Origin of the sequence: Streptomyces sp. NPDC008317 (assembly GCF_042955955.1) — a bacterium.
GTDB lineage: Bacteria > Actinomycetota > Actinomycetes > Streptomycetales > Streptomycetaceae > Actinacidiphila.
Map to the genome: position 1 here is coordinate 509,752 of NZ_JBIBFQ010000003.1, position 57,030 is coordinate 566,781.

Genomic DNA, 57,030 nt, shown 5'->3' on the forward strand with positions numbered 1-57,030 from the left:
CCGGCATCCGCGACCGCCGGTACGACGGCCCCGCCCGGCGACGGCCCGCCCGCGGCGCCCCCGGCTTCGCCGACGACGGTCGTCGTGCGGCGCGGGGACGGTGTGCTCACCTCGTCCCTCATGGCGGCGCTGAAGCGCTTTCAGCGGACGTTCGGCATTCCGGCCACCGGCACCCTCAGCCCGGGTGACGTGGTGGTGCTGCCCGGCAGGGTCCGGGTCAGCGGAGTGCAGGCGGCCCTCGGGGACCCCGCCGCCGAGCCGCTGATGTCCGTCACCCTGGCCGACAAGACCGTCACCGTGCCCGCCGACCCGGACGCCGTGAGCAGCATCAAGGAGAACGACCGTGTCGTCGTCACCCTGCCGGACAGCTCCACCACGCCCGGCCACGTCGCCACGGTCAGCGCCACCGTCCAGGAGCAGGGTTCGGCGGGCGGCGGCTCGGGTGACGACTCCGGCAACGCGCCCCAGCAGAACGTCTCGGTGGCGCTGGACCGGCCGGCCGACGTACGGAACCTGGACTCCGCCCCCGTGCAGGTCGAGTTCACCGGCAAGGTCGAGAAGGGGGTGCTGGCGGTGCCGGTCGGCGCGCTGCTGGCGCTCAGCGGCGGCGGTTACGCGGTGCAGCTGAGGAGCGGCACCCTGGTCGCGGTGCGCCTCGGGATGTTCGCCAAGGGTCTCGTCGAGATCACCGGGACGGGTATCACCGCCGGCACCCGGGTGGTGACGGCCGCGTGAACCCGGTCCTGGCCGTACGCGGCGCCAGCATGGCCTACCCCGGCGGCGTTCTCGCCCTCGACCGGGTCTCGCTGACCATCGAGGAAGGCGAACTGCTGGGCATCGTCGGTCCCTCCGGCTCCGGCAAGTCCACGCTCCTCAACATCATGGGCACCCTGGACCGTCCCACCAGCGGCGTGGTGGAGATCGCCGGGCAGGACGCGGCGCTGCTCTCCGACCGGCGCCTGTCGGCGCTGCGCGGGCGGTGGCTCGGTTTCGTCTTCCAGCAGTTCCACCTCACCGAGGGGCTCAGCGCCGCCGAGAACGTCGCCACCGGCCTGTTGTACGCGGGGGTCCCCCGGCGCAACCGGCGGCGGCTGGCACTGGAGGCCCTGGCGCGGGTCGGCCTGGCCCGGCGGACCGCGCATCTGCCGCACCAGCTCTCGGGCGGCGAGAAGCAGCGCGTCGCCATCGCCAGGGCGCTGGTCAACGATCCCGCGCTGGTGCTGGCCGACGAACCGACCGGCGCGCTGGACACGGCCAACGGGTCGGCGGTCCTGGACCTGCTGGGCCGGCTCAACGAGGAAGGCACGACCATCGCCGTCATCACACACGACCTGGGCATCGCCGCCCGGCTGCCTCGCCGGCTCCAAATCCTCGACGGCCGCCTGGTCGCCGACATCCGGCAGGGGGAGCCGGTATGAGCGGTCCCGACGCGGCCCGCCGACAGCCGCCCCGCCATGGTTCCGGTCCCGGCCTCGGTTCTGACTCGGATTCAGCCGCGGGTCCACCCGCTCGTACGGGGGCCGGGCCCGCTCCCGCGCGGGCCGCACGGCCGCCCCTGCGCACGGCGCCGGTCCGATTGGCGCCCTTCGACCTGCTCGGGCTCGGCCTTCTCGGCATCCGCACCCGCAAGCTGCGCGCCGCGCTGTCCGCGCTGGGTATATCCATCGGCATCGCCACGCTCATCGTCGTGACCAGCATCCCGGCGTCCAGCCAGCGATCCCTCTTCAACCAGCTCACCGCGCTGGGGACCAACATGCTCCAGGTCAGCTACGACCCGAACGCGAAACCCGCCGTGGTCCTGCCGCCGGAGTCGGTGGCGATGGTCTCCCGGATCGGCCCGGTCACCATCGCCAGCGCGGTGGCCAACCTCAATCTGCCCGTCGAACGCTCCGACAAGATCCCGGCCACCTACGCCACCGGGCTGACCACACTCGCCACCCAGCTCAACCTGCTGCCCGCCGTCAACGGCAGCATGGCGTCCGGCACGTTCCTCACCGCGGCGACGGAGCGGTTCCCGGTGGCCGTCCTCGGTGCGACGGCAGCCAATCGGCTCGGCTTCCCCGAGGTCCTGACCGGCCGGACACCGCCGCTGATCTTCGTCGGGAAGACGTGGTTCAGCGTGGCGGGCATCCTCAAGCCGGTGCCGCTGCATCCGGACCTCGACACGTCGGTGCTGGTCGGCTGGGACATCGCGGCGACCGAGCTCGGTTTCCACCGCAGCCCCACCGTGATCTACGTCAAGGCCCCGGACGACGAGATCGACGCGGTGCACGCCGTCCTGCCCGCCACCGTCAACCCGCGGCTGCCGGGCGTCGTCCGGGTCAGCAACCCCTCGTCGGTGCTCGCCGCCAAGCAGGCGACCCGGACCACCTTCTCCGCGCTCTTCCTCGGCCTCGCGGCCGTCGCCCTGCTGGTCGGCGGTATAGGCGTGGCCAACACCATGTACATCTCCATCCTGGAGCGCCGCCGCGAGATCGGCCTGCGCCGGGCCCTCGGCGCCAACCGCGGCCAGATCCGCGCCCAGTTCCTCACCGAGTCGGCCGTGCTGTCCGGCATCGGTGGCGCGGCGGGCACGCTGATCGGGGTCGCGGCGAGCTTCGCCTACTGCGCTTACCAGGGCTGGCCGACGGTCATCCCGCCTGCGGCCCTCGCCGCGGGCCTGCTGGGCGCGGTCCTGATCGGCATGATCGCCGGCGCCTACCCGTCGGTACGGGCCTCCCGGCTGACGCCGACTCAGGCCCTCAGCGCCACCTGAGAAGCAGCCGCGGTCCCGCGCGGGCGTGAGCTCACTTGCATGCCCACGTCTGGCCGCGTTCGGGTGGGAGCCGGCCGATCTGGTGGGCAAGCCTGTGTGGCTGTATCCGGGCGACCGGTGGACCGACGAGGGCTTCAGGCTGGGGCCGCAGCATGACGTACTGCGGGACGGGATCGGGAGCGAACTGGATCGGTCGCGTCCGATGGGTGACGTGGTGCGTGTCCCGCAGGGGTCATGCTGCTGGTGGGCGCCGATGCGCCCGGACGTGAGCGCCCGTCAACGCCGGGCGGGCCCGGCCTTTGACGTGGATTCCGGTGTCTCTCCCGGTCAGCGATGCGCGCCGACCCGTCGGGCCAGCACTTGTCCCGGCCAGGTCCCGAACAGGAAAGGATCGGTGGGAACGAAGCCGTTGCGCTCGTAGAACGCGACGAGTTCGCCGCCGCCGCCCGCCCAGCAGTCGACCCGCAGCAGGTCGACGCCTGCCCGCCGGGTCTCCCGCACGGCATGGGCCAGCAGCGTCGCCCCGATGCCGAGACCGGCGTGCCGTCGGTCGGAGACCAACAGCCGTACATACCGCTCGGGTTCCCCGGCCGGGGCGATCGGCATCTGGGGACTGGGCCCGGAGTCCAGCACCATGGCCCCGACCGGTGCTCCGCCCAACTCCGCTATGTGTGGGGCGCCTTCGGTCATGTACCGCTCGACCCGCTCCGCACCACCGGGCTTCTTCGAATACGGTGTCGTGCCCCACTGCTCGGTATTGCCGCGATCGTTCATCCAGACCACGGCGGAGTCGAGCATGTCCAACACGGCTGGTGCGTCGGCCGGGCTGCCCGGCCTGATCCGTATCACACGCGTGTCGTCGCTCATGGCGAAAGCCTATGGGGCGGCGCCGACAGGGGGACGGTTACCGGACTCTTCCCGCGAACGTCCCGGATACCCTGGGCGGCCAATGGCTCAACTCCGCAACTCCACCGACGCCTTGACGCGGCTTTCGCGTCGAGGATGGTGATGTCCACGGGCTGCGTCGCGTGCTCGCGCATCGAACCGGGCTCGCTGTTCACAAGCTTCTTCCGCATCGACGTGGAGCAGTGGCCCTGCCTGCATGTCCGGCGCCTGGCGCTGGCGTTCCGTGACGACCCGGACTATTGCGAGGGGTGGCTGCCGGAACAGGCCCTCCATGTGTCCGGGAGGCTGTTCCGGCAGGAGAGCAGCGAAGAGTGGCCGCCCATGCGGCCTCCCGGCGATTGAGCGACCGCACCCGCTCCCACCGGGGCCTACCGCGTCCTGCCGGGGCCCACCCCCTCCCGCCCCGTCAGTGAACGGAGAATCCGCCGTCGACGAAGACCGCCTGGCCGGTGACGTAGCCGGAGGCGCGGCTCGCGAGGAAGACCGCCGCGCCCGCGAAGTCCTCGGGCAGGCCGTTGCGCCCGACCATCGTGCGGGCGGCCAGGGCCGCCACCTTCTCGGGGTCGGACGACAGGCGCGCATTGAGGGGGGTCATGACGAATCCGGGCACCAGGGTGTTGCACGTGACGCCGTACGGCGACCACGCCTCGGCCTGCGAGCGGGCCAGTGACTCCAGCGCCCCCTTGGAGACGCCGTAGGCGCCGCTCTGGACGAAGGCCCGGTGCGCCTGCTGGGAGGTGATGTGGATGATCCGCCCGAAGCCGCGCTCCGCCATGCCGGGCCCGAAGCGCTGCCCCAGCAGGTAGGGCGCCTCCAGGTTGACCGCCATCGTGGTGTCCCACACGTCCTCGCCCAACTCGCCCATCGGGGGCCGCAGGTTGATCCCGGCGGAGTTGACGAGGATGTCGGGTTCGCCGAACGCCTCGACCGCCTCCTCGGCGGCCACGCGCATGCCGTCGCGCGTACTCAGGTCGGCGCTCACCCAGGCCGCCCGGCAGCCGTCGGCCGCCAGCTCGCCGACCGTCGCGGCCAGCTCCGCCTCCCGGCGCGCCACGACCACGACGCTCGCCCCCGCGTGTGCGAGGGCCCCGGCGACAGCGCGGCCGATGCCGGAACTGCCGCCGGTCACCACGGCGACCCGTCCCTCCAGCGAGAACAGTTCGGAGAGGTAGGTCTGTGACGTCATGCCCGGATCCTAAACGGCGGGCCCGCGGCGACAACGACCAGGCCAGCCGCAGGCCCGTGGCCGGTTACGCGGCATCGCCCGATTCACGGACCCGCTTCGTGGCAACGCGCCGCGGCCTGGCCCGCTCCACGAGGGACGTGGCGGCGCTCCCCCACTCGGGACAGGCGAAAGTGAACCCGGCCGCGAGCAGCCGCCCCGGCACCACCCGACGGCTCTTGAGCAGCAGCTCCGTGTCCGAGCGCAGCGCGAACGCCCCCAGCTCGGCCATCCAGCGCGTCGCGGGCAGCCCCAGCGGTACGCCCCAGGCCGCGCGCAGCGCCCGCATGAAGTCGCGCTGGGGAAGGGGTCCGGGCGAGGCGAGGTTCACCGGCCCCTCGATGTCGTCGCGCGCGATCAGGAACTCCACCGCCCGCACGAAGTCCTCGTCCTGGATCCAGGAGACGTACTGCGCGCCGCCGGCGACCGGACCGCCGAGCCCGAGGCGCGCCAGTCGTGACAGCACGTCGAACACACCGCCCCGGTCCGGACTCATGACCATCGCCGAGCGCAGCGCCACCTTGCGGGTCGCGGGGGTCGGCGCCTCGGTCTGCGCGCGCTCCCAGTTCTCGGCGATCGCGACGCTGTACGCCCAGTAGTCCGGCACTCCGTCCTCCGAGCCGCCGATCACTCCGGTCGCCTCGTCGTGTGCCGCGTCGAAGCGGTGGGCGTAGACCGTCGCCGTACTCATCTGGAGCCAGAGGCGCGGTGGCCGCGCGGCGGCGGCGATCGCCTTTCCGACCGCCCGCGCCGAATCCACCCGGGAGTCCATCATGGCCTGCCGGTTCTCGGCGGTGTACCGGCACGAGACGCCGGTGCGCTCAGGGCGCGCGGCGGCGCGGCCCCTGCCCGAAAATGCCGAGGACGAGAGATGTTGAGGACGAGCGATGCCGAGGGCGAGCGATGCCGAGGGCGAGCGATGTCGAGGGCGAGCGATGCCGAGGGCGAGCGATGTCGGGCACGAGAGATGTCGAGAACGAGCCATCGGCTCCGTCCCAGGGACAGCGGCGGCCGCCACCGGTCGCGCGAGGACGAAGGAGAGACCAGCATGGCCATTCAGCGGATGGACAACGTCGGCATCGTCGTCGAGGACATGGACGCCGCCATCGCGTTCTTCGTGGACCTCGGTATGGAGCTGGAGGGCAGGGCCGAGGTCAAGGGGCGCTTCGCCGACCAGTGCACCGGACTCGACGGCGTCCACTGCGACATCGCGATGGTCAGGACCCCGGACGGTCACAGCCGGCTCGAACTGGCCAAGTACCGCAGCCCCGAGGCGATCAGCGGCGGACCGCGCGACCGGCCCCACAACATCCTGGGCACCCACCGCGTCATGTTCGCCGTCGACGACATCGAGGACACCGTCGCCCGCCTGCGCCCGCACGGCGCCGAAGTCCTCGGCGAGATCGCCCGGTTCGAGGACAGCTTCCTGCTCTGCTACGTCCGGGGCCCGGAGGGCATCATCGTCGGGCTGGCCGAGCAACTGAGCTGAGCGGACAGCCCAGTTCGGCCACCTCCTCGGCGGTCCCCCGGCTCAGGGAGCGGGGATGTCCGCGATGCGCAGGGCCGCGTCGGCGGCGGCGCGGGCGAAGGCGGGGACGGGGCGGGCCGGGGTGGAGCGGTGCACGAGGATGACGCCCTCGATGAGGGCGAAGATCAGGTCGGTGCGGAGGGCCAGTTCGGGGGCGGGCAGCGCGCGCCCCGGGGCGGTGGCGGCCAGCAGGCGGGCGTAGGCGGCCTTGAGGTCGGCGCGGGCGCGGCGGAAGGCGGTGAAGCGCTCGGCGGCGACCTCGGGCAGGAGGTAGAGGGCGCCGAGATTGTGCGGCCCCGCGCAGAGGAGTTCGGCGTCGTAGCGGCACAGGTCCCAGAGCCGGGCCTCGGCGGGGCGGGTGTCGTCGGCGAGCAGCGCGCGGGCCAGGTCGAGGGACGGGGTGACCGTGCCTTCGAGGAGTTCGGCGAGCAGATCCTCCTTGCCGCCGACGTAGTGGTAGATCGACGCCTGCCGCATCCCGGCCCGCTCGGCGACCGCCCGCGTGGTGGTGGCGGTGTAGCCGCGCGTGGTGAAGAGTTCGGCCGCCGCCGCGAGCAGTTCCTCGCGCACGCTCATGCCGCTGTCCGGCCGCTGCTGGGCGCGCGGCCTGCCGACCCGTTTTCCACTCGTGCTCACCCGCCGATCGTCGCACGCGGCGACGCGACGACGACGGCGGGCAGTCCGGTGAGGGGCCGGTAACCGGGCGGCAACAACCGGGCAATCGCCGTGAAGCCACCGCCGCCTAATTTCTGTCGAGCGACAGAAATTCGTGTGGAGCAGGAGCCGTGAGACGACGGAGGTGCAGCCCCGTGGCGACAGGGACGACCGGTGGAAGGAAGACCGGCCAGAGCACGGCCCGCAGGACATCCCGCAGGGCCCCGCGCCCGACCGGGACCACGTACGAGGCCAGGGAGCACGCCCGCGCCCAGGAAGGGGCCCGCGCCGCCGCGATGCCCCAAGTGCCCGCGCCCGAGGGCCTGTTGTGGTCGGAGACCGTGGCGGGCGGCGGCTACACCCACAAGGTGCTGGCCCGCGGCAGCGAACTGCGGCTCGCCGACCCGACCGGCGACGCGTGCGCGCACGTCCTGCTCTTCGTGGACGGCCGCCCCTGGGAGCGGCTGAACGCGGCCGACACCGTCAAGGTCCAGTGGAACGCGTATCTCGGCGCGGGCCGCCTCCTGCTGTCCGACCAGGGTCGCGTCCTGGCCTCCCTGGTCTCGGACACCAGCGGGCGGCACGACACGCTGTGCGGTACGTCCTCGGCGGCGCGCAACACCGCGCGGTACGGGGACGGTTCGGCGCAGGGCCGCTCTCCCGCGGGCCGCGAGCTGTTCCTGCTGGCCGCCGCCAAGAACGGGCTGGGGGCCCGCGACCTCCCGCCGTCGCTCTCCTTCTTCCAGGGACTGCGCGTGGAGCCCGACGGGGCACTGGAGTTCATCGGTTCCGCGGGGCCCGGCACGAGCGTGACCCTGCGCGCCGAGCAGCCGCTGACCGTACTGCTGGCCAATGTGCCGCACCCGCTGGACCCCCGACCGGCCTACACCTGCGGCCCGTTGGAGGTACGCGCACGGCCCGGTGCCGCCACCGCGCCCGGCGACCCGCTGTGGGACGCGACGCCCGAGGGCCGCCGCGCCTTCCTCAACACCGCGGAACACCTCACCGCCAGGGGGATCGTATGAACGGCCAGAATGTGACGGACGACCGGGGCCGTACGGACGGCGCGGACGGCGCGGACGGCGCGGACAGCGCGGACCGGACCGGCGGCCAGGACCGTATCGAGTGCCCGTCCCCCCGGGGCGGCGCGACCTCCGTGACCGTACCGGCGCGGGCACCCTGGTCCGCGGTGATCCCGGCGGGCGGCCACCTCACCATCACCGACCTGCACGGCAACCAGGCCGTGGACTTCCTGGTCTACGACGCCCACGACACCGCCGTCCGCTACAGCGCGCCCGACACCGTACAGGCCCAGGGCAACCTCTTCCTGACCACCGGCAGCGTGCTGCTGTCCAACGAGCACACCCCGCTGATGACCGTGGTCGCCGACACCTGCGGGCGGCACGACACGATCGGCGGCGCGTGCTCCAAGGAGTCCAACACCCTGCGCTACGGCCACCACACGTGGTCGCAGCACGCCTGCGTGGACAACTTCCTGTCCGAGGGCGCGCGTTACGGCCTCGGGAAGCGCGACCTGGTGAGCAACGTCAACTGGTACATGAACGTGCCTGTCGAGGAGGACGGCACCCTCGGCATCGTGGACGGCATCTCGGCGCCCGGCCTTGAGGTCGAACTGCGCGCCGAGACCGACGTGTTGGTCCTGGTCTCCAACTGCCCGCAGATCAACAACCCCTGCAACGGCTTCGATCCGACGCCGGTCCTGATGACGGTCAGGACGCCGGGCCGGGCCGGGGACACGGTCGGCGCGCCGTCCGGAGAGGCGGTCCGATGACCGACGAGCCCGTGAAGCGCGCCCCGGCGCGCTTCGACACCCTGCTGGTCGCCAACCGCGGCGAGATCGCCGCCCGGATCATCCGCACCGCCCGCCGGATGGGGCTGCGCACGGTCGCGGTCTTCTCCGACCCCGACCGCGCCGCGCCGCACGTGCACCTGGCCGACGCCGCCGTACGGCTGGGCCCCGCACCGGCCAAGTCCAGCTATCTGAACGTGGACGCGGTGCTCGCGGCGGCCCGCGAGACCGGCGCGGGCGCCGTCCACCCCGGCTACGGATTCCTGTCGGAGGACGCGGACTTCGCGCGCCGCTGCGAAGCGGCGGGGCTCGCCTTCGTCGGTCCGACGCCGGACCAGCTCGAACTCTTCGGCGCCAAGCACACCGCGCGCGCCGCGGCGGAGGCGGCCGGGGTGCCGCTGCTGCCCGGCACCGGACTGCTGCCCGACGTGGACAGCGCGCTGACGGCCGCCGCGTCGCTCGGCTACCCGGTGATGCTCAAGGCGGCCGGCGGCGGTGGCGGCATCGGCATGCGCGCCTGCCACTCCCCCGCCGAACTCACCGACGCCTGGGGCTCGGTGCAGCGTGTAGCGGCGGCCAGCTTCTCCTCGGCGGGCGTCTTCCTGGAACGGCTGGTGGAGAACGCCCGGCACGTCGAGGTGCAGGTCTTCGGCGACGGCCACGGCCGCGTCCTGACCCTCGGCGACCGCGACTGCTCCCTCCAGCGCCGCCACCAGAAGGTCCTGGAGGAGGCCCCCGCGCCCGGCCTGCCCGACGCCCTGCGGGAGCGACTGGCGCTCAGCGCGCGGGCGTTGTGCGCCTCGGTCGACTACCGCTCGGCGGGCACCGTGGAATTCGTGTACGACGCGGCGCGCGGCCAGGCGTACTTCCTGGAGGTCAACACCCGTCTCCAGGTGGAGCATCCGGTGACCGAGGAGACGTACGGTGTCGACCTCGTGGAGTGGATGCTGCGGCTCGCGCAGGGCGACACACCGCTGAGCACCGGCGACGACACGCCGATTGACCTGTCGACACAGCGAGTTGGACACGCCGTGGAGGCCCGGATCTACGCCGAGGACCCCACGCGCGGCCACCTGCCGAGCGTGGGACGGCTCACCGAGGTGGTCTTCCCGCCGGGGGTCCGCGTCGACGCCTGGATCGAGACCGGCACCGAGGTCACCACCTCCTACGATCCGATGCTCGCCAAGGTGATCGCGCACGGCGCCGACCGGGCGCAGGCCCTCGCCCGGCTCGCGGACGCCCTCGCCGCGACCAGGATCGACGGCATCGAGACCAATCTGGGGCTGCTGCGGGCCGCCGTCGCCGATCCGGCGCTGCACGCCGCGACGCACAGCACCGCGACCCTCGACGCGGTCACCGACCCCACCCGCCGGATCGACGTGGTCCGCGCGGGCACCCTGACCAGCGTCCAGGACTGGCCGGGCCGCACCGGCCTGTGGCACGTCGGCGTTCCGCCGTGCGGCCCGATGGACGACCTGTCCTTCCGGCTCGGCAACGAAGCGCTCGGCAACGACGAGGGCGCGCCCGGCCTCGAATGCACCCTCCAGGGACCGGCGTTGCGCTTCAGCCACCCCACCACCGTCTGCGTGACCGGCGCGCCCGCGACCGTCACGGTCGACGGACACCCGGTGCCGCGCTGGGAGCCGGTCACCGTACCGGCGGGCGCGCTGCTCGACATCGGCGCGCCGGAGGCGGCAGGGCTGCGCACATACCTGCTGGTCGCGGGCGGCCTCGACGTCCCCCGCTTCCTCGGCAGCGCGGCCACCTTCACGCTCGGCGGATTCGGCGGCCACGGCGGCCGGGCGCTGCGCGTCGGTGACGTCCTGCACGGCGGTACGACGACGGAGGCGAGCGGCCCCGTACCGGCCTCGCTGCGGCCGGAGTGGGGGACGCGGTGGCTGATCGGCACCGTCGAGGGCCCGCACGCCGCGCCGGAGTTCTTCACCGAGGACGACATCCGCGACTTCTACGCCGCCGAGTGGAGCGTGCACTTCAACTCCGCGCGCACCGGCGTACGGCTCGTCGGCCCGAAGCCGCGCTGGGCGCGCTCCGACGGCGGCGAGGCGGGTCTGCACCCGTCCAACATCCACGACACGCCGTACGCGGTCGGCGCCGTCGACTACACGGGCGACATGCCCGTACTGCTCGGTCCCGACGGCCCCTCGCTCGGCGGATTCGTGTGCCCCGCGACCGTCGTGACCGGTCAGCGCTGGAAGCTCGGGCAGCTCCGGCCGGGCGACACCGTACGATTCGTGCCGGTCAGCGAGGACGCCGCCGCCGGGCTGCGGCGCGCGCCCGCGACCCTGCCGACGCCGTCGCGGTCCGTCATCGCCGACGGGGGTGTCCTCGGGCGCGCCGAAGCGACCGCGACACGCCCGGCCGTGACGTACCGCCGCAGCGGCGACGACAATCTGCTCGTCGAATACGGGCCCATGCAGCTCGACTTGGCGCTCCGGATGCGGGTGCACGCCCTGGCGGAACACCTCGCCGCCCAACGCCTGCCCGGCGTCGTCGACCTCACACCCGGCATCCGCTCCCTCCAGATCCACGCCGACCCGGGCGCGCTGCCCACCGCCAAACTGCTCGACGCCGTGCGCGAGGCGGAGGAGCAACTGCCGCCGACCGACCGGCTCGTGGTGCCCAGCCGGACCGTGCACCTGCCGCTGTCCTGGGACGACCCCGCCACGCGTGAGGCCATCGAGCGGTACATGGCGGGCGTCCGCGACGACGCGCCGTGGTGCCCGTGGAACATCGAGTTCATCCGCCGCGTCAACGGTCTCGACTCCGTGGACGACGTGTACCGGACCGTCTTCGACGCCGAATACCTCGTGCTCGGGCTCGGCGACGTCTACCTCGGCGCGCCCGTCGCCACGCCGCTCGACCCGCGCCACCGGCTCGTCACCACCAAGTACAACCCGGCGCGCACCTGGACGGCGGAGAACTCCGTCGGCATCGGCGGGGCCTACCTCTGTATCTACGGCATGGAAGGGCCCGGCGGCTACCAGTTCGTCGGCCGTACGATCCAGGTCTGGTCCAGCCGCGCCCGCCGACAGCCGTGGCTGCTGCGCTTCTTCGACCGCATCAAGTGGTATCCCGTCTCCGCCGACGAACTCCTCGACCTCCGGGCCGACATGGCGGCCGGGCGGCTGCCGCTGCGGGTGGAGGACGGGAGTTTCGCTCTCGCGGACCATCAGCGGTTCCTCGCCGACAACGCGGAGTCCATCGCGGCCTTCCGCGCCCGGCAGGGCGCCGCGTTCGCCGCGGAGCGCGACGCGTGGGAAGCCGCCGGTGAGTTCGCCCGCACCGACGACTCGGCCGCCGCCGTCCCGGCCCCCGCCGCCGTCACCGTGCCGCCCGGCGGCCGTACGGTCGACGCCGAATTCGCCGCCGCCGTCTGGCACATCGCCGTCCGCCCCGGCGACTGCGTCGCGGCGGGGCAGCACCTCCTGACCCTGGAGGCCATGAAGATGGAGTCCCCCGTCACCTCCCCCACCGGCGGGACCGTCGCCCAAGTCCTCGTCTCCCCCGGCGACCAAGTCACCCCCGGCACCCCCCTCCTGACCCTCTCCCCCTAACCCACCCCCTTCCGGCTCACGTCGCCTCAATCGCCGGCGGGGCTGATTTGTGCCGCCACCGCCGATCGGCAACTCACCCCACGGGCCCCCTCACGGGCACCCCAAAGGCCCAACCAGCCCGCCGGGTGTGCGACGCCAGAAGCAAAAATCAGCCCACAGGCTGAGCGGCAAGCACTCGCCCCGCATGCGGCCAGGCGTGTGCGACGCGCCAGAAGCAAAATCAGCCCGTCCGGCGATTGAGGACTAGCCCCAGCGGCAATGAGCGGCCCCTGCCACCGCACCCGCACCCGCACATCAGACGGAGGAAGCCCATGGAGAGCGCTCAGGACCGCGTGCGGGCCGCGTATCGGCGGATCGCGGAGGTGGACCGCCCGGAGGTGTGGATCGCGCTGCGCGCGGAGGAGGAGGTGCGGGCGGAGGCAGCGGAGGTGGACGAGAGAAGGGCGGCCGGGGAGGCGCTGCCACTGGCGGGGCGGCTGCTGGCGGTGAAGGGGAACATCGACGTGGCGGGCCTGGAGACGACGGCGGGCTGCCCGTCGTACGCGTACGCGCCGCGGGAGGACGCCCCGGCGGTGCGGGCCCTGCGCGCGGCGGGCGCGATCGTGCTGGGCAGCACGAACATGGACCAGTTCGCGACGGGCCTGGTCGGCACGCGAAGCCCCTACGGCGCGGTGCGCAACGCCGTCACCCCGGAGCGGGTGAGCGGCGGCTCCAGCTCGGGCTCGGCCGTCGCGGTGGCACTCGGCCTCGTGGACGTGGCGCTCGGTACGGACACGGCCGGCTCCGGCCGTGTCCCGGCGGCGTTCAACGGCATCGTCGGGGTGAAGCCGACCCGCGGCCTGGTGTCGACGCGCGGCGTCGTACCGGCGTGCGCGAGCCTGGACTGCGTGTCCGTCTTCGCCAGGACGCTGCCCGAGGCCCGCCGCGCGATGGCGCTCCTCGCGAGCTGCGAGGCACCGCCGCGCCGCCCTGGACCGTGGCGGGTCGCGGTGGCGGCGCGAGCGCAACTCGGCGAGATGGACGCCGGATGGGCGGCGGCCTACGAGGCGGCGGCGGACCGGCTGGCCGCCGCCGGGGCCGAGCTGCGGACACTGGACCTCACGCCGTTCACGCGGGCGGCGGCGCTGCTCTACGAGGGCGCTTTCGTCGCCGAACGCTGGTCAGCCGTGGGCGAGTTCATCGAGGCGCACCGGGACGCCCCCGACCTGGACCCGACCGTCGCGGCCGTCATCACGGCGGCCCGCGACCTGCCCGCGCACCGCCTCTTCACCGACCAGCGGCGGCTGGCCGCGCTGCGCACCGAGGCCATGGCGCGACTCGGCGACGCCGACGCCCTGTTGCTGCCGACCGCACCGGGGCACCCCACGCTCGCCGAGGTCGCCGCCGACCCGCTCGGCGCGAACGCGCGCCTCGGCCGCTTCACCAACTCGGCCAACCTGCTGGACCTTTGCGCGGTCGCGGTCCCGGCGGGCACCGTCGAAGGCCGGCCCTTCGGCGTGATGCTGCTCGGTCCCGCGCACACCGACGACCGGATCGCGGACGTCGCCGCCCTGCTGGAGCCGCCTCTCCGCGTCGCCGTGGTCGGCGCCCACCTCAGCGGCCAGCCCCTCAACCACCAACTCGTCGCGCTCGGAGGCCGGTTGACGGCCACGACCAACACCGCCCCCGCGTACCGGCTCTACGCCCTGGACACCGAACCCGCCAAGCCCGGTCTGGTGCGGACCGAGAAGGGCGGCGCCGCCGTCGAGGCCGAGGTCTGGGAGCTGACCGCCGCCGGTCTCGGCGCGCTGACCGCCGCCCTGCCGCGCCCGATGGCCCTGGGCAGCGTCGAGTTGGCCGACGGCACCAGTTGCCCCGGCTTCCTGTGCGAGCCGTCGGCGCTCGACAGCGCCGAGGACATCACGGCCTACGGCGGCTGGCGCGCGTACCTCGCCGACCGGTCCGGGGCATGAACCTCGACGGCGAACGCGGAGAAGTCGCCCCACCCGTCCCCCGCCACCCAGCGGCACCCTCCGTACACTGTGCGGATTGTTCACCGACGGGGAGGACCACGGCCGTATGCGCCGCGTCACCGCAATCACCACCGCTCTGCTGACCGTCACGCTCACCGGGACGGCCCTGGCGGGCTGTTCGTCGTCGGACTCGTCCGACGACAGCGCCAAACCGTCCGCGTCGGCCGGGACACCGTCGGCCACGCCGACGGCCTCGGCGGTGCCGACGAAGACCGCCAACGGCAGGCTGGACTACACCGGGGACACCACCGGGACCGCCCTGTTCACCTCGGCGATCTCCTGCGAGGTCGTGGCGGGAAAGCTGGTCGGGGTGACCGCCCCCGACAGGACGGACGCGTCGGCGCCGAAGTCCCCGTCGTTCATCGCGACGACCGGGGGCCTCCAGAAGCTGGCGATGCTCCAGCCGACGGCCACCGACTCGTACTCCCAGCGGTCGTCCGGCAGCGTGACGGCCGCCAAGAGCGCCGGGACCTGGAAAGTGACGGTGAAGGACCTCGTCATCGCGGGCAACCACGGCGACGACAGGAAGTCGATCACCGTCAACGGCTCCCTGACCTGCACCAAGCTCACCGGTCAGTGAGTCGGGGCGTCGGTGTGTCGGGGCGCCGGTCCGCCGGTGCGGCCGTAAGGCCGTGATGCCGTGAGTCAATGCGCGGGCCGCCCGTGCGGCCCGTCATCCTCCGGGACCGGGCCGCACAGGTGCACGCCGCAGGGGCGGCTCACCCCACCGAGGAGTACGCGACGACCCCGCGTCGCAGCCCGTCGACCGCCCGGCGGGCATTGCGGCGGACCGGGCTGCCCTCGGGAGCGGCGTCGCTGATCTGGCCCAGGACGTCGATGAGCTGCTTGCACCAGCGGACGAAGTCACCGGCGGGCATGTCGGCGTCGGAGAGGACCGCGTCCAGGCCGTGGCCCGAGGCCCAGCGGTAGGCGGGCCAGGCGAAGCCGAGGTCGGGCTCGCGCTGGCCGACGCCCTCGGCCTGGTTGATGTGGTGGGACTCCTCCAGCGCGTCGAGACGGCCCCAGATACGGACCATCTCGCCGAGGGCTTCCTTCGCGTTGCCAGTCGGCAGCTTGGGCGCGACGGCGTCGTCGGCCTGCCGGGTCTCGTAGACCAACGCCGAGGCGCAGGCCGCCAGTTCGGCCGGGCCGAGGCCGTCCCAGACGCCCTCGCGCAGGCATTCGCTGGCGAGCAGGTCCAACTCGCCGTAGAGCCGGGCGAGCCGCCGCCCCTCGGGAGTGACCTTCTCGGCCTGGAGATAGCCCAGTTCGGTGAGCAGCGCGCAGATCCGGTCGAAGGTGCGGGCGATGGTGTTGGTGCGGCCCTCGATGCGCCGCTCCAACTGCTGGGTGTCGCGCCGCAGTCGGTGGTAGCGCTCGGCCCAGCGGGCGTGGTCCTCGCGCTCCTCGCAGCCGTGGCAGGGGTGCGCGCGGATCGCGGTACGCAGCCGGGAGATCTCGGTGTCGTCGGCCGCGGCGGCCCGCTGCTTGCGGTGCCGTGAGGGTGCGGCCCAGCCCGCGGTGCCCGCCTTGGAGCGCATCGCGGAGGCGAGGTCGCGCCGGGACTGCGGGCTGCGCGGGTTGAAGGACTTGGGGATCCGCATCCGGTCCAGCGCCTCGACGGGAACGGGGAAGTCTATCTGCCCGAGCCGCTTGACCTGGCGCTCCGCGGTGAGCACCAACGGGCGCGGGCCGTCGGCGAATTCCTCGTTGCGATGCGGGTGGCCGTTGGAACGGCCCGCGGGGACACCGGGTTCCAGGACCAGCGCGAGCCCGGCGTACTTGCCCGCGGGGACGTGGATGATGTCGCCCGGCTTCAGCTTCTCCAGCGCGTCGGAGGCCGCGGCGCGGCGCTGCATCGCGCCCTGCCTCGACAGTTCCGACTCGCGTTCCTTCAGCTCCCGCCGCAGCCGCATGTAGGCGTCGAAGTCGCCGAGGTGGCAGGTCATCGACTGCTTGTAGCCGTCGAGCCCTTCCTCGTTGCGCTGCACCTGCTTGGAGATGCCGACCACCGAGCGGTCGGCCTGGAACTGCGCGAAGGACGTCTCCAGCAGCTCGCGCGAGCGGTGCCGCCCGAACTGCCCGACGAGGTTGACCGCCATGTTGTACGACGGCTTGAAGGACGACCGCAGCGGATACGTACGGGTGCCCGCGAGTCCGGCGACCGCGCCCGGGTCGAAACCGCGCTGCCAGAGCACCACGGCGTGGCCCTCGACGTCGATGCCCCGGCGGCCCGCGCGGCCGGTGAGCTGGGTGTACTCGCCGGGGGTGATGTCGGCGTGGGTCTCGCCGTTCCACTTGACGAGCTTTTCCAGCACCACGGAGCGGGCGGGCATGTTGATGCCGAGCGCCAGCGTCTCGGTGGCGAAGACCGCCTTGACCAGGCCCTTGACGAAGAGCTCCTCGACGACCTCCTTGAAGGTCGGGAGCATGCCCGCGTGGTGGGCGGCGATGCCGCGCTCCAGGCCCTCGAGCCATTCGAAGTAGCCCAGGACGTGCAGATCCTCGTCGGGGATGGCGCGGGTGCGCTCCTCCACGATGGCGCGCACCTGGGCGCGCTTGTCCTCGGTGTTCAGCCGCAGGCCCGCGTAGAGGCACTGCTGGACGGCGGCCTCGCAGCCCGCGCGGCTGAAGATGAAGGTGATGGCGGGCAGCAGTCCTTCGTTGTCCAGCCGGTCGATGACCTCGGCGCGGCTGGGCGTCCACACCCGGCTGCGGGCGCGCCGCTCCCGCTCGCGGTCGGCCTCGCGGCCGCGCTTGGCCCGCGGGTGGTAGCTGCGCTGGTTCTCCATCCGCGCGAGCCGTTCCAGATCGGCGTTGACCTCGCGGCGGCCCTTGCCGTCGGTGGCGCCGGCCTTCTCCTCGAAGAGGTCATACATCCGGCGGCCGGCCAGCACGTGCTGCCACAGCGGGACCGGGCGGTGCTCGGAGACGATGACCTCGGTGTCGCCGCGGACGGTGTCGAGCCAGTCGCCGAACTCCTCGGCGTTGGAGACGGTCGCGGAGAGCGACACGAGGGTGACGGACTGCGGGAGGTGGATGATCACCTCTTCCCAGACGGCGCCGCGGAAGCGGTCGGAGAGGTAGTGCACCTCGTCCATCACCACATAGCCGAGGCCGTCGAGGGCGGCGGAGCCGGCGTACAGCATGTTCCGCAGGACCTCGGTGGTCATGACGATCACCGGCGCGTCGCCGTTGACGCTGTTGTCACCCGTCAGCAGGCCGACCTTCTCTGCGCCGTAGCGCTTGGCGAGGTCGCTGTACTTCTGGTTGGACAGGGCCTTGATGGGCGTGGTGTAGAAGCACTTGCGGCCCTCGGCGAGGGCGAGGTGGACGGCGAACTCGCCGACGATGGTCTTGCCCGAGCCGGTCGGGGCGGCGACGAGGACGCCGCTGCCCGCCTCCAGCGCCTGGCACGCCTCGACCTGGAAGGGGTCGAGGCCGAACTCGTACATCCCACGGAACTGGGCGAGGGCCGTTGCGTTCTCCGCTGCGCGGCGACGGCTGGCGGCGAAGCGCTCGGCGGGCGACATCTCATCGAGCGCCATCTCATCTGCGGACTTCTCATCGGTCATCTTGGCTCCGAGCCTACCCGCCACCACTGACACGGCACGTGATCTTTATTGCCGCTATACCCGTCGAGCGGCCGGATCAGGCCCGCCGCGCCGCCCGGATCAGGCCCGCCACGCCGACCGGATCAGGTCCCCCATGGGGCACCGCGCACCCGCGCGGCAACCGGCTCAGACCAGCAGCCGTACGGCCTTCGGCACCGTCTCGGCGACCAGTGGCAGCGGCCCGATCCGCTCGCCGTCCGCGTAGCCGGTCACGCCCTGCGCCGGGTCGACGTCCAGCCGGACGCGAGTCGCGCGGTGCACGGTGACGACCGGGTGGCTCGGGTGGGTGCCCCGGTAGACGCGGGGGAAGACCCGCAGCAAGGTGGTGCGGCTGCACGGGCCGACCACGCACACGTCGAAGAGCCCGTCGTCCATCACCGCGTCCGCGCAGATCCGCATGCCGCCGCCGTACGACGAGCCGTTGCCGACGGCTATCAGCGTGGCCTCGATCTGCCGTTCCGGCGCGTCGTCGAAGGTCACCCGGTACGGGATCGGCCGCAGCGCCGCCAGCTCCGCGAGCATCGCCAGGTCGTAGCGGAAGCGGCCCACGGGCCAGCGCATACGGTTGCCGCGGTCGTTGACCCGCGAGTCGAAGCCGGAGGCGAGGACGGTGCCGAACCAGCGCTCCCCGGTCCTGCCCAGGTCCAGCGCCCGGCTGCGGCCGTCCCGCAGCGCCTCGGCGATGCCCGTACCGGCCGCCGCGGCGTCCCGGACCGGCAGGCCGTTGACCCGCGCGAAGTCGTTGCCGGTGCCGACGGCGACCACGCCGAGCGGCGTGTCGGTCCCGGCGACCGCCTGGAGGGCCAGCGAGACCATGCCGTCACCGCCGACCGCGACCAGCGCCCCCGTACCGCTGTCGACGGCCTGCCGGGCGCGGGCCAGCGCGTCGGCCGCGTCCTCGCCCACGACGGTACGGACGCCGTAACCGGCTTCGCGGAGCGCGTGGGCGGCGGGCTGGGCGGCGCGGGCGCCCCGGCCGCGTCCGGCGACGGGATTGACGAAGAGGGTGATCTCGCTGGTCACGCGCGGACCCTACCGGACAGCCGCCCCCCACCAGTAGCGGTGGGGGGCGGCGGTGTCAGGGGTCGGCCGGGCGGCCGGGCGCTCAGGTCGCGTCGTCGTAGCCGTCATCGACGCGCTCGCCGGTCCGGTCCTCGTACGGCTCGGCGGCGATCTGCTCCGGGACGTGGTCCAGGGTGGACGCCTCGTCCGGGTCGAGGGCGTAGTCCGGGTTCGCTTCGAGTCGGCGCTTGCGGCGGCTGTCGTTGAAGAAGCAGATGCCCATGGCGACGAAGTACAGGAAGACGATCGGCGCGGCCAGCAGGCACATGGTGAGCGGGTCGCCGGTGGGCGTGGCGACCGCGGCGAAGACGGTGATGCCGATCACCATGCCGCGCCACCAGCCGAGCATGCGACGGCCGCTGACCATGCCGGTGAAGTTGAGCAGCACCAGCACCAGGGGCAGTTCGAAGGCTAGACCGAAGACGATCACCATGCGGACGACGAGGTCGAGGAAGTCGTCCAGGGCCAGCAGGTTGGTGGTGTCGTCCGGCACGAAGCCGATCATGATCCTGGCGGTCTGCGGCAGGATCGCGTAGGCCAGCCAGGCACCGGCGAAGAAGAGCGGGACGCCCGCGCCGACGAAGCCGAGGGTGTACCGCTTCTCGCTGCGGTGCAGACCGGGCGCGAGGAACGCCCAGAGCTGGTAGAGCCAGACCGGCGAGGCGCAGAGGATGCCCGCCATCAGCGAGACCTTCAGCGCGATGGAGAAACCGCCGAGCAGACCGTTGACGGTCATCTGGGCGCAGGGCTGGCCGTTCTTCTGGTGCGTCGCACCGTCCACACAGCCGACCGACTTGAGGATCGGGTGCTGGAAGAAGTGAATGATGTCCTTGTAGACGAACGCCGCCACGATCGTGACGGCCAGGATCGCCAGGACGGACTTGGCCAGCCTGTTGCGCAGCTCACGCAGGTGGTCCGCGAGGGGCATCCGCCCCTCGGGGTCCTTCTCCTGCTTGCGGGCAGTCTTGAGCACCCACGTCCTCGTCTCGTGCGGCAGCCGCCCGGCTCGCGGTCGGCTTCGTCCTTCAGCAGAGGGTCAGGTCAGGCCCGGGGCGTGCGGTCCGCCGGCTCGGAGACCGGACGGGCGCTCGTGGTGTCGCCGGGCGCGGCCTGGATGGTGCGGGGTGCGGCCTGCTCCTGGGGAGCCGGGGCGGCGGTGGACTCCGCGGTGCCGGAGTCATCGTTCTTCATCGCCTTGGCCTCGCTCTTGAGGATGCGCGCCGACTTGCCGAGCGACCGGGCCATGTCGGGCAGCTTCTTCGCGCCGAAGAGCAGGACGACGACGAGAAGGATCAGGACGATCTCTAGGGGCTTGAGATTGCCGAGCATAAAATGTCTACCTTCTCACCGGTGGGCGGCGTGTTCCGTGACTGCGAGGGCGTGGCGCTCGCGCGTCCGCTTCCGCAGGTGCACGACGATTCGGGCAGGTGCCCGGCCGCCGCGCTGGCTGTGATCGTATCGTGCACCGGTGAACACCGGGGAATGCCCCGGAATCCGCCGGATTGCGACCCTCGCCGCGCTCGTGAGTACGGGCCGCCCGGTCAGCGTACCCCGCGTTCGCGGCCTCGCGGCAGGCTCAGCTTCTGGAGATCTGCCCGGCACGCTCGCTCAACGGGCGGGCGGCGCGCTGCAGACGGTCGCCCGCGGCGGCCAGCGCGTCGGTGGCCGCGGCCACCTGCCGGGCCAGTTCCTGGACGGCGGCGAAGACCCGGACCGCCAGCACCCCGAGCACCAGGAGTCCCGCGGTCGCCAGGCCGACGCAGAGATAGAGCCACCACATGGGCCGCGAGCCTACCGGTTCCGTTTCCGCGCCGACGCCACCGGTACCGGCCTGTTCCGTACCGGCCTGTTCCGTACCGCCCCCCGTGCGCACCGGCCCTGTCCGCGGCCGCCCGACGTGAACACCCGTCAGTGGGCGTGGAGCCGCATCGTGCGGACCCCGCCGACCGTGAGCAGTTCGACGATCCGCTCCCCCGCCGGTTTGCGGACGGCGGTGTCGCACTCGGGGCAGGTGAAGGAGTAGAAGGTCGTACGCGCCGAGCCGCCGATCGCCAGCAGCAGCGCTCCCGCGGACAGTTCGAAGCTGGTGCGGCAGTGCGGGCAGCCCGCGCGGAAGAGCACGGGCATGGTCATGGGCGCGCAGCCGGACGCCGTGGCCGTCATCGTGATGTCCTCTCACTCCCCGTAGGCGGCGAGCGCCAGCACGGCGGCGTCGCGCGCGTCCCCCGCCAGTTCGGGGGGCGACACGATCCGGCCGTCCTTGCCGAGCCGCAGCGCGAGCCGCCGCAGCGACCCGGGGTCGGGGGTGCGCAAGGTGATGCGCAGGCCGCCGTCGGGCTGCTCCTCGGCACTGTCGTGCGGATAGTATTCCGCGACCCAGCGCCCGCCGGGGCCCACTTCGATCACTACCTCGGGGTCGTCGCCCGCGGGCTGGACCAGGCCCTGCGACAGGTCGCGCGGCTGGAGCCGCGGCGGGTCGGACGGCTCGTCCAGCAGCCGGATCTCCTCGACCCGGTCCAGCCGGAAGGTGCGCCGGTCCTCCGAGAGGCGGCACCAGCCCTCGAAGTAGGTGTGGCCGACGGCGAACAGCCGGATCGGGTCGACCTCGCGCTCGGTCAGCGCGTCCCTGGCGGGCGAGTAGTAGCGCATCCACAGCCGCCGCCGCTCGGTGATCGCCCGGTCCACGGTGGCGAACACGCTGCCCTCGGACTCGAAGGTCACCGAGAGCTGCGCGCTGGCCCCGGCCGCCTCGCCCGCGGCGGCCTCCAGCTTCGCCCCGGCGCGCAGCAGCGCCTGCCGGTCGCTGTCCCGCAGGCCCGGCAGATTGGCCACCGCGCGGGCGGCCACCAGCAGCGCGGTGGCCTCGTCCGCGGCCAGCCGCAGCGGCTGCGCCACGTCGTCCGCGGTGCCGGGGTTGTGCCACCAGATCCGTTCGCCGTCGGTGTCGATGTCCAGCAGGTCGCCGCCGCGGAAGCTGGTGCCGCACAGCGGCAGCACATTGAGGTCGCCGATCAGCTCGGCCTCGGTCACCCCGAAGGCCCGTGCCACCTCGCTGACCCGTGCTCCGGGCCGCTCCCGCAGATACGTCACCAGGGACAGCATCCTGCGCGTCTGGTCGATCGCGTTGCTCACGCCGCCGTCCCCCGCCTGTTCTTCGCTTCCGTGCCCGCCCGGCGCAAGGCCGCGGCCGTCGTCCTGGTCCGCCGCCCGGCGGCCCCGCGTGCGTCGCTCACGTCGGCCACGTCAGCCCTTCGCCACGGCGCGCAGCCGGTCCAGTACGTCCGTGCGCAGCTCCTCGGGCGCCAGGACGAGTACGTCGGGGCCGAACTCGGCCAGCCAGGCGTCGAGTCCGTGCCCGTACGGGATCTCCAGCTCGTCCCAGTCGGCGTCCACCGGGGTGGTCGTCACGGCGCGGGAGCGCAGCGGGTAGCCGCTGTCGCGGCGCAGCCGGATGCGGGCGGTGGCGGTGGCGCCCTCGCCCGCCCAGCGGGCCACCGCCTCGCGGACGTCGACGTGCGCGGGCACCTCGGTGGTGAAGGCGCCGCGGGCGCGGACCTTGCCGCTGATCCGGGAGAGCCGGAAGACGCGGACGGCGCCGCGGTCGCGGTCCCAGCCCGCCACGTACCAGTGGCCGCGCCAGCACTCCAGCGCCCACGGCTCGATCTGCCGCGGCTCCGGCCGCGCGGCGTTGGCCTTGCGGTACTCGAAGGAGACGGCGCGCCGCTCGCGGGTGGCGAGCATCAGGGCCTCGAAGGCGGGTTCCGGCGTGGGGATGCGCGGTTCGAGGGCGCTGTGGGTGTCCTCGTACGGGACGCCCGCCGCGCGCAGCTTCTGGAGCGCGCCGCTGGCGGCCTCGGCGAATCTGGCCTGCTGCCAGACCTTGGCGGCCAGCGCGAGCGCGGCGGCCTCCTCGGGGTCGAGGGCGATGTCGGGCAGCCGGTTGCGGTCGCGCCGCGCCAGGTAGCCGAACTCGCCGTCGATGCTCTCCACCGTGTCGATGACCAGACCCAGCTCGCGCAGGTCGTCCTTGTCCCGTTCGAACATCCGGTTGAAGGAGTCGTCGGAGGTGACCTCGTGGTACGCCTCGATGGAGCTGCGCAGCTCGCGTTTGCTGACCGGCCGCCGGGTGTTCATCAGGCACAGTGCGAGATTCATCAACCGCTCAGCCTTGGCAATCGCCATCCCGCACCCTTCGTTCGGCTCTCGTCGCCGACCGTACCGCCCCGAGGTCCCGCGACAAAAGCCGAGGAGCCCCGGCCTGGCAGGCCGGGGCTCCTGTGACGGCTGTGCGGACGGGCCCGATCAGACGGCGACGAGGTCGCAGACGAAGATCAGGGTCTCGCCGGGCTTGATCGCGGCGCCGGCGCCGCGGTCGCCGTAGGCGAGGTGCGCGGGGATGATGAGCTGGCGGCGACCGCCGACCTTCATGCCCTGCACGCCCTGGTCCCAGCCGGCGATGACCTGTCCGACGCCGAGCTTGAACTGGAGCGCGGAGCCGCGGTTCCAGCTCGCGTCGAACTCCTCGCCGGAGGAGAAGGCCACGCCGACGTAGTGGACGGAGACCGTGTCCCCGGCCTTGGCGACCGGGCCGTCGCCCTCCCAGATGTCCTTGATCTCCAGGTCGGCCGGCGGCTCGCCGCCCGGGAAGTCGATCTCGGGCTTCTCGATGCTCACTTCAATGCTCCTTGTGCGTTGCGGGCAACCTGGACAGTCTTACAGAATCGCCAGGATGTCCAAGGAGAAGACCAGGGTGGCGTTGGCCGGGATGTTGCTGCCGCTGGGCGGCGTGGCGCCGTAGGCCAGGTCTCCGGGGGTCACCAGCATGACGCGGCTGCCCGCCTTCTTGCCGACCAGGCCCTCCTGCCAGCCCTTGATGAGCTGCGCGAGCGGGAAGGCGGCGAGCTGACCGGCGGTGTAGCTGGCGTCGAACTCCTTGCCGCCGTCCCACAGCACGCCCTTGTACTGGAGCAGCAGCGTGTCGGTGGCCTTCACCGCGGCGCCGTCGCCCTCCAGGATGTACTCGGAGACCAGCTTGGTCGGCGCCTTGACCTTGGGCACCGTGATGCTGGGCGCCTTGCCGTCGGTGTTGGTGCCGACCTTCGGCAGATTCGCGTCGTTCTGCGGGACGGCCTTGCCCTTGGCGGAGCTCTTGGCGTTGTAGGTCGCCAGCACGTCGATCACGAAGACCAGCGTGTCGGTGCCCTTGATGCCCGCCTGGGAGTTGCCCGAGGTGCCGTAGCCCAGGGCCGGCGGGATCGCCATCTCGACGCGACTGTTGACCTTCTGGCCGACCAGGCCCTTGTCCCAGCCGGGGATGACCTTCCCCTGGCCGATGACGTTGGTGTACGGCGCGCGGCCGTAGGAGGTGTCGAAGACCTTGGCGGTGTCCCAGATCTGGCCGAGGTAGTTGGTCGTGACGTAGTCGCCCGCGACGATGGCGGCGCCGTCGCCCTGGATGACGGTCTTGACGGCCAGGTCGGTGGACGGGGTGCCGGTGCCCTTGGCGACGGTGGGCTTCTCGCCGAACTTGGTGCCGCCGGTGATGTCCGGTACGGGGCCCGCCACGATCTTCGTGCTGGGCGTGGCGGACGCGGACGGCGAGCCCGAGGTCGAGGGGGATTCGGATGCCGCCGGGTCGCTCTTGCTCTTGCTGTCGTCGCTGCCACAACCGGCGGCGGTGAGCATGAGCGCGGGCACGGCGAGCAGTACGGAGCGTCGGCGCACGGATGTCCTCGGTTCGGATCGGGTTCGGGAACGGCGGCTGGATGCCGTCCCACACCCTACGGCGTGCCACAGGCCCCGTACGAGTTCTGCACGGGGCCTGTGTGCCGTCTGTGACGCCGGGTCATGGCGTGCGCCGGTACGTCTAACCGACAGGTCGTACCGGGATGTCACGCCGCCGGTAGGACATATCGGCTCGCGTACCGGCCTACATACCGGCGATGAGCTTCTCCACCCGGTCGTCGACCGACCGGAAGGGGTCCTTGCACAGCACGGTGCGCTGCGCCTGGTCGTTGAGCTTCAGGTGCACCCAGTCGACGGTGAAGTCGCGGCGCTGTTCCTGCGCGCGGCGGATGAAGTCGCCGCGCAGCCGCGCCCTGGTGGTCTGCGGGGGCACCGACTTGGCCTCGAAGATCTTGAGGTCGGTGCAGATCCGCTTGGCCTGGCCCTTGCGTTCCAGCAGGTAGTACAGGCCGCGGCGGCGGTGGATGTCGTGGTAGGCGAGGTCGATCTGGGCGACCCGGGGGTGGGACATCGTGATGTTGTCCCGGTTCCGGTAGCGCTCGATGAGCTGGTACTTCATCACCCAGTCGATCTCGGTGCCGATCCGGGCGAGGTCGCCGCTGCCGATGGAGTCCAGGGTGCGGCCCCACAGCTCCAGGACCTGCTCGATGACACCGCTGCGGATGCCGCGGCGCTCGCAGAACTCGACGGCCTTGGAGTAGTACTCCTGCTGGATGTCCAGGGCGGACGCCTCGCGGCCCGAGGCGAGCCGGACCTTGCGGCGGCCGGTGATGTCGTGGCTGACCTCGCGGATGGCCCGGATCGGGTTCTCCAGGGTCAGGTCGCGCATCACGGTGCCCGCCTCGATCATCCGCAGGACGAGGTCGGTGGCGCCGACCTTGAGCAGCATCGTGGTCTCGGACATGTTGGAGTCGCCGACGATGACGTGCAGGCGCCGGTAGCGCTCGGCGTCGGCGTGCGGCTCGTCGCGGGTGTTGATGATCGGACGGGAGCGGGTGGTGGCGGAGCTGACACCCTCCCAGATGTGCTCGGCCCGCTGGCTCACGCAGAAAACGGCGCCGCGCGGGGTCTGGAGTACCTTCCCCGCGCCGCACAGAAGCTGCCGGGTGACGAGGAACGGAATGAGGATGTCGGCGAGCCGGGAGAATTCCCCGTGCCTGGCGACCAGGTAATTCTCGTGACATCCGTAGGAGTTGCCGGCCGAGTCGGTGTTGTTCTTGAAGAGGTACACATCGCCTGCGATGCCCTCTTCGTGAAGGCGCCGTTCGGCGTCCACGAGAAGGCCCTCAAGGATGCGTTCGCCGGCCTTGTCGTGCGTGACGAGTTCGGTGACGTTGTCGCACTCGGGAGTGGCGTACTCCGGGTGCGAACCGACGTCGAGATAGAGGCGGGCACCGTTGCGGAGGAAAACATTGCTGCTCCGGCCCCATGACACGACACGGCGGAAGAGGTACCGCGCCACCTCGTCAGGGGACAGACGCCGCTGTCCCCTGAACGTGCATGTGACGCCGTACTCGTTCTCCAGCCCGAAAATGCGGCGGTCCATGTCTGAACATTACGCCTGATGCGTGGTGCTGAAACGAGGTTCGACCGCTCCGTTTCGATCTTTTTCGGAGGGGCTCCGGAGGTTTGGCGGCGTCAGGATTCGGCCGGTGCACAGCAGGACGAGCATCGCGACCGCGCCGCCCGCGCCCGCGACCCCGAATCCGGCGGCCGTTCCGCCGTGTTGGGCGGCGACTCCGGCGGCGGCCGTGCCGAGCGCCGCGCCGACCCCGGCGGAGGTCACCACCCAGGAGAACGCCTCGGTGACGGTGCCGGCCGGGGCGTGTCGGTCGACCACGAGGAAGCCGCAGGCCAGGGCGGGGGCGAGGAAGAGTCCGGCGAGCGCGGCCAGCGGCAGCATCCAGGGCAGGCCCGGCGCCAGCGCCAGCGGCGGGTAGCAGAGGGCGAGGCCGACCGAGAGCAGCCGCAGGCGGCGCTCGGGCACGCCGGACCAGACGCGGGCGCCGTAGGTGAGGCCGCCGACGAGGGCGCCCGCGCCGTTGGCGGCCAGGACGTACGCGGCGACCGGGCCGCCGCCGTGCGCGTCGCCGTAGGCCACGGCGGCCAGCGAGACGGCGCCGAGGGCAATGCCGACGAAGAAGAAGGCGCCGAGCAGGACGGCGAGGCCCGGCGAGCGCAGCGCGCCGAGCCAGTGGGCCTCGTGCGGGACGGCCCGCCACTGCCGGGAGGGCCGGGAGGTCACCACGACGAGGGTGCCCGCGACGCCGAGCGCGCCGGTGACGATCAGGGCGACGGCCTGCGAGGCGGCCGAGACGATGACGGTCACCAGCAGCGGCCCGAGGGTGAACAGCACCTCCTGCGCGGCGGCGTCCAGCGCGTACGCCTTCTGCACCCGCTCCTCGTCGCCCAGCACGGAGGCCCACAGGGCCCGCAGGCCGCCCTCCAGCGGCGGTGTGGCGACCCCGGCCAGGACGACGGCGGCGACGGCCAGCGGCAGCGGGTCGGGGCCGACGGCCGCGAGCAGTCCGAAGCCCGCCGCGGCCAGCAGCGCGGCGGCGGTCATCACCCGCGGCTGGCCGCGCCGGTCGACGGCCCGGCCGAGCAGCGGCTGCCCGATGGCGACGGCGGCGCCGTAGATCGCGGACAGGGTGCCCGCGAGGCCGTATCCGGCGCCCTCGGAGCGCGCGAAGAGCACGATGGCGAGCGCCGCCATGGCGTTGGGCAGCCGTCCGAGGAGGGTCCCGCCGAGCAGCCGTGCAGCGTGCCGTGTACGCAGCAGGTCCCCGTATCCCGCGGTCCGCCCAGCCATCCCGGCCCCTCTCCCCCGGCGGTCCCCGGTGCCTCGCCGCCGTGACCGGCGGGTCACGGGCCGCGACCCGCACCGCGACCCGAAGGCCGCGACCGCTCACGTGTTACGTATAACGTCTACGGTCATACGTACCATGTCGGCAGTCGGCGGGTCCACCCGCAGGAGCGAACGGGAAGGGTGCGGAAGGTTGACGGGGAGTACGCGGCCGACCTCTCGTGACGTCGCGCGGGCGGCCGGAGTGTCGCAGGCGACGGTCTCGCTCGTGCTCGGCGGGAAGTGGCACGGCCGGGTGTCGGAGCGGACGGCGCACGCCGTACGGGACGCGGCGGGGCGGCTCGGCTACCGGCCGAATCTCGCCGCCCGCAATCTGCGGCTCGGCCGCACCCGGACGGCCCTGATGGTGGTGCCCGCGCTCACCAACGAGTACTTCGCCCGCGTCTATACGGGGGCGGCGCTGGTCGCCGCCGAGCACGGCTTCGGCGTGGTGCTCTACCCGTCACCCGACGGCGTCGGACCGGCCCGCGACCCCTTCGGCTCCGCCCGGGCGGCCATCGACGGGGTCATCGCCTCCTCGATGGCCGCGGACGCCCTGACCGGCATCGGCGGCGGCGAACTGCCGCTGGTGATGCTGGACAGCGGTCCGGCGGCGCCGGGCGGTCCCCCCACGGTCGACCTGGCGGTCGGCGACGGATTCCGGCAGGTGGTGCGCCACCTCGTCGCGCTCGGGCACCGGCGGATCGCCCATGTCGCGGCCGACATCGACAGCTGGACGTTCCACGAGCGCACGCGGACGGTCGCGGCCGAGCTGGCCGCGGTTCCCGGAGCGGAACTCACCTCCGAGCGCTGCTCCTTGGACGTGGACTCCGGTCGCTCCGCCGCCCTGCGCGCTCTGCGCGGGCCGGGCCCCCGGCCCACCGCCCTGCTGTGCGACGACGACATCCTGGCCGCGGGGGCGTGCAAGGCCGCCAGGAGCCTGGGGCTCCGGGTGCCCGCGGACCTGTCCGTCACCGGCTTCGACGATCTGGCGTTGGCCACCGCGCTCGATCCCGAGCTGACCAGCGTGCGGCTGCCCGCCGAGGCGGTCGGGGACCGCGGTATGACCGCGCTGCTCAGCCTTCTCGACGGGGGCTCCGTCGGGCCGGTGGAACTCCCCGTCGAACTCGTCGTCCGCGGCTCCTCGGCCCCCCCGCCGGCCTGATCCCTCGCCAGGTCACCGCCCGCCCCCCGCGGGGGGGGGCGGGCGGCGCGCCTGCGGGGCGCTACTCCTCCTCGTCCGAAGGGTCGTCCGTGGTGGCCGTCGAGGCGGACTCGGTCTCCAGCAGGCGGGAGAGCTGGCGGCCGAGGATGCGCTTGAACTTGCGCTGCTGGGGGCGGGTGCGGTCGAGGACGGCGACCTCCAACTGCTCGGCGGTGAGCTGGCGGTCGCTGCCGTTGTTGTCGCGGCCGAGGGATTCGACGGCCAGCGCCAGCGCCTCGGCGAGCGTCATGCCGTCGCGGTGCCGCTGGTCGAGGTAGCTGCCGATCTGGTCGGAGTTGCCGCCGACCGCGACCGCGCCGTGCTCGTCGACGATCGACCCGTCGTGCGGCAGCCGGTAGATCTGGTCGTCCTCGGGGGCCGAGCCGACCTCCGCGACGATCAGCTCGACCTCGTAGGGCTTCTCCCCCACGCTGGAGAAGATGGTGCCCAGGGTCTGCGCGTAGACGTTGGCCAGCCCACGGGCCGTCACGTCCTCGCGGTCGTAGGTGTATCCGCGCAGATCGGCGTAGCGCACGCCGCCGATCCGCAGATTCTCGAACTCGTTGTACTTGCCGACCGCCGCGAAGGCGATCCGGTCGTAGATCTCGCTGACCTTGTGGAGTGCGCGGGACGGGTTCTCGGCGACGAAGACGATGCCGTCGGTGTACTGGAGCACGACGACGCTGCGGCCACGCGCGATGCCCTTGCGGGCGTACTCGGCGCGGTCGGCCATGGCCTGCTGAGGTGAAACGTAAAAGGGCGTGGACACCGGCTAACCGTGCCTTTCTGCTGTCGGCTCTGAGGGATGCGTCGCTTGACCGGTTCTCAACTGACCGGCTCTCAGAGCACTTCGGCCCGCGGGCCGTCGGGGTGCTCCAGACGTCCGTCCAGCACGGCGCGGGCGATCTCGGAGACCTCGGCCTCGCTGAGCCTGCGGAAGCCCTCTTCGGTGATCACCGCGACGATCGGGTAGATCCGCCGGGTGATGTCGGGGCCGCCGGTGGCCGAGTCGTCGTCCGCGGCGTCGTAGAGCGCCTGGATGACGGCGGTGGCCAACTGACGCTCGGTGAGGTCGCTGCGGTAGAGCTTCTTCAGCGAGCTGCGGGCGTAGACCGAGCCGGAGCCGGTCGCGGTGAAGCCCACGTCCTCGCTGCGGCCGCCCGTCACGTCGTACGAGAAGATGCGGCCCTTCTCGCGCTCGGTATCGTATCCGGCGAAGAGCGGGACGACGGCCAGCCCTTGGAGCGCCATGCCGAGGTTGCCGCGGATCATGGTGGACAGCCGGTTGGCCTTGCCCTCCAGGGACAGCGTCGCCCCTTCGATCTTCTCGTAGTGCTCCAGCTCCAGTTGGAAGAGCTTGACCATCTCCACCGCGAGGCCCGCGGTGCCCGCGATGCCGACCGCCGAGAACTCGTCGGCGGGGAAGACCTTCTCGATGTCGCGCTGGGCGATGACATTGCCCATCGTGGCCCGCCGGTCACCGGCGAGGATGACCCCGCCGCTGAAGGTGGCGGCCACGATGGTGGTGCCGTGCGGGAGTTCGACGGCGCCCTTGACCGGCGGGAGCGACCGGTTGCCCGGCAGCAGCTCCGGCGAGTGGTCGCCCAGGAAGTCCAGGAAGGAGGAGGATCCCGGCGTCAGGAACGCCGCCGGGAGCCGTCCGGTGCCATACGTGCCGGCTGCCACCTACTCGCCGCCCTTCTGCACGAAGGAACGCACGAAGTCCTCGGCGTTCTCCTCGAGTACGTCGTCGATCTCGTCCAGCACCGAGTCCACGTCGTCGGAGAGCTTCTCCTGGCGCTCCTTGAGGTCGTCGGCCGCCTGGGCGTCCTGCTGGACCTCCTCGACCTCCTCCGTGGAACGCGTCGCCTTCTGCTGTCCGCCGTCGGTGTCCTTGGTAGCCATGTCCCTCACCCCGCTATTCCGTGCGCTCGGTTGACTGCCTACAAGATCAGACCCTACAAGCAGGGCCCGACATCAGCGCTCGATTACGTCAACGTACGAGTGCCACTGGGTTGTTTCCCGGTTCTGGACCGTTTCAGCCGCGGATCAGCCGCCGGAAAGGATCCGTACCAGGTCCTCCGCCGTGCGACAGCGGTCCAGGAGCTCCTTCACGTGCTTGCGGGTGCCCCGCAGCGGCTCCAGCGTGGGAACCCGCTGGAGCGAGTCCCGGCCGGGCAGATCGAAGATCACCGAGTCCCAGGAGGCGGCGGCGACGTCGTCCGCGTACTGTTCGAGACAGCGCCCGCGGAAGTACGCCCTGGTGTCCTCGGGCGGCTTGGTGGCGGCCCTGACGACATCGGGCTCGTCCAGCAGCCGCCGCATGCGGCCGCGCTCCACCAGCCGGTTGTAGAGGCCCTTGTCGGGGCGTACGTCGGCGTACTGGAGGTCGACCAGGTGCAGCCTCGCGGCGTCCCAGCCCAGGTTGTCGCGGCGCCGGTAGCCCTCCAGCAGCTCGCGCTTGGCGATCCAGTCCAGCTCGCCCGACAGGCTCATCGGGTCGTTCTCCAGCCGGTTGAGCACGTCCTCCCAGCGGGCCAGCACATCGCGGGTCTGCGGGTCCGCGTCGACGCCGTAGCGCTCCTCGACGTATTTGCGGGCCAGCTCGAAATACTCCATCTGGAGCTGTACCGCGGTCAGCGTCCGGCCATTACGCAGCGTGACGAGTTGTCGCAGCGCGGGGTCGTGGGAGACCTCGTGCAGGGTGCGGACCGGCTGGTCGACGGCCAGGTCCACCTTGATGAAGGAGTCCTCGATCATGGAGAGCACCAGCGCGGTGGTGCCCAGCTTGAGGTAGGTCGAGATCTCGGAGAGGTTCGCGTCGCCGATGATCACATGGAGCCTGCGGTACTTCTCGGCGTCGGAGTGCGGTTCGTCGCGGGTGTTGATGATCGGGCGCTTGAGGGTGGTCTCCAGGCCCACCTCGACCTCGAAGTAGTCGGCGCGCTGGCTGATCTGGAAGCCGTCCTCACGGCCGTCCTGGCCGATGCCGACCCGGCCCGCGCCGGTCACGACCTGGCGGGAGACGAAGAAGGGCGTCAGGTGCCGCACGATGTCCGAGAACGGGGTCTCCCGCTTCATCAGGTAGTTCTCGTGCGTGCCGTAGGACGCGCCCTTGTTGTCGGTGTTGTTCTTGTAGAGGTGGATCGGCTGCGCGCCGGGGAGCTGCGCCGCCCGCAGCGCCGCCTCGGCCATGATGCGCTCCCCCGCCTTGTCCCACAGCACCGCGTCCCGCGGATTGGTGATCTCGGGCGAGGAGTACTCGGGGTGCGCGTGGTCGACGTACAGCCGCGCGCCATTGGTGAGGATCACATTGGCCAGGCCGATGTCCTCGTCGGTGAGCTGCGTGGAGTCGGCCGAGTCCCGGGCGAGGTCGAAGCCCCGGGCGTCCCGCAGCGGGTTCTCCTCCTCGAAATCCCAGCGGGCCCGCCTGGCCCGGTGCATCGCCGCCGCGTAGGCGTTGACGATCTGGGACGAGGTGAGCATGGCATTGGCGTTGGGGTGGCCGGGGACCGAGATGCCGTACTCCGTCTCGATGCCCATTACTCGCCGTACGGTCATGCGGCCCTCCTTGCCCGGCTCCGGCCCGTGCTGAGCCGGAAACACACCGGCTGCGGGTACCCGCTGTGGGGACCCGCAGCCGGAGGGTAGTGCTTACAGATACTGTCCCGTGTTCGCCACGGTGTCGATGGAGCGTCCGGTGTCCGCGCCCTGCTTTCCGGTCACCAGGGTGCGGATGAAGACGATCCGCTCGCCCTTCTTGCCGGAGATACGGGCCCAGTCGTCGGGGTTGGTGGTATTGGGCAGGTCCTCGTTCTCCTTGAACTCGTCCACACAGGCGGCGAGCAGGTGGGAGACGCGCAGGCCGCGCTGGTCGTGGTCGAGGAAGTCCTTGATCGCCATCTTCTTGGCCCGGTCGACGATGTTCTGGATCATCGCTCCGGAGTTGAAGTCCTTGAAGTAGAGGACTTCCTTGTCCCCGTTGGCGTAGGTGACCTCCAGGAAGCGGTTCTCCTCCGTCTCGGAGTACATCCGCTCGACCACCGACTGGATCATGGCGTCCACGGTGCCCGCCTTGGATCCGCCGTGCTCCGAGAGGTCCTCGGTGTGCAGCGGCAGGGTGTCGACCAGGTACTTCGAGAAGATGTCCTTGGCCGCTTCGGCGTCGGGACGCTCGATCTTGATCTTCACGTCCAGGCGGCCGGGCCGCAGGATCGCGGGGTCGATCATGTCCTCACGGTTGGACGCGCCGATGACGATGACGTTCTCCAGGCCCTCCACACCGTCGATCTCGGCGAGGAGCTGCGGGACGATGGTGTTCTCCACGTCCGAGCTGACACCGGATCCGCGGGTGCGGAAGAGGGATTCCATCTCGTCGAAGAAGACGATGACGGGGGTGCCCTCGCTCGCCTTCTCCCGCGCACGCTGGAAGACCAGGCGGATCTGCCGCTCGGTCTCGCCGACGTACTTGTTCAGCAGCTCGGGACCCTTGATGTTGAGGAAGTAGCTCTTGCCCTGCGGCTGCCCGGTGACCTCGGCGACCTTCTTCGCCAGCGAGTTGGCGACCGCCTTCGCGATGAGGGTCTTTCCGCAGCCGGGAGGGCCGTAGAGCAGCACGCCCTTGGGCGGGCGCAGTTCGTACTCCTTGAAGAGTTCGGCGTGCAGGTAGGGCAGCTCCACCGCGTCGCGGATCTGCTCGATCTGGCCGCCGAGTCCGCCGATCTGGCGGTAGTCGATGTCGGGCACCTCTTCGAGGACGAGCTCTTCGACCTCGCTCTTGGGGACCCGTTCGTAGACATAGCCGGAGCGCGGTTCCAGCAGCAGGGCGTCGCCGGTCCGCAGGGCGCCGTCGAGGAGAGGTTCGGCGAGCCGTACCACCCGCTCCTCGTCGGTGTGTCCGATCACCAGGGCGCGCTCGCCGTCCTCCAGGACCTCCTTGAGGGTGACGATGTCGCCGACGCGCTCGAACTCCATCGCCTCGACCACATTGAGCGCTTCGTTGAGCATCAGCTCCTGTCCGCGCCTGAGGTCTTCGAGGTCGACGGCCGGGCTGACGTTCACCCGGAGCTTGCGCCCGCCGGTGAAGATGTCGGCCGTGCCGTCGTCATTGGCCTGAAGGAATACGCCGAAGCCGGCAGGTGGCTGCGCGAGCCGGTCGACTTCCTCCTTGAGGGCCACGATCTGGTCGCGGGCCTCCCGGAGGGTGTTCGCCAGCCGTTCGTTCTGCGCGGACACACCTGCCAGGTTGGTCTGCAGCTCGACGATCCGCTCCTCGAGAATCCTCGTGTGCCGCGGAGAATCGGCGAGCTTGCGTCGCAGGACGGCGATCTCCTGCTCAAGAAAGGCGACCTGGCTCATGGGGTCTTCCGAACCACGAGCGGGTCGGCCGCCACGGTTGTAGTCGTCGTCGTGGGCCGCCACGGTCCTCACCTCCTCCAAGGGGAGCTGGACGTTTCCAGACCCTACCTGGGCCGGTAGGGGTGTAAACCCCTAGATCAAAAAGACGATCGCGGTGTGTCCGATCTTCACCCTTGCGTACGTCCCTCCGCCAGTGAGATACCCACCAAGACCCGCCGATCACCATCGGAAAGCCGCCGGTTGTATCGTCGATCCGGTCAACACCCTGCGAAGGCTGTTGCTTCCTGATGGTGTTGCTGATGAGTTTCCGATGCTTCCTGAACGACGAACGGCAGGCGAGGGTTTCCGTGGGCAACGAGACGGCCGAAGCACTCGAGGTCTGGATCGACCAGGACCTCTGCACCGGTGACGGGATCTGCGTGCAGTACGCGCCCGAGATTTTCGAGCTGGACATCGACGGGCTGGCCTATGTGAAGGGTCCGGCTCCGGAGGGTGAGGAAGCCGAGCTGCTCCAGACACCTGGTGCCACCGTACCCGTACCGCTGCCGCTGTTGCGGGATGTGGTGGACTCGGCCAAGGAGTGCCCGGGCGACTGCATTCACGTGCGGCGCGCGGCGGACCGGGTCGAGGTGTACGGCCCGGACGCCGACTGAGCCGGACGGGCGGCCGGGGGCGGGCGCCGGGCCCGTGCGGCCGGAGGCCGCCCGCGGTCAGATGCTGTTGTTCGCCGGGCCGGGCAGCGCCACGTAGCGGCCGTCGCGCCACTCCCAGGAGTAGTCCCGCTTCAGGTCGGGGCAGCAGCGCGGCGTGGTGTCGCTCGAATAGCCGAGCACGGTGGCCCGTACGGTCCGGCCCTGGAGCCGGAAACCGGTGACGGACCGCTTGTCGGCGGGCCTGACCAGGGTCTCGGCGATCGTCGGACGCCCACCCGCGGTGGCGGGCGCGGCGAGGACGAAGACGCCGCTGGGCGGGGTGCCGGTGTCGGCCCGGCAGCGCACCACGACGACCGTCTCGGGCCGCCCGTCGCCGTCCAGGTCGCCGGACACGTGGTTCAGGACCTCCACCGGGGCGCCGGCGCAATCCAGCGGGTACGTGACCGCCTGGGGGTCCGGCGCGGCCACCGGGGTGGCGGGCGCCTCGGCGCCGCCCGATGAGGCGTCCGCGGGCTGTACGAGGGCCCCCGCGGCCACGATGGCGCCGAGCGCGGCGGCCGTGGTGATCCAGTGCACCGTGCGGGTGCGGGTGTGCGGGAGGGCCGGGCCTGCGGACGGCTGCACTCGCCTGTCTCCTGGGGTCGAACGGCGGGGGTGGCCAGCATGGTGCCATACGTCACACCAGGGGGGAACGGCGGGGCGGCAGTTGCCCGTGGTACCGCGCGTGCGGTTCGGGGAAAGGCGCACGGACCCGGAGAATCGGACCGCGAAAAAGCCGCCGCCGGTGCCCATCGGAGGGCAAACCGGCGGCGGCCGGGTGAAGTTGGCCGAAACGGCGCTGTTGACCGGGTGGCGCTACGAGGCGGCGTCGGCCGGGGCGGAGCCGCCGCTCGCGCTGCCGGGTCCGGTGTAGTCCTCGCCGTAGGCGCCCTTGGCGGGCCTGCGGCGGCGCAGCGGGGGCTCCACGCCGTCCGCGAGGCGGCGGGCGGTGAGCAGGAAGCCGGTGTGTCCGATCATCCGGTGGTCGGGGCGGACGGCCAGTCCCTCGACGTGCCAGGTGCGGACCATGGTCTCCCAGGCCGCGGGCTCGTTGAAGGTGCCGTGCTCGCGGATGGCCTCCACGGTACGGGCGAGCTGCGTGGTGGTGGCCACGTACGCGCACAGGATGCCGCCGGGGACCAGGGCCTTGGCGACCGGCTCCAGGCACTCCCAGGGCGCCAGCATGTCCAGGATGACCCGGTCCACGTCGGTGTCCGAGAGGTGGTCCTGGAGGTCGCCGACGGTGAGCTGCCAGGCGGGGTGCGGGCCGCCGAAGTAGCGCTCCACGTTCTGGGTGGCGATCTCGGCGAAGTCGGCGCGGCGCTCGTAGCTGTGCAGCATGCCGTGGTCGCCGACCGCCCGCAGCAGGAAGCTGCTCAGCGAGCCGGAGCCCACGCCCGCCTCGACGACCCGGGCGCCGGCGAAGATGTCGGCCATCGCCAGGATCTGCCCCGCGTCCTTGGGGTAGACCACGGCGGCGCCGCGGGGCATGGACAGGACGTAGTCGGGGAGCAGGGGGCGCAGCGCGAGGTAGGCGACGTTTCCCGTGGTTCGGACAACACTGCCCTCGGGAGCACCGATCAGCTCGTCGTGCGGGAAAGCGCCCTTGTGGGTGTGGAACTGCTTTCCGGCTTCGAGCGTGAAGGTGTAGTGGCGTCCCTTGGGGTCGGTGAGCTGGACCTGGTCCCCGACTTTGAAGGGCCCGCGTCGGCGGGCGGCACCGGTCGGTTCGGACATAAGACCACCCTACCGGCTGTTTTACGGCCGCCTGTTCACGCGTCGGGCCGGGACATCGCCGAGAGGAAGGCGCGTTCGACGTCCACGGTGGACAGGACGCCGTAGATCTCGCCGGTGGGCTCGACCACCAGGTACTCCGTGGAGGGGGCGGCCCGCAGGGCGTCGAGCAGCTCCTCGCCCGACAGCTCGGCCGAGACGCGCATGCCGGGGGTGAGGTCCTGGGCGAGGCCGCTGACGGCGACCCAGGGGCGGCGGTGCTCGGGGATGTTGACGATCGCGGACTCGCGGACCAGCGCGGTCGCGGCTCCCGCGCCGTCCACGACGACCAGGGCGCGCGCCCCCGCCTCGTTGGCCCGGCGCAGCGCCTCGGACAGCGGGGTGTCGGAGGCGACGGGCACGGCCCTGCGGGTGAGGGTGCGGGCACGCAGTCCCGGCAGCCGCTCGCGCAGCCTGGCCATGCGCAGGCTGTTGCCCGCGCCGGTCCAGATGATGGCGGCCAGGATCGCGGCGAGCAGGGCGTCGGTGAGCGAGTCCGCGCCGCTGCCGTCGCCGTTGTTGCGCAGGCCGCCCGCGTACGACAGCAGGGGCAGGCCGATCAGTACGGCGATGGCCAGGCCCCGGCCGACCCAGGCGGCGGCGACGGTGCCGGTCATCGGCTTGCCGCTGATCTTCCAGACCACGGCGCGCAGCATCCGGCCGCCGTCCAGCGGCAGGCCGGGCAGGAAGTTGAAGATGGCCACGATCAGATTGCTGACCATGAGTCCGGCGAGCAGCACTCCGGGGACGGTGCCGGACTCCACGAACTGCATGCCGCCGAAGAAGACCCCGGCCAGGACCAGCGAGAGCAGCGGGCCGACGAAGGCGAGCACGAATTCGCGGCCTGGTGTCTCCGACTCCTTCTCGATCTCGGAGACGCCGCCGAAGAACTGGAGCTGGATCCGCCGTACGGGGAGCCGGAAGCGGAGCGCGGCGACGGTGTGGGCCAGTTCGTGGATGAGCACGGAGGCGTAGAAGGCGACCGCGAAGAAGAGCGAGACCAGGTAGCGGATGCGGCCCAGCTCGGGCAGCACGGTTTCCAGCTGGCCGCCGAAGACCCAGGTGATCAGGGCGGCGACCAGGAACCAGCTCGGGGCGACGTAGATCGGGACACCGTAGAAGCGGCCCATGAGGATGCCGCCTCCGGGCTCGCGCGGCGGCTTGTCGCTGCCGCCGTCCCGGCCCGGGATGTTGGTGTTCTTGGACGGCGGCCGGCCGCTCTCGCTCACTGGTTCCCCTCGTTCGGATACGGACCCTGAGTCGATCATGCGGGACGACGGGCTCCGCAGCCATGCTATTGCCCCGCTGTTCCGGGCGGGACACCCGCACTGTCGGTGGCAGGCCGTAGGGTCGTCTGCCATGGGCACCAGCACCGAGAGCATCCCGCCGCGACCTCCGTCGTCGCTGTCCCCGTCGCGCGCGGCGGACTTCATGCGCTGCCCGCTGCTGTACCGGCTGCGGGTGATCGACCGGCTGCCCGAGCAGCCGAGCGAGGCCGCCACCCGGGGCACCGTGGTGCACGCCGTGCTCGAACGGCTCTTCGACGCCCCTGCCGCCGAGCGTACGGCCGAGCGGGCCCGGGCGATGGTGCCGGGCGAGTGGCGGAAGCTGCTGGCGGCCCGCCCCGAGCTGGCGTCGCTGTTCCGGGCGGCGGACGACGCGGTGGACGCGGGGGCGCTGGCGCAGTGGCTGGAGAGCGCCGAGCGGCTGGTGGACCGCTGGTTCACCCTGGAGGACCCGACGCGTCTGGAGCCCGCCGAGCGCGAGCTGTACGTGGAGACGGTGCTGGAGTCCGGGCTGACGCTGCGCGGATACGTGGACCGGCTGGACGTGGCACCGGCCAGCGGCGACCTGCGGGTGGTGGATTACAAGACGGGCAAGGCGCCGCGCCCGGAGTACGCGGACGAGCCGCTGTTCCAGATGAAGTTCTACGCGCTGGTGCTGTGGCGGCTGCGCGGTGTGGTGCCGCGCCGCCTCCAGCTCGTCTACCTGGGCAGCGGGGACGTGCTGACGTACGACCCGACCGAGGGCGATCTGCGGGCCACCGAGCGCAAGTTGCAGGCCCTGTGGGAGGCGATCAGGGAGGCGACGGCCAGCGGGGACTGGCGCCCGCGCCGTACGCCGCTGTGCGGCTGGTGCGACCACCAGGCGTTCTGTCCCGAGTTCGGGGGGACTCCCCCGCCCTATCCCCTGGCGGAAATAGCGGGTGCGCTGCCTGTCGTGGGCGAGAATGGCCCGATCTAGCGAAGGCGAAGGAGAACCCGTGGCTATTCGCGTCCTGCTGGTGGACGATCAGCCCCTGTTGCGTACCGGATTCCGGATGATCCTGGAGGCCGAGGGCGATCTCGTCGTGGTCGGCGAGGCCGGGGACGGCCAGCAGGCCCTGGACCAGGTGCGGGCGTTGCAGCCCGATGTGGTCCTGATGGACATCCGGATGCCCCGGATGGACGGGGTGGAGGCGACCCGGCAGATCACCGGGCCCGACCGGTCGGGCCCGGCCAAGGTGCTGGTGCTGACCACCTTCGACCTCGACGAGTACGTGGTGGAGGCGCTGCGGGCGGGGGCCAGCGGCTTTCTGCTCAAGGACGCGCCCGCCGCCGAGCTGGTGCAGGCGATCCGGGTGGTCGCGGCCGGTGAGGCGATGCTCGCGCCGAGCATCACGCGGCGGCTGCTGGACAAGTACGCGGGCCGGCTGCCGTCCGGTGAGGACGCGGTGCCGCAGCCGCTGCACTCGCTGACCGAGCGCGAGGTCGAGGTGCTGAAGCTGGTGGCCCGCGGGTTGTCGAACGCGGAGATCGCCGCCGAGCTGTTCGTCAGCGAGACGACCGTCAAGACCCATGTCGGCCATGTGCTGACCAAGCTGGCGCTGCGCGACCGCGTCCAGGCGGCGGTCTACGCGTACGAGAGCGGGCTGGTGCGCCCCGGCGCGGGCTGACGCCGCCCGCGGGCGCACGACACGCGCGAAGCGGCCGGCCGCGGTCCCTGAGGTTCGGGACCGCGGCCGGCCGCTTTCGTCGTCGCGCCGTCACCGGACGGCCGGTCTCCGGGTCAGCCGGAGACGCCGCGGCCCAGCTCCCAGAACTGCGTGGTGGTCGAGGAGTTGAGCGCCCACTCGACACCGGTGATGTCGGGGCGCGACGCGATGTACTGCTTGCCCTGCCACAGCGGCAGCATCGGCACGTCCTGCGCGATGAGGTTCTGCGCGGTCGCGAAGTCGGCGCTGGCGGTGCTGCGTTCGGCCTGCTTGCGGGTGGCGGGCAGGATCTGGTCCTGGATCTGCTTGTTCTTGTACGGCAGGTTCAGGAAGTTGTCCTTGTCGAAGAACGGCGCGATGTAGTTGTCGGGGTCCGGGAAGTCCGGGAGCCAACTGATCGCGAAGATCTGGTAGGCGCGGGAGGACGCCTTGGACAGGAAGGCGTTCCACTGCTCGCTCTTGGCCGTGACGGTGAACAGGCCGCTGGCGTTGAGCTGCCGGGCGATCTCCTCGGCCTCCGGCTGGTTCATCGTGCCGCCGGTGTCACGGCGGTAGTTGATGGTCAGCTCGACCTTGTCGTCGATGCCCGCGTGGTGCAGCAGCGACTTGGCGTTGCTGACGCTCGGCACCTGGTACTTGTTGAAGAACGAGTTGATGTGACCGGTGATGCCCTGCGGCACGACCGAGTACAGCGGCTCGGCGGTGCGCTTGTAGACGTCACGGGTGATCGCCTGGCGGTCCAGGACCCATGCCATGGCCTGCCGGACCGCGACGTCCTTGAGGTTCGGCGAGTCGGTGTTGAGGAACAGGTAGCGCGCCTCGCCGCCGGGGGCCTCGGTCAGCTTCACGTTCGGGTCGGTGCTCTGGAGCAGGTTGTTGATCTGGTCCGGGTTCAGCGTGCGCGACATCACGTCGATGCTGCCGGCCTTGAGCGCCGCCTCCATCTTCTTGGAGTCGGCGAACAGCTTCAGGTCGACCTTGCTGTTGTTGAGCTTGAGGATGCCGCCGTAGTGCGAGTTCTTGGAGAACACGCCCTGCTTGGCCTGGACGAAGGAGTCCAGTGTGTACGGTCCCGAGCCGACCAGCTTGAAGCCGGTGTACGGCTTGTCCATCTCGTAGACCCGGCTGTCGACGATCGCGGCGGCCGGGGTGGCGAGCTTGGCCGGGAAGGTGGCGTCGGCGGCCTTCAGGTGGAAGATCACGGTCTTGGAGTCGGGCGCCTCGACGGACTTCACGTCCGATATGAGGGACGCCGGGCCGACCTTGTAGTTGATCTTCTGCATGCGCTCGATGGAGAACTTGACGTCCTCCGCCGTGAGGTCGTGGCCGTTGGAGAACTTCTGGCCGTCGCGCATCGTGCAGGTGTACGTCAGCCCGGACGTGTCGTTGTAGTGGCACTCCTTCGCCGCGTCCGGGGTCGGGGTGGTGCTGCCGCGCGGGTAGGTGAGCAGCATCTGGAACGTGTTGTAGAAGATGTTCCAGGTCGCGCTGTCGTAGGAGGTCGCCGGGTCGAGGGGGGCCGGGTTGTCCTTGGTCAGCTCGATACTGTCCGTGGTGCCGACGACGATGGCTTTGCCGCTGTCGCCGCTCCCCCCGCCGGTACCGCCGCACCCAGCGATCAGGGGTGTCATGACGCCCAGCAGGGCGGGCAGCACCAGAAGCTTGCGGTTCATCGTCGTCGTTCTCCTCTTGTTCCCGCTCATGTTCCCTGGGCGCTCGCGGCGTGCTGGTGCAGGTGGCAGGCGACTTGCACGCCGGTCTTCGGAATCAGGTTGAGGCGCGGATCGCGTGGCGGGGCGAACTCCACCACGACCCGGCCGCTTTCGGCACGCATCGTGACCACTCCGCGCCAGAAGGGCTCACGCGGTTCGGCCGCCGATGCTTCCTCGCGCAGACGCCGGAGGTATTCCAGCACATCCTCGGCCGTGTGGCTTCTTCCGGGGGCGATCGATACGTGGCCGAGCCCTGGAGCGGACAGTGAATCGAGGTCCGCGAACAGCGCCTTCTCCGCGGTGCTGTCCTGCGGGGGCAGCTCCAGCCAACGGCGTTCCAGCAGGGCGCGCAGGTCGCGGGCCTCCCAGCCGCACTCGGCGACCGCGACCGGGCAGCGCGGGTGAAAGGCGCAGCCCAGGGGCGGTGCGGCGGCGTCCGGGATCTCGCCGCGCGGCAGTTCGCGCTCCACGGCCAGCCGAGGGTCGGGCTCCGGGATGGCCGCGAGCAGGGCCTTGGTGTAGGGGTGCTGCGGGTCGGCGAAGACCTGTGCGGTCGGGCCGTACTCGACTATCCGGCCGAGATACATGATGGCGATGGTGTCACAGAAGAACTTCGCGCTCGCCAGGTCGTGGGTGACGTAGACGTACGTGAGGTCCAGGTCGCGCTTGAGGTCCAGCATGAGCTGGAGGATCTTGGCGCGGACGCTCATGTCGAGCATCGAGATGGGTTCGTCGGCGACCAGCAGTTCCGGCTCGGCGATGATCGCGCGGGCCAGTACGGCGCGCTGCTTCTGGCCGCCGGACAGGTCGGCGGGGAACTTGGAGAGGTAGCGCTCGGGCGGGGTGAGGCCGACGCGCTCCAGCGCGTCGGTGACCCTGGCGTCGTACTCCTGCTCGCTGTCGACGAGTCGGTGGATGCGCAGCGGGTGGCCGACGGCGGTGCGGATGTCCATCGCCGGGTTGAGGGAGGCGTGCGGGTCCTGGAAGACCATCTGGAGCTTGCGGCGCAGGGGGCGCAGCGCGCGTTCGCCGAGGTCGCCGATCTCCTGGCCGCGGTAGCGGATGGAGCCGCCGGTGGCCTTGTTCAGGCCGATCAGGGTGCGGCCGAGGGTGGTCTTGCCCGAGCCGGACTCGCCGACCAGGCCGAGCACCTCGCCCTTGTGCAGGGTGAGGCTCACGCCGTCGACGGCCTTGACCGCGCCGGCCGCCCGGCCGCCGAAGCGTCCCAGCAGGCTGCCGCGCAGGCCGAAGTGGACTTCGAGGTCGTCGACCTCGACGAGCGCCTCCGCGCCGTCCCCGGCGGCGCCGGAGGAGGGCATCACATCAGGCTTCGTCAGCAACGCTGATCTCCTTCACCGCGGCGAGCGGCTCGCGCCCGCCCGTTCCCAACTCGTCGGCCAGCGAGGGATCGGCCTCGATGGCCTGGTGCCAGCAGGCGCTGCGCACGCCGGAGGGCAGCGTCACCTCGGGCGGCTCCGCCGTCGCGCATCCCGCCATCGCCACCGGGCAGCGCGGATGGAACCGGCAGCCTTCCGGCGGTCGCACCAGATCCGGCGGACTGCCGGGGATGTAGTGCAGTCCCGTGGTGGACAGGGAGATGGTCGAGCGGAGCAGTTCCTTGGTGTACGGGTGCTGCGGGTCGGCGAACACCGCGCGGGCATCGCCCTGTTCGACGATGTGGCCGGCGTACATCACCGCGACCCGGTCGCACGCTTCGGCGACGATACCGAGATTGTGCGTGATCAGCACCAGTGAGGTGTCGAAGTTCTTCCTGAGGTCGGCGAGGATCTTGATGATCTGCGCCTCGACCAGGACGTCGAGGGCCGTGGTGGGCTCGTCGGCGACGATGAACGCGGGCCGCAGCACCAGCGCGAGCGCGATCATGATGCGCTGCCGCATGCCGCCGGAGAACTCGTGCGGGTAGTTCTCGTAGCGGCTCTCGGGGATGCCCATGCCGCGCAGCGCCTCCAGGGCGCGCGCCTTCACCTCGCGCTTGGGGAGGTCCTTGTGGTGGGTGCGCAGGGCCTCCTCGAAGTGCTGGGAGATCCGCATGAGGGGGTTGAGCCGGGTCATCGGCTCCTGGAAGATCAGGCCGAGTTCCGGGCCGCGCAGCTTCTGGATCTCGCGGTCGGACAGTTCGGTGAGGTTGCGGCCCGCGCCGCCCTCGCTGTTCAGCACGACCTCGCCGTCGACCGCGGCGGCGGCCGGGGTGAGGCCGAGGACGCCGCGGCCGAGGGTGGACTTGCCGCAGCCGGACTCGCCGACCAGGCCGAGGGTCTCGCCGGGGCGTACGTCGAAGCTGACGCCGTCCACGGCGCGGACCGGGCCGCGGTCGGTGCCGTACCAGACGCGCAGGTCGCGTACGGACAGGACGGGTCCGGCGGGTGCGGGCCCGGCGGGGACGGGTTCGGTCACGGTGGTCACTTGGCGGCCGTCCCTTCGGGGGTGATGACGGTGCGGCGGCGGGTGTGCGGCGGGAGCAGCACCTTGGAGATCCGGCGGCGGCGCATGGTCGGGTTGAGGACGTCGTTGAGTCCCTCGCCGAGCAGGGTGAAGCCGAGGATCGCGATGACCATGGCCAGGCCCGGGTAGAGGCAGGTCCACCACATGCCCGCGTTGACGTCGTCGATGGCGCGGGAGAGGTCGTAGCCCCACTCGGCGGCGTCGGTGGGCTGGATGCCCAGGCCCAGGAAGCCGAGGCCGGCCAGCGTGGCGATGGCGTCGGCGGCGTTCATCGTGGTGATGACGGGCACCGACTGGATGACGTTGCCGAAGAGGTACTTGCGGATGACGACGGACGGTTTGGCGCCCATCGCGCGGGCGGCCTCGACGAAGGTCGCCTCGCGGGCGGAGAGCGCGGAGGCGCGGACCACCCGGAAGTACTGCGGGATGTAGACCACGGTGATCGACAGGGCGGCGGTGATGATGCTGCCGCCCGCGATCCCGGCGAAGACGAATCCGGCGACGATCGCCAGCAGCAGGTAGGGGAACGCGAAGAGCGCGTCCATCACGAGCACCAGGATGCGGTCGAGCCAGCCGCCGAAGTAGCCGGAGAGCAGGCCCAGCAGGACGCCGATGATCAGCGAGAACACCACGGCGAGCACCATCACCTCCAGCGCGGTGCGGGCGCCGTAGATGGTGCGCGAGAGCACGTCGAGGCTCTGCACGGTGGTGCCGAACCAGTGGTCGCCGTCGGGCGCGCCCTGCTTGGGGAAGCGGGTTCCGCCGGTCTGGTAGGTGTCGAAGTCGTACGGCGCGATCAGCGGGCCGAAGACGGCCATGATCACGAAGAGCGCGGAGATCAGGGCGCCGGTCCAGAGCATGAACCGCGGTACGCCGCGGGCCTCGCGGATCGCCGCCCAGATCCGCCGCAGGCCGCCGAAGCGGGTCGACCTGGGGGCGGGCAGCTGTGCCTGCGGGGCCTCGGTGGCCGGGCCGGGGGGTATGGGGGTTGTCTGGGCCATCAGTACCGCACCCTCGGGTCGATCAGCGCGTTCACGAAGTCGATCAGCATGCTGATCACGACGACGACCAGGGCGAAGACGGTGACGATGCCCTGGACGGCGACGTAGTCGCGCTGGTTGATGTAGTCGATCAACTGGCGGCCGATGCCGGGCCAGTTGAAGATCTGTTCGGTGAGCACCGCGCCGCCGAGCAGCATGGCGACCTGGAGGCCGAGGACCGTGATCACCGGCACCAGGGCGTTGCGGAAGCCGTGCCGCGCCACGACGTGGCGTTCCTTGACGCCGCGGGCGCGGGCGGCCTCGATGTAGTCGCCCTGGAGCGACTGGATGAGGTTGATCCTGATCATCCGGATGAAGACGCCGACCACGAGCAGGCCGAGGCAGACCGACGGCAGGATCAGGTGCTGGGTGATGTCGCCGACCGCGTCCCAGTCGCCGGCCAGCACCGCGTCCACGATGAGGATGTGCGTCTGGGTGGGCACGTTGAGCTGCACCAGCGGGGAGGCCTGGCCGGAGGTGGAGCCGAAGGCGAGCATCAGCAGCGGCGCGGTGACGAAGACGGGCGCGGCGTAGCTGACGGTGCTGAAGAGCCGGCTGGTGACGTCGACCGCGCGGTCCCGGTAGCGGCCGGCGAGCAGGCCGACGGGGATGCCGATGACGGCGGCGAAGACCAGGGCGCCCGCGGTGAGGGTGAGGGTGGCGCCGCCGTTCTCGACGATGATGTCCCGCACGCTGCGGCGGTCGGAGAACGTGGTGCCGAAGTTCAGGGTGCCGACGGACTTCAGGTAGTCCCAGAACTGCTGGTAGATGGGGGCGTCGAAGCCCGCCGCGTGGCGTCTGGCGGCGAGTTCGGCCGCGCTCAGCTTGCCGCCCTGCGAGGCCGAGATGGGGTCGCCCGGCGCCACCCGCATCATGACGAAGACCAGGACCAGCAGGATGAGGACCATGGGCACGGCGAGCGCGATCCTGGTGAGGACGTAGCGGCGCAGCGACCCGGACTGCTTGCTCGTGTTGCTCAACTGAGTGTGTCTTTCTTCAGGAACAGAACAGGCTCAGGTACGGGCTGGGGTGCGGGCTGGGGAACAGCCGCGGCGGCCGGTCCGCGGGGGCGTCACCCCCGCGGACCGGCCGGCCGTCACTTGGAGCCGAGCTCGTAGAACCGGAACATCGTCGGGTCGAGCGCCTTGTCGGCGCCGGTCACGCCGTCACGGATGACCACGGTCTGCTTGCCCTGCCAGAGCGGGATGATCGGGACGTCGTCGGCGACGATCTTCTGGATGTCGGCGAACGCCTGGTCGCGCACCTTGGCGTCGTCCGTGCCCTGCTCCTTGACCAGGAGCTGCTGGATCTCCGGGTTGTCGTAGCCGGTGCCGAGGAAGGGCTGCTTGCCCAGGAACGGCGAGACGTCGTTGTCGGCGTCCGGCAGGTCGGGGAACCAGCCGATCATGTACGAGGCGTACGTGTCGGACTTCTCGTCCTTCTGGTACTGCTGCCACTCGGTGGAGCTGAGCTTCACCTTGAACAGGCCGGTGGCCTCCAGTTGCCGCTTGATCGCGGTGGCCTCGTCGGCCGCCGCGGCGCCGTAGTGGCTGGGGGTCCAGGCGTACGCGATGTCGACGGGGGCGGTGATGCCCGCGTCCTTGAGTATCGCGGCGGCCTTGGCCTTGTCCGGGGCGCCGTACTTGTCCTTGAAGGCCTCGGTGTGGCCCTGGATGCCGTTGCCGACCATGGAGTAGAGCGGGGCCACGGTGCCGTCGTAGGCGTCCTTGGCGATGCCCTCGCGGTCGATGACCTGGGCGACGGCCTGGCGGACCGCCTTCTGGTCGGACGGCTTCACCTTGGCGTCGAAGACCAGGTAGCGCTTCTCGGTGCCGGTGCCGTCGAGCACCTGGATGCCGGAGGTCTTCTTCAGGTCCGCGGTGTCGGTGGGCGACAGGGTGCGGAAGGCCGCGTTGACCGTGCCGTCCTTGACGGCCTGCTTGAGCGCGGACGCCTCGGAGAAGTACTGGAGCACGAACTGGCCGTTGTTGAGCTTGGCCGGGCCCTTGTAGGTCTTGCTGGCCAGGAACGACGCCTGCTGCTTGGGCGTGTACTTGTCCAGCGTGTACGGACCCGAGCCGATGATCTTCGAGCCGTCGAGAAGCTTGTCCTTCGGGAAGGTCTTCTCGTCGACGATCGCGCCCGCGTCGGTGGCGAGCACCGAGGGGAAGGTCGAGTCGGCGTTCTTCAGGTGGAAGACCACCTGGTCGTCGCCCTTGGCCTCGGTGCTGTCCAGGCTGGCGAGCAGGCTGGACGGGCCGTTGGGCGCCGCGATGCCGACCATGCGGTCGAACGAGAACTTCACCGACGCGGCGGTGAGCTTGTCGCCGTTGGAGAACACCAGCCCCGGCTGGAGCGTGCAGGCGTACGTCTTCGGGTCGGTGAAGGCGCACGACTTGGCCGCGTCCGGTTCCGGCGTGGTGCCGCCGGTCGGGAAGTGCATGACCTTCTGGTAGACGCTGTCGATGACCTCCCAGGAGCCGTAGTCGTACGCTCCCGCGGGGTCGAGTGACGACACCGAGTCGATGGTTCCGACGATCACGGCGCCTTTTCCGCCACCGGCCGACGAGTTGTCCTTCTTGCCACCACACGCGGACGCACCGACGGCCAGGAAGGCCACGGCGGCTGCGGCGACGACACGCTTGTTACGTGACATCCAGTGAATCCCCTTGCTCAAATGCCGGTCGTTCGATTCGGCATTGACCAGCAGGGACACTAGCCGGAGGGACCTACTCCGCTAGAGCACGGCGAAGTTGAGGCGGAATTACATACCGATAACGGGGCTCGGAGCACCGATAAACGGACGGCGGTACGATCCCTCCCCGGTCGGAACATTGCGGACATTCGGCCGCGCCGCACGTCCCGATCTGCGGATCTCATCCAGGCAGGACAGCGCGGTGTCGACCTCCCCGCGCGTGACATAGATCACCAGGGGCCGGATTCCGACCTGTGAGACGCCTCTGGACGGTTCCTATTCAGCAAATACGCTCAGTGAACGCGCGCATTCAAAGCGCGCAGGAAAGGCACGCTCAGCTCTTCGAGCGAGCCGACGACCGTACGCCCTGGAGCGGCCTCGACGGGCACCAGCGAGGGCACCGCGACCACCCGGCAGCCCGCCGCCTCGGCGGACGCCACACCGGTCAGGGTGTCCTCGACGACCACACAGGCGGCCGGGTCCGCGCCCAGCCGGGCGGCGGCGGTCAGATACGGCTCGGGGTGCGGCTTGGTGCGGCTCACCTCGTCCCCCGCGACGGTGAAGGCGAAGTTCTCCGCGCCCAGCGTGCGCAGCATCACATCGATGGTCCGCCGGTGCGAGGCGGACACCAGGGCGGTCGGGACGCCGTACGCGGCCAGCTCGGTGAGCAGCCTGCGGGCGCCGGGCATCAGCGGCGCGCCCCGGGCGATCAGCTTCTCGAAGCGGATGTTGACCGCCAGCATCAGCTCGGCCAGCGTCGCGTCCGCGCCGGTGGCGGCGATCAGGTGCCCCACGCTGCGGGCCATCGGGCCGCCGATCACCACCTCGCGGTGCGCCTCGTCCAGCACGTGCCCGAGGTCCGCGAAGACCTCACTCTCCGCCGCCCACCAGATGCCCTCGGTGTCCACCAAGGTGCCGTCCATGTCGAGGAGCACCGCCTGGAGGGCGGGGCCTTGCGCCATACGGGTGTCGGCGACAGGGATGCTGCTGGTCATACGCCCCACTCCTCGGCTCGCGCGGTTCCCGGTGCCGGTCGCGCCGGCCCGTCCCGTTTCCGGGGGACACAAAGGCCGGTCGCCGCGTCCCGCGGACGGGAAGGCGACCGGCCTGCGCCGGACCGTCAAGTGTACGACTCGCTGGTGAGCCGCGCTCAACGCGCGTTGAAGTACTTGGCCTCCGGGTGGTGAATGATGATCGCGTCGGTGGACTGCTCGGGGTGCAGCTGGAACTCCTCCGACAGCTCCACGCCGATCCTGCCCGGCTCCAGCAGGTCCGCGATCTTCGCCCGGTCCTCCAGGTCGGGGCAGGCCCCGTAGCCCAGCGAGAAGCGCGCGCCGCGGTACTTCAGCGCGAACATGTCCTCGACCTCGTCCGGGTCCTCACCGGCGAAGCCCAGCTCCGAGCGGACCCGCGCGTGCCAGTACTCCGCGAGTGCCTCCGCGAGCTGCACGGACAGGCCGTGCAGCTCCAGGTAGTCCCGGTAGGAGTCGGTCGCGAACAGCTCGTTGGCCGCCTCGGAGACCCGGTTGCCGACGGTGACGACCTGGAAGCCCACCACGTCGGTCTCTCCGGACTCCTCGGGCCGGAAGAAGTCCGCGAGGCAGAGCTGCCGCCCCCTGCGCTGGCGGGGGAAGGTGAAGCGGGTCCGCTCGGTGCCGTCCTCGCGCAGCACGATCAGGTCGTCGCCCTTGGACACGCACGGGAAGTAGCCGTAGGTCACGGCGGCCTCCAGCAGGCCCTCCGACTGCATCCTGGTCAGCAGCCCGCGCAGCCGGGGCCGGCCCTCGGACTCCACCAGCTCCTCGTACGTCGGACCGGTCGAGCGGGCCTGCTTCAGGCCCCACTGGCCCTTGAACAGGGCGCCCTCGTCCAGCCAGGACGCGTAGTCGGCGAGCTGGATGCCCTTGACGACCCGGCTGCCCCAGAACGGCGGGGTGGGGACGGGGTTGTCGACCGCGACGTCGGAGCGGATCTGGCCGAGGTTGACCGCCTTGTCCGGTCCGTCCGGCTCCGGCTGTTCGCGCTTGGGCACCCGGCGCTGCTTCAGCTCCGGCAGCGCCGCGCCCGGCACGCCGCGCTTGACGCCGATCAGCGCGTCCATCAGCCGCAGGCCCTCGAACGCGTCGCGGGCGTAGCGGACCTCGCCCTCGTAGATCTCGTGCAGGTCCTGCTCCACATAGGCGCGGGTCAGGGCGGCGCCGCCGAGGATCACCGGGAAGTCGGCGGACAGGCCGCGCTGGTTCAGCTCTTCCAGGTTCTCCTTCATGATCACCGTGGACTTCACCAGCAGGCCAGACATGCCGATCACATCGGCGCGGTGCTCCTGCGCGGCGTCCAGGATCGCCGAGACCGGCTGCTTGATGCCGAGGTTGACGACGTTGTAGCCGTTGTTGGACAAGATGATGTCGACCAGGTTCTTGCCGATGTCGTGGACGTCGCCGCGCACGGTGGCCAGCACGATGGTGCCCTTGCCCTCGTCGTCCGACTTCTCCATGTGCGGCTCCAGATACGCCACCGCGGTCTTCATCACCTCGGCGGACTGGAGCACGAACGGAAGCTGCATCTGGCCCGAGCCGAACAGCTCGCCGACCACCTTCATGCCCGCGAGCAGCGTCTCGTTGACGATGTCCAGGGCGGGCCGCTCGGCCAGCGCCTCGTCCAGGTCGGCGGACAGGCCGTTCTTCTCGCCGTCGATGATCCGGCGCTGGAGCCGCTCGTCCAGCGGCAGCGCCAGCAGTTCCTCGGCGCGGCTGGCCTTCAGCGACTTGTTGTCGACGCCGTCGAACAGCTCCATCAGGCGTTGCAGCGGGTCGTAGCCCTCGCGCCGCCGGTCGTGGATCAGGTCGAGCGCGACCTCGCGCTGCTCCTCGGGGATGCGGGCGATCGGCAGGATCTTGGAGGCGTGCACGATCGCCGAGTCCAGGCCCGCCTTGACGCACTCGTCGAGGAAGACCGAGTTGAGCACCACGCGCGCGGCCGGGTTGAGGCCGAAGGAGATGTTCGACAGGCCGAGGGTGGTCTGCACGTCGGGGTGGCGGCGCTTCAGCTCGCGGATCGCCTCGACGGTGGCGACGCCGTCCTTGCGGGACTCCTCCTGGCCGGTACAGATGGTGAAGGTCAGACAGTCGATCAGGATGTCCGACTCGTTGATGCCGTAGTTGCCGGTCAGGTCGTCGATCAGCCGCTCGGCGATCCCGACCTTCTTCTCGACGGTACGGGCCTGGCCCTCCTCGTCGATGGTGAGCGCGATCAGCGCGGCGCCGTGCTCCTGGGCGAGCGCGGTCACCTTGGCGAACCGGGACTCGGGGCCGTCGCCGTCCTCGTAGTTGACGGAGTTGAGCACCGCCCGGCCGCCCAGCTTCTCCAGTCCCGCCCGCAGAACGTCCACCTCGGTGGAGTCGAGCACGATCGGCAGGGTGGAGGCGGTGGCGAAGCGCCCGGCGACCTCGGCCATGTCGGCGACGCCGTCCCGGCCCACGTAGTCCACGCACAGGTCGAGCAGGTGGGCGCCCTCGCGGATCTGGTCGCGGGCCATCTCCACGCAGTCCTCCCAGCGGCCCTCCAGCATCGCGTCGCGGAACTTGCGGGAGCCGTTGGCGTTGGTGCGCTCGCCGATCGCCAGGTACGAGCTGTCCTGGCGGAAGGGGACCGTCTGGTAGAGGGAGGCGGCGCCCGCCTCGGGGCGCGGCCTGCGCGGGTGCAGGTCCTGGCCGCCGACCCGCTCCACGAGCTGCCGCAGGTGCTCGGGCGTGGTGCCGCAGCAGCCGCCGACCAGGGACAGGCCGCACTCGCGGGCGAACGTCTCGTGCGCGTCGGCCAGTTCTGAGGCCGTGAGCGGGTAGTGCGCGCCGTCCTTGGTGAGCACCGGCAGGCCCGCGTTGGGCATGGCGGACAGCGGGATACGCGAGTGCCGGGCGAGATAGCGCAGGTGCTCGCTCATCTCGGCCGGTCCGGTCGCGCAGTTGAGGCCGATCATGTCGATGCCGAGGGGTTCGAGCGCGGTGAGCGCCGCGCCGATCTCCGAGCCGAGCAGCATGGTGCCGGTGGTCTCCACGGTCACCGAACAGATCAGCGGCAGGCTCACCCCGGCCGACGCCATCGCGCGGTGGGCCGCGATCACGGCCGCCTTGGTCTGGAGCAGGTCCTGGGTGGTCTCGATGATCAGCGCGTCGGCGCCGCCGGCGATCAGCCCCGCCGCGTTGGCCTCGTAGCCGTCGCGCAGTACGCCGTACGGGGCGTGGCCGAGCGTCGGCAGCTTGGTGCCGGGGCCCATCGAGCCGAGCACCCAGCGCGGGCGGCCGTCTGCGGCGAAGCCGTCGGCGACCTCGCGGGCCAGGCGGGCGCCGGCCTGCGACAGTTCGTGGATCCGCTCGGGGATGTCGTACTCGCCGAGCGCGGAGTGGTTGGCGCCGAAGGTGTTGGTCTCGACGCAGTCCACGCCGACCGAGAAGTACGCCTCGTGGACCGAGCGCACGATGTCGGGGCGGGTGATGTTCAGGATCTCGTTGCAGCCTTCGAGCTGCTGGAAGTCGTCGAGCGTCGGCTCCTGCGCCTGGAGCATGGTGCCCATGGCGCCGTCGGCGACGACCACGCGGGAGGCGAGCGCCTCGCGGAGGGCGGCGGCGCGGGGTGCGTCCATCGGCGACGCGGTCGGGGACGTACGCGTCGGTGCCGCGTTCGTCCCCGATGGGGAGGAACCGGACGTACCAGACGTAGGGGACGACGGAGAAAGCGAGGCCATGGAACGTGCTCCCTGGGATGCGACGGCTGTCGGCTATGCGTTCCCCGTCGGGGCCGACGGATCGGAGGGCGGCGGGACGCGCACCCGGCCAGCCTAGCGGGCCGCACCGTCCGGGCTCGAAGGCATTCCGATGGGCGGACCGTGGTGCCAGAATCATCTCTGAGATGATGGCGGTCGACATTGTCGACCGCTGATCATGACACCCCCTCTGCTTGGAGTGCCGCCGATGCCAGGTCCCATCCAGTCGCTGGAACGCGCGGCGGCGATTTTGCGGCTGCTGGCCGGCGGTGAGCGCCGACTGGGACTCACCGACGTGGCCTCGTCGCTCGGCCTGGCCAAGGGCACCGCGCACGGCATCCTGCGCACCCTCCAGCAGGAGGGCTTCGTCGAACAGGAGCCGGTCTCCGGCAAGTACCAGCTCGGCGCGGAGCTGCTGCGGCTGGGCAACAGCTATCTGGACGTGCACGAATTGCGGGCCCGCGCGCTGGTGTGGACCGACGACCTGGCCAGGTCCAGCGGCGAGGCGGCGTATCTCGGGGTGCTGCACCAGGACGGCGTGCTGATCGTGCACCACGTCTTCCGGCCGGACGACAGCCGCCAGGCGCTGGAGGTGGGCGCGATGCACCCGCTGCACAGCACCGCGCTCGGCAAGGTGCTGTCCGCCTTCGACCCGGTGGCGCACAACGAGGTGACCGAGCACGAGCGGGCGACGCTCACCGCGCGCACCGTCACCGACATCACCGACTTCGAGGCGCTGCTGGACCTCACCAGGGCGCGCGGCTGGGCCGCCGACCTGGAGGAGACATGGGAGGGCGTGGCCTCGGTCGCGGCGCCCGTCTACGACCGGCGGCGGATGCCGGTGGGCGCGGTGGGCATCACCGGCGCCGTGGAACGGGTCTGCGACGAGGGCGGCATCCAGGCCCGGCTGGTGGCGGCGGTACGGGACTGCGCCCGCGCCGTCTCCCGCGATCTGGGCGCCGCCCGCTTCTGATCCGACCCGCCCGTATCCGGCCCCCGACGACGCGCCCGCGCGGCCTTCTTCCGCGGTTCACCGTCCACTCCTCTTGACCTGCCGCTCCCGGAGAGAAAATATTCGCTGTACGGTCGACATTGTCGAACGCCGGACGCGATTCGGGTCGCCCGTGCCCTGACGTAAAGACACTTGGACAAAGGAGTCGCTGTGTCCAACGGCCATATCTTCATCGGCGAGACCTTCGGCACCGCCGTGCTCATCCTGCTCGGTGGCGGCGTCTGCGCCGCCGTCACGCTCAAGAAGTCGAAGGCCCGGGGAGCGGGCTGGGTCGCCATCTCCTTCGGCTGGGGATTCGCGGTGCTCGGCGGCGCCTACATCGCCAACGGCTACTCGGGCGGCCAGCTCAACCCGGCGGTCACCCTCGGCGTGGCGATCAAGACCGGTGTGTGGCACACCGTGCCCTTCTACCTGATGGGGCAGTTGCTCGGCGCGATGATCGGCGCCTTCCTGGTGTGGGTGGCCTACCTGGGCCAGTTCCAGGCGCACTTGACCGACCCCGAGATCGTCGGCGCGGGCACGACCTCCCCCGAGGGCCCGGAGACCGACCGCAAGGGGCAGCCCGCGGGACCCGTGCTCGGCGTCTTCTCCACCGGACCCGAGATACGGAACCCGGTGCAGAACCTCCTCACCGAGGTCATCGGCACCGCCGTCCTGGTGCTCTTCATCCTCACCCAGGGCATGACGACCGGACTCGCGCTCAACGGCACCGGCATCCTGCTCACCGCGCTCCTCGTCGTCGGTATCGGCCTGTCGCTCGGCGGCCCCACCGGGTACGCGATCAACCCGTTCCGCGACCTCGGCCCGCGTATCGTGCACAGCCTTCTGCCGCTGCCCAACAAGGGCGGCTCGGACTGGAGCTACGCGTGGATCCCGGTGCTGGGCCCGCTGGCCGGCGCCGCGATAGCCGGCGGCCTGTACAAGCTCGCCTTCACGTAGGGCCGCCGCGAGACCGCCACGCCCACTCCCCCGCAGCCACTTCCCCCGCGCAGATCCCGAGGAGCACCACGTGACCGACACCACCGCCGCCGCCGGCACCCACTCGCACGGCACCGGCCCGTTCATCGCCGCGATCGACCAGGGCACCACGTCGAGCCGCTGCATCGTCTTCGACCGGGACGGCCGGATCGTCGCCGTCGACCAGAAGGAACACGAGCAGATCTTCCCCAAGCCGGGCTGGGTGGAGCACGACGCCGCCGAGATCTGGACCAATGTCCAGGAGGTGGTCGAGGGCGCCATCGCCAAGGCCGCCCAGGACAACGAGGGCTTCAGCGCCGCCGACGTCAAGGCGATCGGCATCACCAACCAGCGCGAGACCACCCTGCTGTGGGACAAGAACACCGGTGAGCCGGTGCACAACGCGCTGGTCTGGCAGGACACCCGCACCGACGTGCTCTGCCGCGAACTGGGCCGCAACGTCGGCCAGGACCGCTTCCGCCGCGAGACCGGCCTGCCGCTCGCCTCGTACTTCGCCGGACCCAAGATCCGCTGGCTGCTGGACAACGTCGAGGGCCTGCGCGAGCGCGCCGAGCGCGGCGAGATCCTCTTCGGCACCATGGACTCCTGGGTGATCTGGAACCTCACCGGCGGTGTCGACGGCGGCCGGCACGTCACCGACGTCACCAACGCCTCCCGCACCCTGCTGATGAACCTGCGCACCCTGGACTGGGACCACAAGATCCTGGAATCGATCGGCGTACCCGCCGCCGTACTGCCGGAGATCCGTTCCTCCGCCGAGGTGTACGGCAACACGGTCGGCGGCGTGCTGGACGGCGTGCCGGTGGCCTCCGCGCTCGGCGACCAGCAGGCGGCGCTGTTCGGGCAGACCTGCTTCGCCGAGGGCGAGGCCAAGTCCACCTACGGCACCGGCACCTTCATGCTGATGAACACCGGTGAGACCCCGGTCAACTCCTACAACGGCCTGATCACCACCGTCGGCTACCGGATCGGCGACGACGCTCCGGTCTACGCGCTGGAGGGCTCGATCGCCGTCACCGGCGCGCTGGTGCAGTGGATGCGCGACCAGATGGGGCTGATCAGCACCGCCGCCGAGATCGAGACGCTGGCCTCGTCCGTCGAGGACAACGGCGGCGCATACTTCGTACCGGCCTTCTCCGGCCTGTTCGCCCCCTACTGGCGCGACGACGCGCGCGGGGTGATCGCCGGGCTGACCCGTTACGTCACCAAGGCGCACATCGCGCGCGCCGTGCTGGAGGCGACGGCCTGGCAGACGCGGGAGATCGCCGACGCCATGACCAAGGACTCCGGCGTCGAACTGGCCGCCCTCAAGGTCGACGGCGGCATGACCTCCAACAACCTGCTCATGCAGACCCTGGCCGACTTCCTGGACGCGCCCGTGGTGCGCCCGATGGTCGCCGAGACCACCTGCCTGGGCGCGGCCTACGCGGCCGGTCTCGCGGTCGGCTTCTGGCCCGACACCGAGGCACTGCGGGCCAACTGGCGGCGCGCCGCCGAGTGGACCCCGCGCATGGACGCGGCCCAACGGGACCGCGAGTACAAGAGCTGGCTCAAGGCCGTGCAGGCCACGATGGGCTGGCTCGAAGAGAGCACCGCAGAGGAGCACTGATTCACCCCATGACCACCTCGCAGCGCGTTCCCGCCCTGGGTTCGCATCCGACCGCAGGCGCCAACCCCGGCAGGGCCGAGACCCGGGATCTGCTCGGCCGTGCCACGTACGACCTGCTGGTGATCGGCGGTGGCATCCTCGGCATCACCACCGCCTGGCACGCCGCGCAGTCGGGGCTGCGGGTGGCCATGGTGGACGCCGGTGACTTCGCCGGGGCCACCTCCTCCGCCTCCTCCAAGCTGCTCCACGGCGGCCTGCGCTACCTCCAGACCGGCGCGGTGAAGCTGGTGGCGGAGAACCACCTGGAGCGGCGCGCGGTCTCCCGTGACATCGCGCCGCACCTGGCCAACCCCCTCACCTTCTATCTGCCGGTCTACAAGGGCGGCCCGCACGGCGCGGCCAAGCTCGGCGCGGGCGTCTTCGCGTACTCGGCGCTGTCCGCCTTCCGCGACGGCGTCGGCCATGTGATCAGCCCGGCCAAGGCCGCGCGGGACGTGCCCGAGCTGCGGACCGACAATCTGCGCGCGGTCGCCGTCTACGAGGACGGGCAGATGAACGACGCCCGGATGGCGCTGATGACGGTACGGGCCGCGGTAGACGCGGGCGCGACCGTGCTCAACCACGCCGAGGTCACCGGGCTGCGCTTCACGCGGGGCCGGGTCACGGGCGCCGATCTGCGCGACCGCGTGGACGGCACCGAATTCGGGGTCGACGCGCGGCTGGTGCTCAACGCCACCGGGCCGTGGGTGGACCACCTGCGGCGGATGGAGGACCCGGCCGCGGCGCCGTCGATCCGGCTGTCTAAGGGCGCGCACCTGGTGCTCAAGCGGCACTCGCCGTGGCGGGCGGCGCTGGCCACCCCGATCGACAAGTACCGCATCACCTTCGCCCTGCCCTGGGAGGACATGCTGCTGCTCGGCACCACGGACGAGGTGTACGAGGGCGATCCTGCCGATGTGCGGGTCACCGAGGCCGACATCGCGCAGATCCTGGACGAGGCGGCCTTCTCCGTCCGCGACCAGCAGCTCTCCCG

General features: G+C 71.3%; 49 protein-coding genes and 2 pseudogenes (2 of these 51 cut by a window edge). 19 read left to right on the forward strand and 32 right to left on the reverse strand.

Annotated elements, in window-relative coordinates:
- The 4 genes and pseudogenes from ACFY9V_RS11895 to ACFY9V_RS11910 form a co-directional block, all read left to right on the forward strand.
- Window positions 1–735, forward strand: partial view of a peptidoglycan-binding protein gene (locus ACFY9V_RS11895; protein ID WP_391161024.1) — the 3' portion only. The gene continues 723 nt to the left of window position 1, outside the view; the window shows 735 of its 1,458 coding nt (coding positions 724–1,458); its start codon lies off the left edge, out of view; the stop codon is at window positions 733–735.
- Window positions 732–1,418, forward strand: coding sequence for an ATP-binding cassette domain-containing protein (locus tag ACFY9V_RS11900; protein WP_391161026.1), 687 nt, complete (start codon window positions 732–734; stop codon window positions 1,416–1,418). The genes ACFY9V_RS11895 and ACFY9V_RS11900 overlap by 4 nt, the downstream gene beginning before the upstream one ends.
- Window positions 1,419–1,576: 158 nt before the next feature.
- Window positions 1,577–2,755 (forward strand): ABC transporter permease, encoded by a 1,179-nt coding sequence (locus tag ACFY9V_RS11905; RefSeq protein WP_355332948.1) that lies wholly within the window; start codon window positions 1,577–1,579, stop codon window positions 2,753–2,755.
- Between the two features lie 35 nt (window positions 2,756–2,790).
- Window positions 2,791–2,954 (forward strand): annotated as a pseudogene (locus tag ACFY9V_RS11910) (diadenosine tetraphosphate hydrolase); the annotation flags it as partial.
- 128 nt (window positions 2,955–3,082) lie between these two features.
- Here ACFY9V_RS11910 and ACFY9V_RS11915 read toward each other — a convergent pair.
- Window positions 3,083–3,622 carry a GNAT family N-acetyltransferase gene (locus ACFY9V_RS11915; protein WP_391046269.1) on the reverse strand — a complete coding sequence of 180 codons (540 nt, stop codon included), beginning with the start codon at window positions 3,620–3,622 and terminating at the stop codon, window positions 3,083–3,085.
- Between the two features lie 135 nt (window positions 3,623–3,757).
- Between ACFY9V_RS11915 and ACFY9V_RS11920 the strand changes: the two genes are divergently transcribed.
- Window positions 3,758–4,003, forward strand: a complete 246-nt coding sequence (locus tag ACFY9V_RS11920; protein WP_391161029.1) for a hypothetical protein — start codon at window positions 3,758–3,760, stop codon at window positions 4,001–4,003.
- Window positions 4,004–4,067: 64 nt separating this feature from the next.
- On the opposite strand, the gene ACFY9V_RS11925 is transcribed toward ACFY9V_RS11920, so the two are convergent.
- Together ACFY9V_RS11925 and ACFY9V_RS11930 are read right to left on the reverse strand one after the other, a co-directional pair.
- Window positions 4,068–4,847 carry an SDR family oxidoreductase gene (locus ACFY9V_RS11925; protein WP_391161030.1) on the reverse strand — a complete coding sequence of 260 codons (780 nt, stop codon included), beginning with the start codon at window positions 4,845–4,847 and terminating at the stop codon, window positions 4,068–4,070.
- Between the two features lie 64 nt (window positions 4,848–4,911).
- Window positions 4,912–5,694: pseudogene (locus ACFY9V_RS11930) on the reverse strand (DUF1731 domain-containing protein); the annotation flags it as partial.
- A gap of 237 nt (window positions 5,695–5,931) precedes the next feature.
- Between ACFY9V_RS11930 and ACFY9V_RS11935 the strand changes: the two are divergent.
- On the forward strand, window positions 5,932–6,372 hold the full coding sequence (locus ACFY9V_RS11935; protein WP_391046260.1) for a VOC family protein: 441 nt from the start codon (window positions 5,932–5,934) through the stop codon (window positions 6,370–6,372).
- Between the two features lie 42 nt (window positions 6,373–6,414).
- Here the strand turns inward: ACFY9V_RS11935 and ACFY9V_RS11940 are convergent, their stop codons facing one another.
- On the reverse strand, window positions 6,415–6,987 hold the full coding sequence (locus ACFY9V_RS11940) for a TetR/AcrR family transcriptional regulator (RefSeq protein WP_355333582.1): 573 nt from the start codon (window positions 6,985–6,987) through the stop codon (window positions 6,415–6,417).
- A 233-nt stretch (window positions 6,988–7,220) separates the two neighbouring features.
- On the opposite strand from ACFY9V_RS11940, the gene ACFY9V_RS11945 reads away from it, so the two are divergent.
- From ACFY9V_RS11945 to ACFY9V_RS11965, 5 genes are all read left to right on the forward strand, one after another.
- A complete protein-coding gene (locus ACFY9V_RS11945; RefSeq protein WP_355332959.1) occupies window positions 7,221–8,090 on the forward strand; it encodes an urea amidolyase associated protein UAAP1 in 870 nt (289 codons plus the stop codon).
- Window positions 8,087–8,857 (forward strand): urea amidolyase associated protein UAAP2, encoded by a 771-nt coding sequence (locus ACFY9V_RS11950; RefSeq protein ID WP_391161032.1) that lies wholly within the window; start codon window positions 8,087–8,089, stop codon window positions 8,855–8,857. Before ACFY9V_RS11945 ends, ACFY9V_RS11950 begins: the two co-directional genes overlap by 4 nt.
- Window positions 8,854–12,450: an urea carboxylase gene (gene uca / locus ACFY9V_RS11955; RefSeq protein ID WP_391161034.1), complete on the forward strand. Its 3,597-nt coding sequence runs from the start codon at window positions 8,854–8,856 to the stop codon at window positions 12,448–12,450. Before ACFY9V_RS11950 ends, uca begins: the two co-directional genes overlap by 4 nt.
- A 311-nt stretch (window positions 12,451–12,761) precedes the next feature.
- Complete coding sequence (gene atzF / locus ACFY9V_RS11960; protein WP_391161036.1) at window positions 12,762–14,402, forward strand: allophanate hydrolase; 1,641 nt, start codon at window positions 12,762–12,764, stop codon at window positions 14,400–14,402.
- Between the two features lie 76 nt (window positions 14,403–14,478).
- A complete protein-coding gene (locus ACFY9V_RS11965; RefSeq protein ID WP_391161038.1) occupies window positions 14,479–15,042 on the forward strand; it encodes a hypothetical protein in 564 nt (187 codons plus the stop codon).
- 139 nt (window positions 15,043–15,181) lie between these two features.
- Here the strand turns inward: ACFY9V_RS11965 and ACFY9V_RS11970 are convergent, their stop codons facing one another.
- The 12 genes from ACFY9V_RS11970 to ACFY9V_RS12025 all read right to left on the reverse strand — a co-directional run bounded on the left by ACFY9V_RS11970 (window position 15,182) and on the right by ACFY9V_RS12025 (window position 27,695).
- A complete protein-coding gene (locus ACFY9V_RS11970; protein ID WP_391161040.1) occupies window positions 15,182–18,037 on the reverse strand; it encodes a DEAD/DEAH box helicase in 2,856 nt (951 codons plus the stop codon).
- 165 nt (window positions 18,038–18,202) lie between these two features.
- Window positions 18,203–19,099, reverse strand: a complete 897-nt coding sequence (locus ACFY9V_RS11975) for a diacylglycerol kinase (protein WP_391161042.1) — start codon at window positions 19,097–19,099, stop codon at window positions 18,203–18,205.
- Window positions 19,100–19,181: 82 nt separating this feature from the next.
- Window positions 19,182–20,111, reverse strand: a complete 930-nt coding sequence (tatC, locus tag ACFY9V_RS11980; protein ID WP_355332976.1) for a twin-arginine translocase subunit TatC — start codon at window positions 20,109–20,111, stop codon at window positions 19,182–19,184.
- 68 nt (window positions 20,112–20,179) lie between these two features.
- A complete protein-coding gene (gene tatA / locus ACFY9V_RS11985; protein ID WP_188282996.1) occupies window positions 20,180–20,467 on the reverse strand; it encodes a Sec-independent protein translocase subunit TatA in 288 nt (95 codons plus the stop codon).
- A gap of 247 nt (window positions 20,468–20,714) precedes the next feature.
- Window positions 20,715–20,918, reverse strand: coding sequence for a hypothetical protein (locus ACFY9V_RS11990; protein WP_355332978.1), 204 nt, complete (start codon window positions 20,916–20,918; stop codon window positions 20,715–20,717).
- A gap of 128 nt (window positions 20,919–21,046) precedes the next feature.
- Complete coding sequence (locus tag ACFY9V_RS11995) at window positions 21,047–21,301, reverse strand: hypothetical protein (RefSeq protein WP_391046240.1); 255 nt, start codon at window positions 21,299–21,301, stop codon at window positions 21,047–21,049.
- Window positions 21,302–21,313: 12 nt separating this feature from the next.
- Window positions 21,314–22,240, reverse strand: coding sequence for a WYL domain-containing protein (locus ACFY9V_RS12000; protein ID WP_355333585.1), 927 nt, complete (start codon window positions 22,238–22,240; stop codon window positions 21,314–21,316).
- A 141-nt stretch (window positions 22,241–22,381) separates the two neighbouring features.
- A complete protein-coding gene (locus ACFY9V_RS12005) occupies window positions 22,382–23,320 on the reverse strand; it encodes a WYL domain-containing protein (RefSeq protein ID WP_355332982.1) in 939 nt (312 codons plus the stop codon).
- A 120-nt stretch (window positions 23,321–23,440) separates the two neighbouring features.
- Entirely contained in the window at window positions 23,441–23,812 is a 372-nt protein-coding gene (locus ACFY9V_RS12010; protein WP_188282992.1) for an FKBP-type peptidyl-prolyl cis-trans isomerase, read from the reverse strand.
- Window positions 23,813–23,851: 39 nt separating this feature from the next.
- Window positions 23,852–24,862 (reverse strand): FKBP-type peptidyl-prolyl cis-trans isomerase, encoded by a 1,011-nt coding sequence (locus ACFY9V_RS12015; protein ID WP_355332984.1) that lies wholly within the window; start codon window positions 24,860–24,862, stop codon window positions 23,852–23,854.
- A 205-nt stretch (window positions 24,863–25,067) separates the two neighbouring features.
- A complete protein-coding gene (pafA, locus tag ACFY9V_RS12020; RefSeq protein WP_355332986.1) occupies window positions 25,068–26,429 on the reverse strand; it encodes a Pup--protein ligase in 1,362 nt (453 codons plus the stop codon).
- Window positions 26,430–26,438: 9 nt separating this feature from the next.
- Window positions 26,439–27,695, reverse strand: coding sequence for an MFS transporter (locus ACFY9V_RS12025; RefSeq protein ID WP_391161044.1), 1,257 nt, complete (start codon window positions 27,693–27,695; stop codon window positions 26,439–26,441).
- Window positions 27,696–27,828: 133 nt separating this feature from the next.
- On the opposite strand from ACFY9V_RS12025, the gene ACFY9V_RS12030 reads away from it, so the two are divergent.
- Window positions 27,829–28,893 (forward strand): substrate-binding domain-containing protein, encoded by a 1,065-nt coding sequence (locus ACFY9V_RS12030; protein WP_391046236.1) that lies wholly within the window; start codon window positions 27,829–27,831, stop codon window positions 28,891–28,893.
- A 61-nt stretch (window positions 28,894–28,954) separates the two neighbouring features.
- Here ACFY9V_RS12030 and prcA read toward each other — a convergent pair whose 3' ends face one another.
- The 5 genes from prcA to arc all read right to left on the reverse strand — a co-directional run bounded on the left by prcA (window position 28,955) and on the right by arc (window position 34,353).
- Window positions 28,955–29,701, reverse strand: coding sequence for a proteasome subunit alpha (prcA, locus tag ACFY9V_RS12035; RefSeq protein ID WP_188282987.1), 747 nt, complete (start codon window positions 29,699–29,701; stop codon window positions 28,955–28,957).
- Between the two features lie 71 nt (window positions 29,702–29,772).
- Complete coding sequence (gene prcB / locus ACFY9V_RS12040; RefSeq protein ID WP_355332993.1) at window positions 29,773–30,618, reverse strand: proteasome subunit beta; 846 nt, start codon at window positions 30,616–30,618, stop codon at window positions 29,773–29,775.
- On the reverse strand, window positions 30,619–30,837 hold the full coding sequence (locus ACFY9V_RS12045) for a ubiquitin-like protein Pup (RefSeq protein ID WP_188282985.1): 219 nt from the start codon (window positions 30,835–30,837) through the stop codon (window positions 30,619–30,621).
- Window positions 30,838–30,981: 144 nt separating this feature from the next.
- Complete coding sequence (gene dop / locus ACFY9V_RS12050) at window positions 30,982–32,493, reverse strand: depupylase/deamidase Dop (protein ID WP_355332996.1); 1,512 nt, start codon at window positions 32,491–32,493, stop codon at window positions 30,982–30,984.
- 93 nt (window positions 32,494–32,586) lie between these two features.
- Window positions 32,587–34,353 (reverse strand): proteasome ATPase, encoded by a 1,767-nt coding sequence (gene arc / locus ACFY9V_RS12055; protein ID WP_355332999.1) that lies wholly within the window; start codon window positions 34,351–34,353, stop codon window positions 32,587–32,589.
- Between the two features lie 236 nt (window positions 34,354–34,589).
- Here arc and ACFY9V_RS12060 point away from each other — a divergent pair, with 236 nt between their 5' ends.
- Window positions 34,590–34,943 (forward strand): ferredoxin, encoded by a 354-nt coding sequence (locus tag ACFY9V_RS12060; protein ID WP_355333001.1) that lies wholly within the window; start codon window positions 34,590–34,592, stop codon window positions 34,941–34,943.
- Between the two features lie 57 nt (window positions 34,944–35,000).
- Here the strand turns inward: ACFY9V_RS12060 and ACFY9V_RS12065 are convergent, their stop codons facing one another.
- From ACFY9V_RS12065 to ACFY9V_RS12075, 3 genes are all read right to left on the reverse strand, one after another.
- On the reverse strand, window positions 35,001–35,567 hold the full coding sequence (locus ACFY9V_RS12065) for a hypothetical protein (RefSeq protein WP_391161047.1): 567 nt from the start codon (window positions 35,565–35,567) through the stop codon (window positions 35,001–35,003).
- Window positions 35,568–35,798: 231 nt separating this feature from the next.
- A complete protein-coding gene (locus tag ACFY9V_RS12070) occupies window positions 35,799–36,719 on the reverse strand; it encodes a tRNA (adenine-N1)-methyltransferase (RefSeq protein WP_391161050.1) in 921 nt (306 codons plus the stop codon).
- Window positions 36,720–36,754: 35 nt separating this feature from the next.
- Window positions 36,755–38,023 carry a site-2 protease family protein gene (locus ACFY9V_RS12075; protein WP_391161052.1) on the reverse strand — a complete coding sequence of 423 codons (1,269 nt, stop codon included), beginning with the start codon at window positions 38,021–38,023 and terminating at the stop codon, window positions 36,755–36,757.
- A gap of 91 nt (window positions 38,024–38,114) precedes the next feature.
- Here ACFY9V_RS12075 and ACFY9V_RS12080 point away from each other — a divergent pair, with 91 nt between their 5' ends.
- Both ACFY9V_RS12080 and ACFY9V_RS12085 read left to right on the forward strand, forming a co-directional pair.
- Complete coding sequence (locus ACFY9V_RS12080) at window positions 38,115–38,999, forward strand: PD-(D/E)XK nuclease family protein (protein ID WP_391161054.1); 885 nt, start codon at window positions 38,115–38,117, stop codon at window positions 38,997–38,999.
- Between the two features lie 19 nt (window positions 39,000–39,018).
- Window positions 39,019–39,690, forward strand: coding sequence for a response regulator (locus ACFY9V_RS12085; protein WP_188282977.1), 672 nt, complete (start codon window positions 39,019–39,021; stop codon window positions 39,688–39,690).
- A gap of 113 nt (window positions 39,691–39,803) precedes the next feature.
- Here ACFY9V_RS12085 and ACFY9V_RS12090 read toward each other — a convergent pair whose 3' ends face one another.
- The 8 genes from ACFY9V_RS12090 to metH all read right to left on the reverse strand — a co-directional run bounded on the left by ACFY9V_RS12090 (window position 39,804) and on the right by metH (window position 52,278).
- The gene (locus ACFY9V_RS12090) at window positions 39,804–41,402 is read right to left on the reverse strand and encodes an ABC transporter substrate-binding protein (protein WP_355333012.1); all 1,599 of its coding nucleotides are present in this window, start codon (window positions 41,400–41,402) and stop codon (window positions 39,804–39,806) included.
- Window positions 41,403–41,428: 26 nt separating this feature from the next.
- Complete coding sequence (locus tag ACFY9V_RS12095; RefSeq protein ID WP_391161055.1) at window positions 41,429–42,781, reverse strand: oligopeptide/dipeptide ABC transporter ATP-binding protein; 1,353 nt, start codon at window positions 42,779–42,781, stop codon at window positions 41,429–41,431.
- Entirely contained in the window at window positions 42,765–43,865 is a 1,101-nt protein-coding gene (locus tag ACFY9V_RS12100; RefSeq protein ID WP_355333017.1) for an ABC transporter ATP-binding protein, read from the reverse strand. The genes ACFY9V_RS12095 and ACFY9V_RS12100 overlap by 17 nt, the downstream gene beginning before the upstream one ends.
- Window positions 43,862–44,905, reverse strand: coding sequence for an ABC transporter permease subunit (locus ACFY9V_RS12105; RefSeq protein ID WP_391161058.1), 1,044 nt, complete (start codon window positions 44,903–44,905; stop codon window positions 43,862–43,864). The genes ACFY9V_RS12100 and ACFY9V_RS12105 overlap by 4 nt, the downstream gene beginning before the upstream one ends.
- Complete coding sequence (locus tag ACFY9V_RS12110; protein WP_355333022.1) at window positions 44,905–45,924, reverse strand: ABC transporter permease; 1,020 nt, start codon at window positions 45,922–45,924, stop codon at window positions 44,905–44,907. The genes ACFY9V_RS12105 and ACFY9V_RS12110 overlap by 1 nt, the downstream gene beginning before the upstream one ends.
- Before the next feature lie 116 nt (window positions 45,925–46,040).
- Window positions 46,041–47,600 (reverse strand): ABC transporter substrate-binding protein, encoded by a 1,560-nt coding sequence (locus ACFY9V_RS12115; protein ID WP_355333024.1) that lies wholly within the window; start codon window positions 47,598–47,600, stop codon window positions 46,041–46,043.
- A gap of 332 nt (window positions 47,601–47,932) precedes the next feature.
- Window positions 47,933–48,634 carry an HAD-IA family hydrolase gene (locus ACFY9V_RS12120; RefSeq protein ID WP_391129323.1) on the reverse strand — a complete coding sequence of 234 codons (702 nt, stop codon included), beginning with the start codon at window positions 48,632–48,634 and terminating at the stop codon, window positions 47,933–47,935.
- 155 nt (window positions 48,635–48,789) lie between these two features.
- Complete coding sequence (gene metH / locus ACFY9V_RS12125; protein WP_391161061.1) at window positions 48,790–52,278, reverse strand: methionine synthase; 3,489 nt, start codon at window positions 52,276–52,278, stop codon at window positions 48,790–48,792.
- Between the two features lie 328 nt (window positions 52,279–52,606).
- Between metH and ACFY9V_RS12130 the strand changes: the two genes are divergently transcribed.
- The 4 genes from ACFY9V_RS12130 to ACFY9V_RS12145 all read left to right on the forward strand — a co-directional run.
- Window positions 52,607–53,371, forward strand: a complete 765-nt coding sequence (locus ACFY9V_RS12130) for an IclR family transcriptional regulator (RefSeq protein ID WP_355333031.1) — start codon at window positions 52,607–52,609, stop codon at window positions 53,369–53,371.
- A gap of 189 nt (window positions 53,372–53,560) precedes the next feature.
- Window positions 53,561–54,349: an aquaporin gene (locus ACFY9V_RS12135; protein WP_391161063.1), complete on the forward strand. Its 789-nt coding sequence runs from the start codon at window positions 53,561–53,563 to the stop codon at window positions 54,347–54,349.
- A gap of 70 nt (window positions 54,350–54,419) precedes the next feature.
- Complete coding sequence (glpK, locus tag ACFY9V_RS12140) at window positions 54,420–55,997, forward strand: glycerol kinase GlpK (protein WP_391161065.1); 1,578 nt, start codon at window positions 54,420–54,422, stop codon at window positions 55,995–55,997.
- Between the two features lie 8 nt (window positions 55,998–56,005).
- A protein-coding gene (locus ACFY9V_RS12145; protein ID WP_355333038.1) for a glycerol-3-phosphate dehydrogenase/oxidase crosses the window boundary here: on the forward strand, window positions 56,006–57,030 show its 5' portion. Its footprint extends 583 nt past the window's final position; only the first 1,025 of its 1,608 coding nucleotides appear in the window; it begins with the start codon at window positions 56,006–56,008; the stop codon falls past the right edge of the window.

Excerpts from the sequence above, each read along its gene's own strand:
- ACFY9V_RS12005 (WP_355332982.1), bottom strand. The coding sequence starts at position 23,320 with ATGGCGATTGCCAAGGCTGAGCGGTTGATGAATCTCGCACTGTGCCTG.
- ACFY9V_RS12060 (WP_355333001.1), top strand. The coding sequence starts at position 34,590 with ATGAGTTTCCGATGCTTCCTGAACGACGAACGGCAGGCGAGGGTTTCC.
- dop (WP_355332996.1), bottom strand. The coding sequence starts at position 32,493 with ATGACCGTACGGCGAGTAATGGGCATCGAGACGGAGTACGGCATCTCG.
- ACFY9V_RS12105 (WP_391161058.1), bottom strand. The coding sequence starts at position 44,905 with ATGGCCCAGACAACCCCCATACCCCCCGGCCCGGCCACCGAGGCCCCG.
- ACFY9V_RS11935 (WP_391046260.1), top strand. The coding sequence starts at position 5,932 with ATGGCCATTCAGCGGATGGACAACGTCGGCATCGTCGTCGAGGACATG.
- ACFY9V_RS11925 (WP_391161030.1), bottom strand. The coding sequence starts at position 4,847 with ATGACGTCACAGACCTACCTCTCCGAACTGTTCTCGCTGGAGGGACGG.
- metH (WP_391161061.1), bottom strand. The coding sequence starts at position 52,278 with ATGGACGCACCCCGCGCCGCCGCCCTCCGCGAGGCGCTCGCCTCCCGC.
- ACFY9V_RS12075 (WP_391161052.1), bottom strand. The coding sequence starts at position 38,023 with ATGATCGACTCAGGGTCCGTATCCGAACGAGGGGAACCAGTGAGCGAG.
- atzF (WP_391161036.1), top strand. The coding sequence starts at position 12,762 with ATGGAGAGCGCTCAGGACCGCGTGCGGGCCGCGTATCGGCGGATCGCG.
- ACFY9V_RS12025 (WP_391161044.1), bottom strand. The coding sequence starts at position 27,695 with ATGGCTGGGCGGACCGCGGGATACGGGGACCTGCTGCGTACACGGCAC.
- ACFY9V_RS12115 (WP_355333024.1), bottom strand. The coding sequence starts at position 47,600 with ATGTCACGTAACAAGCGTGTCGTCGCCGCAGCCGCCGTGGCCTTCCTG.
- ACFY9V_RS11950 (WP_391161032.1), top strand. The coding sequence starts at position 8,087 with ATGAACGGCCAGAATGTGACGGACGACCGGGGCCGTACGGACGGCGCG.
- ACFY9V_RS12130 (WP_355333031.1), top strand. The coding sequence starts at position 52,607 with ATGCCAGGTCCCATCCAGTCGCTGGAACGCGCGGCGGCGATTTTGCGG.
- ACFY9V_RS11940 (WP_355333582.1), bottom strand. The coding sequence starts at position 6,987 with ATGAGCGTGCGCGAGGAACTGCTCGCGGCGGCGGCCGAACTCTTCACC.
- pafA (WP_355332986.1), bottom strand. The coding sequence starts at position 26,429 with ATGGACCGCCGCATTTTCGGGCTGGAGAACGAGTACGGCGTCACATGC.
- ACFY9V_RS12045 (WP_188282985.1), bottom strand. The coding sequence starts at position 30,837 with ATGGCTACCAAGGACACCGACGGCGGACAGCAGAAGGCGACGCGTTCC.
- ACFY9V_RS11995 (WP_391046240.1), bottom strand. The coding sequence starts at position 21,301 with ATGACGGCCACGGCGTCCGGCTGCGCGCCCATGACCATGCCCGTGCTC.
- ACFY9V_RS12030 (WP_391046236.1), top strand. The coding sequence starts at position 27,829 with ATGTCGGCAGTCGGCGGGTCCACCCGCAGGAGCGAACGGGAAGGGTGC.
- ACFY9V_RS11990 (WP_355332978.1), bottom strand. The coding sequence starts at position 20,918 with ATGTGGTGGCTCTATCTCTGCGTCGGCCTGGCGACCGCGGGACTCCTG.
- ACFY9V_RS12070 (WP_391161050.1), bottom strand. The coding sequence starts at position 36,719 with ATGTCCGAACCGACCGGTGCCGCCCGCCGACGCGGGCCCTTCAAAGTC.
- ACFY9V_RS11920 (WP_391161029.1), top strand. The coding sequence starts at position 3,758 with ATGGTGATGTCCACGGGCTGCGTCGCGTGCTCGCGCATCGAACCGGGC.
- ACFY9V_RS12080 (WP_391161054.1), top strand. The coding sequence starts at position 38,115 with ATGGGCACCAGCACCGAGAGCATCCCGCCGCGACCTCCGTCGTCGCTG.
- ACFY9V_RS12000 (WP_355333585.1), bottom strand. The coding sequence starts at position 22,240 with ATGCTGTCCCTGGTGACGTATCTGCGGGAGCGGCCCGGAGCACGGGTC.
- uca (WP_391161034.1), top strand. The coding sequence starts at position 8,854 with ATGACCGACGAGCCCGTGAAGCGCGCCCCGGCGCGCTTCGACACCCTG.
- ACFY9V_RS12120 (WP_391129323.1), bottom strand. The coding sequence starts at position 48,634 with ATGACCAGCAGCATCCCTGTCGCCGACACCCGTATGGCGCAAGGCCCC.
- ACFY9V_RS12090 (WP_355333012.1), bottom strand. The coding sequence starts at position 41,402 with ATGAACCGCAAGCTTCTGGTGCTGCCCGCCCTGCTGGGCGTCATGACA.
- ACFY9V_RS11970 (WP_391161040.1), bottom strand. The coding sequence starts at position 18,037 with ATGACCGATGAGAAGTCCGCAGATGAGATGGCGCTCGATGAGATGTCG.
- tatA (WP_188282996.1), bottom strand. The coding sequence starts at position 20,467 with ATGCTCGGCAATCTCAAGCCCCTAGAGATCGTCCTGATCCTTCTCGTC.
- ACFY9V_RS11915 (WP_391046269.1), bottom strand. The coding sequence starts at position 3,622 with ATGAGCGACGACACGCGTGTGATACGGATCAGGCCGGGCAGCCCGGCC.